Origin of the sequence: Paenibacillus uliginis N3/975 (assembly GCF_900177425.1) — a bacterium.
In the GTDB taxonomy this organism is placed as follows: domain Bacteria; phylum Bacillota; class Bacilli; order Paenibacillales; family Paenibacillaceae; genus Paenibacillus_AQ; species Paenibacillus_AQ uliginis.
Window position 1 is genome coordinate 4,283,912 of record NZ_LT840184.1, and the last position, 57,671, is coordinate 4,341,582.

Consider the following 57,671-nt stretch of genomic DNA (forward strand, 5'->3'; position numbering starts at 1 on the left):
TGGACGTAATCGTCATGTTGCTGATCTTAATATTGTTTTGTCCGGCCATGCGGAATACGATGCCTTCAACCGTAGCATATTCTTCCTGTTCGTTAGCATGGTCGGAGACCAGCAGAACGCCATCCTGGCTCTCGCCGCGCACCTGCACGCCGGATTTCATAATGAAATGGGTAACTCCGTCCTTATCTGTGCTCGTTAATTGATAGTGTCCGTTCGGAATATACACTTCGTCCCCAAGCGCCGCTGCAGCCAGTGCAGCCCGGATAGCTTGAGCGTCATCTATTCCGTTGTCAGCAGGATCGGCGCCGAAGTCCAGGACATTATACGTAGAGCCGGTCACTGTCTGAGCCTCATGCGGCACATGCGGTGTGCCATCCGCATAATAGAGACCTGCCTTTGTCGGAATTGGGGAATCCGGATCCGGTCCCGTTGGCGGAATCTCCACATCACTTAATATAAACCCGTCCACATGGGGAGGGTAAACCTGAATTTCCGTTACGCTTGTCCATTCGCTTGCTCCGCGCCCAACAACCCGTACATAACGGGCGGTTACGGCTTCAAAACCAAAGGCTTCAACCTGGATCGTCGTGCCGCTGCTGTCGCCGCTGTATACGCGTGTCCAGTTGGTCTGGTCGTTCGAAACCTCGATATCAATGGTCTTGCGGCGATTGTCTCCCCGGTAGAAAGCGACTCCCAGATAAGAAACCAGCTGTTCCGAGCCCAGATCCAGTTCGATCCATTGCCCGTCATCATACGCCGACCACCTTGTCTGAATATCGCCGTCAATGGCATATTCCGGAATATTGGAATCGCTGCCGCTGGCCCGATACCCCGCGACCGTCAGCGGGGTTGCTGAATCTCCGCTAAGAGCCGGTGTGGATACGATCACCTCATTGCTCGGCACAGAGGCCAGCTCAGTCGTCGTGTGCGCTCTTATGGTAAAAGCATATTCAGTGCTTGGCTCCAGATTGAACACAAGCGCGCTATATAGACCGCCATTCGCATCATAAGTGAAAGAACTTACGGAAACCGCAGGGCTGTCGCCGTTGTAGATCACATATTGGCTAACATCCGAGCTTGGCAACGGATTCCACTGCAGCTTGACAGTTGTGCTCGTCGTCTCCATGACGTGAACATGGAATGGCGGTTCCGGCGCAACCGCCTCCTCAGTTGTCACTTGAACTGCTGCACTGTCTTCGGATATCAGACCATTGCTTCCCACCGACCTGACCGTAAAGGAGTAAGCCGTCTCCGGAGTCAAATTGCGCGCCGTGGCGCTCCAGGTGTCCGTATCGGAATCGAAAACCGGACTCGTAGCATCTTCAACCTGAGCCCCGTTATTGAACAGCTGGTACGATTGTACCTCTTCACTCGGCGAAGGATTCCATCGCAAGGTCACGGTTGAACTCGTTTTCTCGGTCATGCTCAGGCCGGACGGAGCTTCCGGCACTTCCACAGGCGTAGCGTCGTACACCGCGAAATTATCATAATCCACATTCGTCCGCAGCGCGAACAACCCCGGGTATCCCGATGTCAGCGGATTATTGCTGTCGACAACGTCAAGCAGCAGTACGTCGTCTACATAAAGCCGAATCCGGCTGCCGACGATTTCACCCCTCAGCTTGTAGACTTTATTCGTATTGAAACTTGTCGGCGCACTCATCGCCAAATACGATGTCGTATTGTTATAGCGCTTGCGAATATGGAACTTGGCGGAAGCTGTGCCGCCGCTTTTCTTGTAACCGATTTCATAATAGTTGTCGGCATCCGCATACTTCAGTAACAGCCCGGGAACGGCAGGAGTCAAACCGCCCCAAGAGTCAAGACTTATATCCGCCTCAACACTGTAATCGTCCGGCAAGTCATCCCTTTTGTAATAAGCATACTGCTTGTCACTCGAATTAAAATTTCTGTAAACGTGATTCCCATCATCCGTCTGAACAACCGAGTATGGGGCTGAGACGGTATCGAGAACAAACTCATCCGGAGCGCCGTTCTCGAAATCCTCGAATACGATTCGGTTGGCAGACTCCGCATCGGCTTCGGCCTGTACGCGGCTCGAGCCCATCAAACCCGTGAACAGCATACTCAGGATTAATAATAACGCTGTAGATCTTTTGGTAAGACTAGTCATTATCCATCACATCCTTTCTTTCATGTCATTTCATTTGCTCTTCTCTTGCAGTTTATTTGTAAGCGCTGCCAATACAACCTAACCCAAGCTTTCACTTACACCTCCCGAACATCCGAATGTAATCATTCTGTCGCAATACATGAAGTCTCCGCGCCATTTGGAAGCGCTTAACAATAAGTATACAAGTCAGCCTGTCAGTGAAAAACAACACATTTTCGAGAAAAACTACGATATTCATAGCATCTGTTTTGTTTTGTGCTCAATGATCTGACCAGCCTTAACTCAGCGGCCTTTTTCTATATTCGGTAGGCTTCACTCCGCAATGCTGCCGGAACACGGCCATAAAGTGATTGGCGCCGGCATAGCCGCAAAGGTTGGCGATCTCGTATATTTTCAAATGTGTATGGGTCAACAGCTCTCTGGCTTTACTCATCCGGCAGGCCGTCACATAATCAGAATAATTTTGTCCGGTCTTCACTTTAAACAACGTGGATAAATATTGATGATTCAAATGCACCTGCTCCGCTATGAATGGAAGTGAAACATCCTGATCCAGACAAGAGACGACCAGTTCCTTCACTCTTCGAATCGTCAGATCTTCATGGGCCGCTTCGGCGTTAGGCGTCTCTACCGCCCGCTCGCGGTCCAGCCGCGCTTTCAAATTCAATAGAAAATGGGTAAGCTCAATCCGGTCCACCGGCTTCAGGATGTAATCCGACGCATTGTGACGCATCGCCGCCTTGGCATAAGTGAAATCTTCATGCCCGCTGATGATTAATACGGGAAGGTCGGGATACAGCCCCCGGACATGCCGCAATAACTCGATTCCGTTCATCTGGGGCATACGGATATCCGTAATCAGCAAATCTACCGATTGCATTCTGAGAAGCTCCAGCGCAGCGAAACCGTGCTCCGCTTCCGCGGTTACCCTATAACTGCCGATCACTTCCTCGATCATTATCTTTAACCCTTCCTGAATTTTCTTCTCGTCTTCTACCAGCATCACATTGTACATTCCAATTCCCCCCATTCTAATGGCAGCCGGATTCTCCATAGTGTTCCGGAAGCCTCATCGCTCTCCACGCTTAAGCCGTATTCCACGCCATAAAGCAGTTGAATGCGATGGTGAATATTTTTGATGGCATAGCCTTTAAGCGCATCTCCAAACTTTGGACGGCTGCCGTCCCGCTCCGGCTTGCACAACATCTGCTCACGAACCTCCAATAAACGTTGCGGCGGCATCCCCAACCCATTATCCTGTACAGTCAGGAGCAAATCCTGATCCAGCACGGATGCCCTGATCGTTATCGTTAATCCGCTATTCCCCATTCCGTGCTCCAATGCATTCTCAACCAGCGGCTGAAGCAGCAGCTTTGGTACAAGACAAGATTCGAAGGACGGATCCACATACATTTCCGAACTCAGCTTCTCGCCATGCCTGGATAACTGAATTTGCAAATAAGCGTTAACGAACCGTATCTCCTCCTTCAATTGCACCGGTCGTTCCTGCTTGTCAACCGTGTATCTCAGCATTTTGCCCAAGCTGGCAACAATGTCGCTGATTTCGAGATTTCTCTCCTTCAGCGCCTGCATGCTTACCAATTCCAACGTGTTGTACAGAAAATGCGGATTAATCTGGCTTTGCAGAGCCGACAGCTCGGCTTCGCGTTCGCGCAGTTTCGTTTCATATACCTCCTTGACCAGCCGCTCCACTTCCGTCACCATCAGATTGAAACCCTGGGCCAATTGCCCGATTTCATCGCGATTCATCAAGCTCAAATCTGCCCGTTCGCTGAAAGCCCCGTCCTTTACCCGCCGCATGCGCGACTGAAGATAACGGATCGGCCTGACCAGCCGCTCTGACGTAAAGATCGCAAGCAAATAGGCAATGATAAGCGATATGACTGAAATGAGGATCGTAAATCCGACGATTTCCTTGCCGCCCCGTTGCAAATCGGCCATCGGGATAAGTCCGTGAATATTCACTTTCGTTGATTTGGAGTGCATGGTTGTGTACAGATAAGTCTGGCCGTTCCAATCTATCGTTCCGTCCCCCGGACCGGTATCCGGGAAATTAACCAGTTCATCCGGAAATAACAGCTCGCCGTTATCCTTTGTCAAGTAAAACTGGCTGTTGTCGCTGAGCCATACTTCTGACAATAACGCTTCGAGCTCCTTCATGTTAAAATCAATTTTGACAACCCCGATGCTTTGGCCCGTTGCAGGGTGATTCAATGCTCTGGCAGCGGAAATAACCCGCTCCGATCGTTTGTAATAAGTCGTCTCGTGAGGTTCGATAATGACAAGCCTTCCTTCCGCATCCAGCACCTCCTGCATCCAGCTATTCCCTTTCTCGTTCCAATAACGCTGCGTCAGTTTTTCTTCGACGCTATACATAATGCCGTCGCGGGTGAAAAAGATCATTCGTTCAATTCCGGGCTGATCCAATGTAAGCGAAGCCGCTATTCTTGCCATTTTGGTAATTTCCGCCGACGGAATAAGCTTCTCTTCGCCTGGTTCTTCATAATTGTGCTTCTCCAAAATACGCAGCACGTCTTCGTTATACAAGGGAGCCACAGTTATTCTGTCCGCGTCTTTTATCGTATTTTCCAAATTAATTTTCACTTGATTCATAATTTGCATGGAGTACGCCCTGGAGTTTTTTTCGGTTTCCTCCGCAAATTTATTGTAAGTGCTGATTCCGCTTATCAGGAATGGAATGGTGATAAGCAGAACGAACAGGGTTATAAATTTGGCTCGTATCGAAATATACCGCTTCATTTCACCGATTCCTCCTGACAGATTGTAAGCGAAAACATATACTATCACATGGTAAAAAAGGCCGCTCATCCGGTAGAATGTTTGTTTTCCAACAAACTTCCGATACGAGGCGACCTTATGAAAAAGTCTACCATGTTCCAATTATTTCTTCAATTGAATTTGGCCGTTATCTTGCTGGCGGATACGCGCTATACAGTCTGCCCGCTGCGAAGCAGCGCGCCGTTATGAATTAGCCGCTCCTGCAGCTGTCCAATGTCGATTTTTCCCGGTGATATACCCTGCTCCCATGCAATTGCTGCCGCCGTACCCGCAGCCTGTCCTGTCGCCATGCAGCTAGGTGTCAGACGCGTCGTTGCCAGCGCCTCATGCGTCGTCGAGATGCAGCGGCCTGCCACGAGCAGATTGTCAATCCGCTTCGGCAGCAAACAGCGGTAAGGAATATCGTATGCCCCGTCTCCCTGGACCCATGCGGCCTGTACGCCCTTGCCGGACGGATCGTGAATGTCGATGGGATAGCCGCTTCGTGCAATGCAATCGTCGAACGCGCGTCCATCCACAACATCCTGTACCTGGAGTGAATAGCAGCCGTCTATTCTGCGGCTCTCGCGTATGCCGATTTGCGCTCCGACCGAAGAGATGGAAGCGTTCTCGAAGCCTGGCAAGCAGCGGGCCATGAAATCCGCGACCATGCGCACCTGCTTCCTGCCCTGCACCTCTCCTTCCGTCAAATCCTCCAGTTCAGTTCCGTCCAGCCCTTGAACACGAGTCGTATTGACAAGCACCTCGTCCGGTCCCGGACCTGTGAAGAACAGGACCTGGTCTCTGTTAATGGGCAGGTCAGCCTCCTTCCAATGCTTGAAGTAACCCAATACGCCGGACAATGGCAGTTCCTCCAGCTCATCGAAAGGTGTCTTCTTGTAAAACTCGTCCGGATGCTCGATCATATACCGTTTCACCTTCGCCAGATTAACGCCTCTCATTCGGAACTTCATCGTCATCGGCTGCGTCAAATTGTCGCTGTCGCGTCCCTGCAAGCACGGCGCGCCTGACAGATAGGCCAGATCGGCGTCCCCTGTCGCATCGATGAACTGCTTCGCCGAAATTTCGTACTTCCCGGACTTGGTAGCCAATCGTACCGTTTCAATGAGGCCGTCCCTGGTCTGCACTTCGTCCATGAAGCTGTGCAGCAGCACCTTCACGCCCGCCTCGCGCAGCATATCGATGGTTAACACCTTATACACTTCAGGATCATAAGGGGTGATCGTCTTTACAAAGCCTACCGTATCGCGAACGTGACCGGGCGAAGCTCCCTCGGCCATCAAGCGGTCTACAATTTCCTGCGCCGTTCCGGCAATGACCTGCTTGCCATCCATCGTGTGAAAGGTCATCCATGGATAGACCAGAGCTGCAGTTGACATGCCCCCAAGAAAACCGTATCGTTCAATCAGCAGCGTTCGCGCCCCGCTTCTTCCAGCTGCCAGCGCCGCATTGATCCCCGCCGGCCCTCCGCCGCATACTACAATATCCGTCTCTATTTTTCTCATGCTTAACCCCTCCTCTGAAAGTATTTTCATTATAGGAGCTGGGGGACTTCTAAAGTAGTTGAACTTTAGTTTAAAATAGAGCTGTCAAGTGTTAGCGTGGACGATAGCTTTACGTTCGCATCCCCTAACCACACGGAGAAAAAAGGAAGGCGGTTTTGAAATTGGGAACTCGTAAATCGATTACTCTGCACGATCTTTCCAAAGAACTTGGTCTTTCGATTCAGACCATATCCAAAGCGCTGAGCGGACGAGCCGGCATGTCCGAGGAAACGCGGAGCCGCATTATCCGAACAGCCTTCGTACGCGGCTATTTGACTGTATCTCAGGCACGTGAGATGGTCAGCCGTGGCATCGCGCCCTATCCTACCTTCCAATTTCGATTTGTATTGATACAATCCCGGCAATCTATGAATTACAACGTATTGTTGACAGAGGGGTTAAGAGAGAGGCTCGATCAATTGGATCATCGACTGGAAAGCTATGTGCTGGATGAGGATGTGCCGGATCACGCATTCTCGGACTGGTTGGAGCAGCGCAATTTGCCGACGGCGGACGGTCTGTTCATCGCGCCCCGGCTGCTCTCGGACTCCACGGAGCGCAAGCTATTCGAGCTGCCTTTACCCAAGGTGCTGATTAATTATCCGAGACCGCTTTCCCGGATCGACAGCGTAATCTGGGATGTGTTCGAAGCCGTCTGCATGGCCGTGGACCGGCTCGCGCAGCTTGGCCATACCCGTATTATGTACGTAGGAGATATTCACAGTCAGCGGGGGTATACAAGAAGATGGCAGGCGTTTGAGGAAATGATGGGTGAGCTTCAGTTGGATCATGACGCAGAACTGCATATAACGGACGTTTGGGACGAGTCCATGCTGATCGACAAGCTGCGCAGCAGCCAACCAACAGCAATCATTGCCGGCATCGATGAAGATATCGTAAGGCTGTACGACAGCCTCACCACCCTGGGCTATCGCATCCCGGAGGACATCTCCCTAGTCGGATTGGCCAACGGACCGGTGGCGGCGCTGCCGCAATTAAGCCGCCCCCAGCTTCTGATCAGGGAGACCGGATATAAAGCGGCTGAGAAAATGCTGTGGCGCCTCGCCAACCAGGGCGAGCCATGCGAGCATATCCGTATTGCCGGCCCTTTCCATAACGGGCAAACCATCCGGCGCTTCAGCTGAGAAGCGCCGGATGGTTTGATGTTCGGACGAGCTGTCCTCTCTCTACAAAAAAAGCCAGCAAAGCTATTCCGGTTGTTCGATTCGCGGCTCACTGAGGTCCGCCTTTTCGGCAGTCGCGTTCTCAGGCTTCACCGAACAGATTCGGTTGCAGATTTGACATTAAATTATATAGATTGGTAAAGCTAGTTTGCACGCAGCCCATCGGTGCTGTTCTGCAAACATCCTGTTCTACTACGTACCACTCAACTCCGTTCTCCTCTCCCCAGCGAATAATCGGTTCGAATTCAATCGATCCTGTACCGATTTCCGCAAATGCCTGCTCACCGTCTGCGGTCATATCCTTCATATGGACAATCGGCATCCTGTCCGCATATGGTTTGAAGAATGATGCTGGCTCAAAACCGCACTTCTGAAGCCAGTATACATCTAGCTCTGCGAGAATTTCATTGTCTACAGCAGCCTCAAGCAAGTACGAAAGCGCGTCCTGCCCCTCTATCACCGTTTCAAATTCAAAAGCATGATTGTGATAGCTGATTCGGAAGCCTTCACCCTTCAAATGCTTCGCAATACCGTTCAAATCTTTCTTCAGTTGTTTGTATCCGCCTTCATTTCGCAGCTCAGCGGGAATACTCGGGCAAATAATATCCCGTGTGTCGAACAGCCTGGCATCCGAGACCACTTTGCCTGTGTTCGCAACAATGTCATGGAAACCAACATGCATGCCCGCGGTCTTCAATCCAACTTCGTCCAAAACCGCTTTGAGTTCCTGCGGGTCATAGCCTTGAAAGCCCGCAAACTGTACGCCGCCATAGCCAATTTGACTTATTTTACGAAGAACTCCCGGGAAATCTGCTTGGCATTCCTCGCGAAGCGTATACAATTGAACCGCAATCTTATCCTTCAACAAACTACCATCTCCCTTCACTTAATTAATCCCCAGTATAGTGACAACTGATTTAGAAGTGAATATCCGATTCTCTGCTTGTTGACTTATTTTGCAACATTTATGATAGTAGAAATAGTTTACTCACTTGGAGGTGGCAGCAAATGATAGACGCATCGTGGATCGATTGCCTGTTGATCGGTTATTCTCATCATACTTCTCCATTCACCGGCTCCTTGCAAAAGGGCACAGCCGACAATCGCTTGCTCCTGCGCTTCCAGGTAAAAGGGACATGCCGTGTCGAGATTAACGATGAGACACATGTTGTGCAGCCCGGCGATCTGATCATCCGCAAGCCAGGGGGAATACTACCGGTTAGTGGTTGAGGCCGATAAAGACGCTGACGCCTCTCAGCCAATTGAGAGCGCCGATTACTACTTATCCTGCAGCGGAGCATGGGTTCAGCAGTGGTGCAGCCGGAACGATTTTCCAAGCAAGGTTCATCTGGATACGGCGGAAGACTTCTTGGCATTATGGAGAAAGCTGATCTATGAGAAGCGGAATATTCATGGGGATAATGCGGAAATGATGGACGCTTTGATCAAAGTTTTATGTCTAACTATCGAGAGGTATGTACGGAAGCAGACGGCGGCGGCCTCCAGGCCGGAGCTCAACATTCCTTACAAAATGAAGCAGTATTTGGAGAAGCATGCTACCGAGCCGCTGACGCTGACCTATATCGCCGAACGTTATGGCATCAGCGTGTCGACAGCCTCCCACTTGTTCAAGCAAGCGTTCGGGCAATCTCCAATGCGTTATGTCATCGAGATCAGGCTGTCTATTGCCTCGGAGAGAATTCTATACAGCGACATGAAACTGGAAGATATCGCCGAAGCCTCCGGGTTTCGCAGCTATCCTTATTTCTGCCGCGCCTTCCGGGCTTATTTTCACGCCAGTCCCAGTAAATACCGCGTTCGGAACCAGCTTCGTAAGGTAGAGAATCCTTAAATGGAACGAAGCATCTATTATATTACCGCTGCTCCCCGCTACAGCCTCAGGCGGTATTGATGCGGAGACACGCCCATAATCCGTTTGAACAGGCTAATAAAATAAGAGGTGCTCGTAAACCCTACCTGCTCGCCGATCGCTTCTACAGATTTGTTCGTCGTTTGAAGCAGACTGCAAGCCTGCTGCATTCTGCGGGCAGTCAAATAGCCCGTAATATTGCTACCCGTCTCTTGCCGAAACAGCCGGGACAAATAAGATTTTGACATATGGAGCTCGTCCGCAAGCAGTTCCAGCTGAAAGGGCTCCCCGTAATGATTTTCAATCCATGCCATAACACGTTCCGATTGGCGAATCGGCTTCATATGCTCCTCCTGCTTGGGCCCCGGAATAACCTTTCGTATAATTAACGACAGCACCTTCAACAAATAAAGCGCGCTCTGCTCGTCCTTGCTGCTGGCTGAGGAAGTGAGCAGGCTATTCTGGAATGCGGAGCAAGCCGCATTCAACTCTTCATTGCAATCGATCATATCTATGCCCTGCAAAGCGATAAGCCCTTGAAGCATTCGTTTATAGACGTCATAAAGAGCCGGAAACGTCCTTAAGTAGCCCTTCATAAATACAGGGTCGAAATGAAAGACGCTGCGTTCATACGGCCGGCTTTCATCCACTTCCGCATAAACATTATGCAGCTGATAGGGTTGGAAATAAAACAGCATGCCGGGCTTAAGCTCGTACGTCTTCTGATTGACGGTAACCGAGCCGTGTCCCTGATGCACAGCCAGCACCTCGAAGCCCCGATGCCAATGGTAATACCCCTCGAAATCTTGCTGCGACCAGTTGCGGTATGACCAAAGAAAAGACAGTCCCCCGTAATCCATTTCCTGAAACAACGTCCCCTTCACTGACTGCACCCCTTCATTTCAACAAGTCAACAGAACAACATTTTTAACCATTGTAGCGTAACTTTGCCCATTTGTCAGAGACTATAATGATAGCAAGCAGCTTAACCACAATCATGGGTCGACGAGGAGGCTTACTACAAAATGAATCAGGCATACAAAGAAAAAATATTGGCGCAATTAACCGAAAAGGTAGAGCACATGATAAACCAAATTGGAGATAAAACTCCCCATGTGGCAAAAGCCAACGGCATCTATGACAGCACAGACGATAACTGGTGGACGTCCGGCTTCTGGCCCGGCCTGCTCTGGGTTATGCATGATGCAACAGGGAAAGAGTCATTCCGGACAGCCGCTTGGGATTGGGACGCCAATCTGGAGCGCTGCTTCCGCGAGCATCCCGTACAATTGCATCACGATGTCGGCTTTCAGTTTCTGCCGACTGCTGTCATCAAATACGAATTAACGGGCGATCAGGAAGGTCTGCGAATTGGCTTGAAGGCGGCAAACTTCCTCGCGGGCCGCTTCAACGTGAATGGCGAGTTTATTCGTGCGTGGAACGGGCAAGAGGCGCTCGGCTGGGCCATTGTTGATTGCATGATGAATATCCCCCTGTTGTTCTGGGCAAGCCGCACGACCGGCGACCCGCGTTACAAGCATATCGCGATACGTCACGCGGACACCTTCCTCCGTTACGCCATTCGCGAGGACAGCTCGGTATGTCATATTTTATCTTTTGATCCGGAGACGGGCGCGTTTATAGAACCGCTGGGCGGTCAAGGCTTTTCCGGCTCCTCGGCGTGGAGCCGAGGCAATGCCTGGGCGCTTCATGGCCTCGCGATTGCTTACCGATGCACCGGACTTGAGCGTTATTTGCACGCTGCGAAGCGGGTAGCGCATTACTTTGTCTCCGCCCTGCCGGAAGACTATGTGCCGTATTGGGATTTCCGCGTAGAAAACATAGAAAACGAGCCGCGCGATACTTCCGCTGCCGCCATCGCAGCATCCGGTCTGCTCGAACTTGCTGAGCTGGTTCCATCCACGGAACGCCGGATCTATAACGCGGCTGCCGAGAGAATCCTGTATTCACTTAGCGAGAATTATGCGACCTGGGACAATCCGGACCATGAAGCGATTCTTCTCCAAGGCACCGGACATAAGCCTGAGAACGCCAACATCAACGTATCGCTTATATACGGAGACTACTACTTCGTGGAGGCATTCGCCAAGCTTAACGGCTGGAGCCATCGGATCTTTTAGTCTGCCTCATTCCGTTTATTTTAGAGTCATTTTTTGATCTTTGCCCACTATGGTATACGAATCATAAGAAAATATAGCCTCCATCACAACTCTCACTGAGGTTTTGGAGGCTTTCTCATTACATATTTGGATTGTCTCATTCAGCATGTGGTATTGTCTAAATTTTTGCAGAAATAATAATGGTTGTACAATTCGCTCTGTAGTAGTCAGGCAAAGCATTGGCTGGCTTCGATTTCGTAATCGCCGAGAATAACGCAACCTCTTCATGCCGATTGCACAAAAAACATGTGCTTTTCTTGTTTGTTGGAGTAAAATACAGTTTTCGAATGCACTAACTTATGAAGATTTTTCTCAATCAACCGAACAGCATCCTGGGTCTGTTTTCCCTCTAAATAATGCTCCACCGCCTCTTCGTAAAATCCACTATTTTCCATCCTATTCGCCGCATGAATATGTAATTCTGGTTCATCTATCATAATTAATGGACTTGAAAGATGCTTATTCTCAAATAATCGCAATATTAATTTTACATATAAACTCATAAATGAATATGAATTCATTCCATAAGAACCTAATTTCAACTGATGAGACTCATAATCAAAACCTTTACCACCCAATTGAAGCTGTACTATCTGGCTAATTTTTTCATATACACTATCTTGACGAATTTTAATATTCGATTTTTCAAATTCTTCAATAATTCCATAAATAACGTTGTCATAATTCCCCTCAATTTCATCATCTAATTCAAAAATACCTTTTATATTTTTACTTATAGATACTTTTTTTCTAAAAGGAGCTATCTCTCCAATAACCCTCCAAATTAACTCCCAATTATAAAGATCAATATTTCTAGACTCCAAAAAGAAGATTGGAAATCTAACCGAAATGAAGGCTCTAAAGTCATATTCCGCCACATTCCAGTATATGGATTTATCCTCTTTGTTGTACTTTAAAGCCAAAGTACATTTATTGTTTATAGTATATTTTTCAACATATTTCTTGATTTTATCTACGATTTCATTTGTAGGGTCTAAGTTACTACCAAAATCATTAAGTTTCATTTCAGAAAAGAACTCACTAAGAAAACCTTCATAAGGATGAGTACTAGCTTGTACTTTATTGATCAATTCATTGAAATCATATTCTACAGAAATTTCAATTTCATCATTATAGGGATTAGTTTTATTAAACATTGAATCATCAAAAACTTCTCTTGTTAGATTAATATAAAAAAAATATAATATCTTCATAATATTAGATTTGCCAACATTATTAATCCCAATGAAGCAGCGGAAGAAAAACAAACTGCTGTACGGTAAAGATTACATCGATAGTGGTCTTGTATGTTGCTGGCCTGATGGTAGTCCACTGAAGACGGAATACCTGAACCACAAATTCAAGGATATACTTGCAAAGAACGGATTGGCCCAGGTTCACGATCTCAGGCACTCGACAGCAAGCTACTTGATTAAAAATGGTGTAAACCTGAAAGAAATTCAAGTATGGCTTGGACATTCAACTCTCAACATTACAGCCAATACTTATACGCACATCGATATGGAGACGAAAAAAGATACAGCACAAAAATCAACGACCTGTTTTCCAAAAAAGCATAAGGAAGCCGCTTAATGAGTATGCCGTTTGGCGGACATTAGATGATACGGTAATACTTCCACGCTGTCGAACATCGCCAGAATCCATGTCAAGCTTGCTTTGGAGCATGCGACATAAATAATTCACCTTGTCATAAAGAAGCCCTTAAAGCAGAAATCCAGCGTCTGAGCTTGGATCATAATAGAATCCTCGAACACAGAGACTGAACAAGAACCATTCATCGTGAAGTCAGTACAAACATAATTCCGAGAGCATAGAAAACCTCGAATCGACATGAAAAAGAAGCCGCGTTAGCAACATGTTAGCAAATCGGCTTAATAAACAAACAAGGGTTTCAGCCCAAATGAGCTGAAACCCTTGTTTTCATTGATGCCGAGGACGGGGGTCGAACCCGTACGGTAGTCACCTACCGCAGGATTTTAAGTCCTGTGCGTCTGCCTGTTCCGCCACCCCGGCATAATATCATTGTGCGCCAACTGAGCAATATTTGTTTCATCGGCGACAAAAATGATAATACCACGAATCAATATATGCTGTCAATATGCGGTATAAATTTTATTTAAATCCGCCTAAAATAACGCATCTTTTCCATTCCAATCAAATATGCCTCCACTTAATATCTTAACTTAATCACTTTGTTCTTCAGTAGTGCGTTCTATAACAATTAAACGCCGTTCCAAATCCGCAAATTTCTCCTCGTTCCCTGCAACCAGCAACAGATTCGACCGGAGTCGATTAATCAGTATAGCTGCTTCCTCACGGGTAAGTGGCTCTTTAGGGCGTGACCCGTCAAAATAACCGTTTCTTTAGCCTCCTCCCATGCTTTTACTGCCCAAGGACTTGGTTGATTGCTTTCTTTAGGCTCCACATCGATCACGCCTCCCTTTCCGGAAAAATACTCTCTCAACTGCGCCTCGGTTCCTGCAAATTAATAAAAAAAGAATAAAATCACATCCGGCTTCAAAGAATAATAAGAAAAATGTCAATTTCCATGACAAGCAAAGGACACAATAACCGATGAAAAAATTCTGTTTACTGCTGCTGTTCGTCATCACCTTTTCACTGATCACGTCACCTGCAGGCGCCATGCCTTCAGCGATCAGTAAAAAACGAGACTATTACGAACAACGCGGCGAAATTGTGTGGGAGGTCCCTACCCCGAACAAGGTGATCGCATTAACTTTTGATGACGGTCCCGACGATGTCTCAACGGTCAAAATTCTTAACCTGCTTAAACAGTATGATGCCAAGGCTACTTTCTTTGTTGTCGGCAACCGCGTGGAGAAACATCCTGAGGTCGTCAAGCGTGAGCTGGAGGAAGGACATGAGATCGGAAATCATTCATTCAGCCATCCGTCATTTGAACGTATCGGCAGCCGTCTTATTACATCAGAGCTGGATAAGACCCAGGAAGCTGTTTATAAAGCGGTTGGACAGAAACCGGAACTATTCCGACCTCCGGGGGGCAGCTACAACGAATCGATCGTACAGTTTTGTAAAAATAACGGTCTCCTTATGATTTTATGGTCCTGGCATCAGGACACCCTGGATTGGAGGAAGCCCGGCGTTGATAGAATCGTAGACAAAGTTTTGAAAAACGCACACAACGGCGATATCGTGCTCATGCATGATTTTGTGTCAAACAGTACGCAGACCTCAGACGCACTTGAAATTATTTTGCCTGAGTTGAAAAAAAGAGGATATTCCTTTGTCACGATCTCTGAACTGCTGTCATACAGAGAGCAGACAAAAAATTACATGCAAGTGAATCATTAGACATCAAAAAAGCCTATGTATCTTATTGGTACATAGACTTTTTTATATTTTTGCTTCCTTTTAAGCCGTGGAAGGTTCCGAATCTTTAGACCCACTCTGAGACTTGTTCAAGAGAACAATCCCGATAATGACAAGAACCAGGGCAATCCCTTTCATCAGAGACAAATGCTCCTGAAATAAAAGCACCCCAATGATGGCTGTGAGCGCGGTACCGATCCCTGACCAAGTTGCATAGGCGGAAGATAACGAAATACTTTTCAGGGCAAAAGACAGACACATGAACGACCCGAGGTATCCTGCTGCAACACCTATAGAAGGCCACAGCTCTGTAAATCCTTCTGAAAGCTTCAACATGGTTGAGCCGAAAGCCTCCAATATAATTGCAAAACCCAAGTACACAGCACCCATCCCCTGTGTTCCTCCTTTACTAAGATAAATTAAGCATCACAATGCCGACAATAAGTATAGCGATCCCGAGTATCCCTTGCCGGTTCACCTTTTCTTTAAAGAAATACACCCCGATAATGACAGTTAGTATCGTCCCCACGCCGCTCCATGTTGCATAAGAAAGCCCTAGTGGAAGAGCCTGCAAAGCCTTGGACAGCATGTAAAAAGCCGTGGTATAACCCAAAACCACGCCAATAATCGGGGTGATTTTCGTAAATCCGTTGGATAGCTTCAGCATCGTTGAGCCAAACACTTCCAATAATATAGCTGCAGCCAAAAAAAGATAAAAGACCACCTACTGAACCTCCTTGATTTGTTGAAGAATATAAGCAATAATCCGTCTCTGCTCTTCCTCTTTCAGCTGACCCATTCCGAACATTTTGGAATACCAAAGACCATCACAGGCCAATCTCAGTGACAGCCCCAGCTCGAAAGGAATCCCCTCTTTCAACACTTCCTCTGTAAATCGGGTGCATTCCTCGTTCCACTTCTCCAGCACGGCTGCATGGTTAGCGGAAGCTGCCAGCACACTTGCATCTATTCCTAAAAATTCAGTCTGAAACAGATCATTCAAGGTAGCCTCTGTGTAAGCCTCTATATAATTTTTGCCTTTACTCATCTCTTCCCTTATGCGATCCCTGAAACGTTCAATCGTATATAGGTTCAGCCCGCAAATAAGCTCTTCTTTATTAGGGAAATGGTACAACAAACCGCCTTTGCTGACGCCCGCTTCGTTTGCTACGGCTTCCAATGTAAGCGATCCTATTCCCCGGGTAATGATAATTTTGGATGCTGCCTCCAAAAGCTTTTTTTTAGTAGACATGAACACCCTCCTCTCACTATACCGTCTGGACGGTTTAGATTGTTATTATAACATTTGCTTCGTTAAATTTCATACATTTTTTTATTTTGACTTTCCGGATGACTATTGATTCATATTTCACAGATTGTGAAGATCCTTTTTCGCTAAGAATAACCATACTTCTGCCGATATTATGTTAAGGGGAGGTGTCAAATGGACATTGCAGCATTATCTATATCCATGAGCCAGGCTTCATTGTCTCAAGCTGTCGGTCTCAGAGTATTGAACATGGCAAAAAACCAGGCTAACATTCAGGGTCAGGGCCTAGTGCAAATGATGGAGAAAAGTGTAGATCCAAACCTGGGGCAAAAATTGGACATCTCTGTATAAGAAAAACGTCTATCGACGTATTTCCTAAGAAGACAGACCGCTTTTAGAAGAAGTTTTTCTTGCGATATAGGGAAGCGGACTCCAAGAAGTTGATACTTTCCTATATCTAAAGAAAAACGTCTATCGACGTATTTCCTAAGAAGACAGACCGCTTTTAGTAGAAGTTTTTCTTGCGATATAGGGAAGCAAACTCAAGAAGTTGGTACTTTCCTATATCTAAAGAAAAACGTCTATCGACGCACTTACAAGAAGACAGACCGCTTTTAGCGGAAGTTTTTCTTGCGATATAGGGAAGCAGACTCCAAGAAGTTGATAATCTCTTATATCTTAAACAAGCCCGCAGAATTTAATCTGCGGGTCTTTTTATATCCAGACATAAAAAGCCATGCCCTGAGTGTCAAAAGCAATTCATCCAAAGAAAAAGGCAGCCACAATGGACCGCCCCCGAATGATTAATTAATCCGTTCCTCTGTCTCTCTTGCCAGCATCCACTTGTCATTAATCAGCTGCCAGTTCTCAATCGCAAACAATCTTGTAGGTAAATTACGCGGAATAACGGTTTTAATCGGTGGTGTGATAATTACCCTGTTGGGAATACAACAACTTTTTATTTAAGGAATCCCTTTTATGCTTCCAGTTCTAATATATTTCAGCTCGGATGAAACACTTCCGTCGTTAGCAAATGTGCGGCCATATCATTATTTCTAGCACTCTTCTTACTGTTTATCCAACGATCCCATTTGTCTGTAAACAGCAAAAAACCCTTGCTACGCAAGGGTTTTCGTAAAGTGGGCCCTGAGGGACTCGAACCCCCGACCAGTCGGTTATGAGCCGACCGCTCTAACCAACTGAGCTAAGGGCCCTGATCATATACAAATTCATATAAGGACAAATCCATTAAATAAATTGGTTGCGGGGGCAGGATTTGAACCTACGACCTTCGGGTTATGAGCCCGACGAGCTACCGAACTGCTCCACCCCGCGTCATTAGATGTCTTTAACAGCGACAAGAATAAATATACAGCATCTAGTACAGTGAAGTCAAGTAAAAATTTCAGAATTATAAATTTCAGAATTTCTCATGGGATATACCTCACTCCGTATCGTCCTTTTCTGGAACGGTACACTTCTACAACCTGGGGATCCCCATAACCAAACAGCCAAGCGTCCTGTTCCAATCGTTTGGCAAAACATCCGGCTTGAAATTTAGTTGTATAAAGCTTACCGTAATAAACCCAGTTCATGACGTGACTCTCCTTATCTGCATTCATTTTCATCCGATGCTTATTATACCCAGCAGTCTTACAATCATTCCAATAACATTCACCTGATTTACACATGATTAACTCACCAGCACTGTTTTGCCCATAAAACAAAGGGTCTCCCAGCTGCCATTTATACGGCTTTTAGGACACCCTTCTAAATGAATTATGATACATCAGTCGATACTTGCGTTATCGTTGCCCTTCTCAATGATTCCATGATACAAAATAATCATTAGCTGATCGGCGACCGCGCTCAAGCTGCCCAGTCCGTCGTACCATTCAGATCTCGCCGTAAACTCCTTCATAAAGGTCAGAAAGGCGACCAGCAGATGTGGCGAGATATCCTTCCGGATTTGTCCCAACTGTTGCCCCTTAAAAATCATCATTTCAAACTCCGGAATGATCTTTTCCCGGTTGAACGCCATCAACTTCTCCATTTGCTCCGGAAACTTAACGAGGTCCGTGATAAACTGCTGTGTTACATTCATTGAAAAGCGTTCCTGCTCTTTATAAAACACAGTCAGCGCATCCAACGGATCCTTCGCATTGTCCATTACCTCACGATACAGATTCCAGGACGTCTCAACAAGACTGTCAACCACATGATCGAGCAGACCTTCCTTACTCTGATAATAATTGTATATGGTCATTTTGGAGACAGGCACCGCCTCCGCAATTTGCTCCATGCTCGTTTGCAAAATACCTTGCTCTAGAAACAATCGTTTTCCCGTTTCCAATATTGCGTTCTTTTTAGCGCTCATGGTTTTAGCCCAAGTCCCTCCTCTTCAAAATCAGTAGGCCTGCCACTGTTCCAACCCCATACAGCCCTAATGTAACAATCCATCCTGCGGCTGGCAGTTCGCCACCCTTAACTATATCAAATGCATCAAACAAACGGTACGGTGAGATAACGGACAGCTTTTCCATCATCTCATTGCTTCCCGATAAAAGATTAAGCAGAAATGCGAACACTGCAATGCCCGCACCAGCCGAAGCAGCTGCAGAAGATACCCAGGACGTGAGACCATATCCAATGCCCATAAGAGATAAAACGAGCAGATATCCCACCAACAGAAGACGCAGCAGATATCCCAGATGCTCCAACTGCCCCGATGACTCTGCTAGCAAAAGAAGAAGAAGCGTGCTTAATACGTACACTATAGTCATATGCAGCCAATGAGCTACCGCTTTGGAGCAAAAAATCGTAGAGCGGCTGTAAGGCAGTGCAAATAAATACTCGTAAGTTCCTCGATCCTGTTCCTTGGCAATACTTCCTGCGGCCCAAGCTGCTGCAAACGAAGATAATATGACCATAAAATAAGGAAACACCTGTGTAGCCAAATAACCCTCAAAGGTCTGAAAACTTTCTACCTGAATGTTAAAAGCTTTCAACAGACCCTCCGGCATTCCCTGGATCAACCTCACCATCTCCGGATTGTTAACATATGCTTCCGCTTTACCTAACAGCAATACAATAAAGATTAAGGTTATAGACAAACAGATGTAAAAGCTGCGTCGGTTTTGTCGGAGTTCAAGAGAAATAAGGTTCCATTTCATGGTCTTCCCTCCTTCTCTCCATCAGCTCGGTAATCATTCATAAACAATTCCTCTATGGTCGGCCGGCGTATCGTAAGATCGGCGATAGGAAGCTGTGAAAGTTTACTCAGTGCAACCTGGAGCGACTGTCCCGTTTGAAGCAAATGATGAGTCCCGTCAAATGTAACAAAGGGATCAAGCTCACGTAATCCATACGCTTCGATCTGATCTCCAGGCATTTCGAATTGAATAGAAACCTTATGGGTTCGATCATTCGACAGATCATCCAAACGGGATACACGAAGCAGTTGTCCTTCACGGATAAACGCCACACGTTCACAGAGCTTCTCTACTTCAGAGAGAACATGAGTAGAGAAAAAAATCGTCATGCCTTCTTTTTTGTTTAATTCGGTCAGCAGCGCAAACAGTTCACGCTGAACTAATGGATCCAGGCCCGAAGTCGGCTCATCCAAAATCAGCAGCTCAGGCTGATGCAGCAGGGCCATAATAAGGCCAAGCTTTTTCCGGTTTCCAAGGGAATACGATTTAACCTTTTGCCCCGGGTTCCATTGAAGTCTTTCCGCATATTCCAGAGCTGATGTATTCTCCAACTTTAGACCGTATGCCCTAGCTGTCAGCTCCAATGCCTGCTTACCGTTCATATTCGGATAAGATATGATCTCGGAAGGCAAGTATCCGATTCGTCTACGCAGCTCAGGCTTCTCCTTGTCAAGAACAGTACCAAGCACCTTCAGTGTCCCCTTCGTCGGATACAATAACTGCATGATCATTCGAATGGTTGTAGACTTTCCAGCTCCATTCGGTCCAATAAACCCAAACACCTCACCCTGGTTGACCTCCATGCTTAAATCGGTGACACCGCGTTTGGAACCGTACATTTTGCTAATGCCAACAGCTTCTACAGCTAACATAAGCACACACCCTTTTATACTTTTTGTTTGTTTATAGTACATATTATCGATTCAAATATAACCATCTGTCAAGGCTTATTTTTACTCCAGAATGTCTTCAAGTATAAATAAACAAATAAAAAAAGCGCTGCCCCCGTCATTTGACGAAAGGCAGCAGCCTTGAACAATATTGCTATTATTTGGTTTCACCGTATGCAGCTGGATTGGCTCTAAACGATTGAAGAAGCTCCAAATCTTCCTCTTGAATCCGACCTTCACTCAGTGCCACTTCCGTTAATGCAGTATAGTTAGACAAGCTTTGCAGCGAGATACCTGCTTCGGAGAAAGCCTGTACCGCTTTATCCATCTGGTAGCTGAATATTGCGAGCACCGCCAGCGCCTCCGCTCCAGTAGCCTGAACCGCCTTAGCGGCCTTGAGCGAGCTGCCCCCGGTAGAAATCAGATCCTCTATAACGACGACCTTCTGCCCCGGTTTAATATGACCTTCGATCATATTTTCCTTGCCGTGACCTTTCGCTTTGTCACGGATATACGCCATTGGAAGGTTCAGCTTCTGGGATACCCAGGCTGCATGCGGAATTCCGGCTGTAGCCGTACCTGCAATCACTTCAGCATCCGGGTACTGCTCACGAATGATGGAAGCGAACGCTTCTGCAATATAGTCACGGATTTCCGGGTATGACATCGTCAACCGGTTGTCACAGTAGATAGGAGACTTAATCCCGGATGTCCATGTGAACGGCTGGTGCGGACGCAGGGCCACCGCTTCGATTTTTAACAGGTATGATGCGATTTGTTGTGGTATTTCGGCTAATGTACTCATGCTCCGATCATCTCCTCTATGATTTGTTCTGCAGCTTGTCTTGGATCCGGCGATGCCGTAATCGGACGGCCCACAACCAGGTAATGGCTCCCTCTTGAAATAGCTTGTCCCGGAGTCAATACGCGGGCTTGATCACCGATACCGGACCCTACCGGCCGGATACCAGGGGTTACTGTTTTAAAATCGTTACCACATGCTGCAGAGATCGCTTCTACTTCCAGAGAAGAAGCAACAACACCGTGAAGTCCTGCTTCCTTCGCAAGCGAAGCATACCGGACAACCACCTCTTCAACCGAGCCGCTAATCCCGATTTCTTCGTTCATAACAGTCTGGTTCGTGCTTGTCAGCTGGGTCACCGCAATAATCATGGGCATGACAAGGCCCGGGGTTTCCGCCACTGCGGCCTCCGCCCCGGCTATTGCCGCCTGCATCATGCCGATACCACCTGCAGCATGGACGTTGAACATATCCACCCCGAGACGTGTCACACTATGCGAGCCGCCTTTTACCGTATTCGGAATATCATGCATTTTCACATCTAGAAAAACCGAGTAGCCTCTTTCTTTCAAGCTTCTTACAAAATCCGGCCCAGCTGTATAAAACAGCTGCATTCCCACCTTCATATAGCATGGAATGCCCTCCAGCTTACGGACCAATTCGGACGCCTGTGCAGCATCCGAGTAATCCAGGGCCACCATCAGGCGACCCGCCATTTCTTTATACCCGGCGTTCATCGTACCCCTCCCTTATTAAGTGTTATACAGGCATTGCTTCTGAGGTGAAGTTTATCGTCTCCAGCATCGTAAGAAGCTCCCGTACCGTATCTAGGGATGTCATACAAACCACACCATTCTCCACCGCTTCACGGCGGATCCGGAATCCGTCACGCTCCGGTGTCTTTCCTTTAGTCAGCGTGTTAAAGACGAAGTTCGCTTCACCGGTGCGGATCATGTCGAGAATGTTAGGCGTTCCTTCTGACAGCTTGTTAACCGTTGTCACGTCAAGTCCCGCTTCCTTCAATGCAGCTGCAGTGCCGCCGGTAGCGATGATTTTGTAACCTAGCTTATGGAATCCTTTCAGCAGGGCTGCTGCTTCTTCCTTGTCCTTGTCCGCCACTGTAGCAATAATTGCTCCTGTCGACGGAATCTTCATGCCGGCGCCGATCAGACCCTTGTAAAGTGCTTTGGCATACTTCACATCGCGTCCCATAACTTCGCCAGTTGACTTCATTTCTGGACCAAGCGTAGGCTCAACGCGGCGCAGCTTCGCGAAGGAGAATACCGGTACTTTTACCGATACATGCTCGCTTTCAGGCCACATGCCTTCCTCGTAACCGAGGTCTTTCAGTTTGATTCCGAGGATAGCCTGAGTAGCCAGATTAGCCATCGGAATACCCGTTACTTTGCTCAGGAACGGTACTGTACGGGAAGAGCGTGGATTCACTTCAATGACGTAGACTTCATTTTTGAAGATGATGAACTGGATGTTTACAAGTCCGTAAGTTTTCAGTTCTTTGGCAATTTTGATCGTAATATTTGTAATCTTTGTTTTCAGCTCATCTGTAAGGTACTGTGGTGGGTAGACTGCGATAGAGTCTCCGGAGTGAACACCAGCACGTTCCACATGCTCCATGATACCCGGAATCAAGACTGTATCGCCATCGCAGATGGCGTCCACTTCCACTTCCTTCCCAAGCATGTAACGGTCGATCAAGACCGGATGCTCCGGATTAATCTTCACTGCTTGTTCCATGTAACTCAGCAGTTCGCTGTCGGAGTACACGATTTCCATCGCGCGTCCGCCAAGCACGTAAGAAGGTCTCACCAGTACCGGGTAGCCAAGCATCTGTGCGGTGCCTACTGCCTCATCCACCGTAATAACCGTTTTGCCTTTCGGTTGAGCGATGTTCAGTCGGGATAGCAGTGCTTCGAATTTCTTACGGTCTTCGGCTTCATCGATGCTTTCCAGGCTTGTTCCAAGGATATTCACCCCTGCTTTTCTCAGCGGTGCTGCCAGATTAATTGCAGTCTGTCCACCGAATTGAACGATGACACCAACCGGTTTCTCCTGCTCGATGACGTTCATGACGTCTTCGAAGAACAGCGGTTCGAAGTATAGGCGGTCCGATGTGTTAAAGTCGGTCGATACCGTTTCCGGGTTATTGTTAATAATAACCGCTTCATATCCGGCTTTCTGGATAGCCCATACCGCATGTACGGTAGAGTAGTCGAACTCGATACCTTGACCGATCCGGATCGGACCCGAACCAAGCACGATAATTTTCTCCTTCGACGTCTCGATCACTTCGTTCTCTGTTTCATACGTTGAGTAATAGTAAGGTGTTGAAGATTCAAATTCTGCCGCACAGGTATCAACCATCTTGTACACCGGACGAAGGTTGTGCTCATGGCGAAGGAACCGGATCGATTCTTCGGTTGTGTGTGATGCTGCCTTGCCTTCGGCACGCAGCTCCGCAATGGCGCGGTCCGTAAATCCGAGGCGCTTCGCTTCATACAGTGTTTCATATGTCAGTGCAGCTTCGCTGCGAATATGACTTTCATATTTAATGAGTCCTTCAATCTTATCGAGGAACCACCAGTCAATGTTGGTTAGATCCTGGATTTGTTGCAACTCATAGCCGCGACGGAAGGCTTCAGCGATTAAGAAGATACGCTCGTCATCCGCTTTAATCAGCCGCTGTTCCAGCACTTCTTCACTGAGTTCCTCCGCACCCTTCAGGTAGAGGCGGTGCACACCGATTTCAAGCGAGCGGACCGCCTTGTGAATCGACTCTTCGAACGTACGGCCAATGGCCATAACTTCGCCAGTCGCTTTCATTTGGGTACCGAGCTTACGGTTAGCGGAAATGAATTTATCAAACGGCCAGCGCGGGATTTTGCTGACGATGTAATCCAGCGTCGGCTCGAAACATGCGTACGTTTGACCGGTAACCGGGTTTACGATTTCATCCAGCGTGTAACCCATCGCGATTTTTGCGGCCATTTTGGCAATCGGATAGCCGGTAGCTTTCGAAGCCAAGGCTGAAGAGCGGCTTACCCGCGGGTTCACTTCGATTACGTAGTATTGATAGCTGTTTGGATCCAGTGCAAATTGCACGTTGCAGCCGCCCTCGATGTTCAGCGCACGGATGATTTTTAATGAAGCGGATCTCAGCATCTGGTACTCACGATCGGACAGCGTCTGGCTTGGAGCCACAACGATGCTGTCACCCGTATGCACACCTACCGGATCAAAGTTCTCCATGTTGCAGACGACGATACAGTTGTCGTTCGCATCACGCATGACTTCGTATTCCACTTCTTTCATACCAGCGATACTTTTCTCAATCAAGCACTGGTTGATCGGGCTGTAGCGGATACCCGAGGATACCGTTTCGCGCAGCTCCTCTTCATCGGCGCAAATCCCGCCCCCCGTGCCGCCCAGCGTATATGCCGGACGAACAATCAGCGGGTAACCAATCTCTTCCGCAAAATCAAGCGCTTCTTCCAGCGTTGTTACAATCGTGCTCTCCGGTACCGGTTGCTCCAGCTCACGCATAAGCTCACGGAACAGGTCACGGTCCTCCGCCTTCTCAATTGAATCAAGCTGTGTGCCGAGCAGCTTCACATTCTCCTGCTCAAGAATGCCGGCTCGTGCCAGTTCCACTGCCATGTTAAGTCCCGTTTGACCACCAAGTGTCGGCAGCAATCCATCAGGACGTTCCTGACGGATGATTTGCGTGACGAAATCGAGGGTGATCGGTTCAATATATACTTTGTCCGCCATGTTCGTGTCGGTCATGATGGTGGCTGGGTTGCTGTTGATCAGGACAACCTCAATACCTTCTTCTTGCAAAGCCTGGCAAGCCTGTGTGCCGGCATAATCAAATTCTGCTGCCTGACCGATGACGATCGGGCCCGAGCCGATGACGAGAATTTTTTTCAACTGTTCATTTTTAGGCATATTAGCGAGCTCCTTTCACGGCTGCGGCCAGAACCGCTTGACGCGGCTTCCTGATTTCATTTTTCTTGTGGTGTGCGATCATTTCAAGGAATTCATCGAACAGATAACTGCTATCATGCGGTCCAGGAGCGGCTTCTGGATGGTACTGTACCGAGAAAGCCGGATATTTAGTATGTTTCAATCCCTCAACCGTTTTATCGTTGTTGTTGATATGTGTAATTTCAAGGTCCGTACCCGCGATGGAATCTTCGTTTACGGTATAACCGTGATTTTGTGACGTAATGTAGCAGCGACCGCTCGACAGTTCTTTAACCGGGTGGTTGCCTCCACGGTGACCGAACTTCAGCTTTTCTGTATCTGCGCCAGACGCAAGTGCGAACAGCTGATGACCGAGACAGATACCGAAGATCGGATATTCGCCAAGAAGCTCCTTAATCATATCGACAGCATAAGGAACGTCTTTCGGGTCCCCAGGGCCGTTCGAAAGTTGTATACCGTCTGGGTGCAAGCGGCGGATTTCGTCTGCTGTCGTGTCGTGAGGTACGACGATGACATCGCAGCCGCGTGCCGTCAACTCTCTCAAAATACCGCTCTTCGCACCGAAGTCAACGAGCACGATACGCTCTTTTTGACCCGGGCTGGTGAACATTTGTGGAGTGGATGTACGGGCTACCTGGTTCCGGAGCTGCGGAATCGATGTGTCGTTCAGCATTTCCATCAGTTCTTCCACCGGCTTAGAGGATGTTGTCAAGATCCCTTTCATTGTGCCGTGGTGGCGGATAATCCGTGTAAGCATCCGAGTGTCAATTTCACTAATTCCCGGTATGCCGTACTCCTTCAGCAGACTATCCACACTGTACTCCGCGCGCCAGTTGCTTGGTACAGGCTCATGCCGGCGAACAACAAAGCCATGTACGAACGGCCGGATCGCCTCAAAGTCGTCCCGCGTGATACCGTAGTTGCCGATCAGGGGGTATGTCATCGTTACAATCTGCCCACAGTATGATGGGTCCGACAGCACCTCCTGATATCCTGTAATTCCAGTATTGAAAACAACCTCTCCGGTCATTTCAGCATCCGCGCCAAAGGCTTTTCCGCTGAACAGCGTGCCGTCTTCCAGTAACAATCTTGCCTGTGCCTGCATCCCATTCACTCCTGTCATCTATGTGTAAATTATTTTTTTATAAGTTCTAATGCCTGAGACTTACTCAAATCCGTTATGTTCAGACCACTTTATCTCGCCGTCCACCCATGTCATCACAGGCCAGCCTTTCAGCTTCCAGCCCGTAAACGGTGTGTTGCGACCTTTCGTTGCGAAGTTTTCCGGATCCACTTCTTTCTCATTTTCCAGATCTATCATGGTTAGGTCGGCAGGTGCGCCTGCTTTCAGCACACCACTGTTCAGCCCGAACACTCTGGCAGGGTCACTTGTCATTCGCTGTACCAGCATGGAGAGATCCCACTTGCCTGTAGCAACAAATTTCGTGTAGAGCAGCGGGAAAGCTGTCTCAAAGCCTACAATCCCAAATGGTGCAAGTTCCATCCCCTTGGCCTTCTCCTCTTCGCTGTGCGGAGCATGGTCGGTTACGATCATATCGAGCGTGCCGTCCAGCAGTCCCTCGATGCAGGCCTCTACATCACGTGGTGAGCGCAGTGGCGGATTCATTTTCCAATTGGCATCAAGGCCAGGGATGTCTTCATCAGACAGCACCAGGTGATGCGGACACACCTCAGCGGTTACAGATATTCCAATCGCTTTAGCCTGGCGGATGAGCCTTACCGACTGTTCGGTGCTTACATGACATACATGATAGTGAACGCCTGTTGCTTCCGTCAGCAGTATATCGCGTCCGACATGGATGGCTTCTGATTCGTTCGGTATACCCTTGAGTCCATGCTGCTCGGCGAACTTCCCTTCCGTCACGCAGGCTCCTTTTACCAGCGATTCATCTTCACAGTGTGCAATGACCGGCATGCCCATCGAGGCTGCTTTTTTCATTGCGTCCTTCATCATTTGCGCATTCTGCACACCGACTCCGTCGTCGGTGAAGCCAATCGCTCCTGCCGCTTTTAGAGCTTCAAAATCCGTGAGCTCTCTTCCGAGCTCATTCTTGGTGATTGCCGCATAGGGCAGCACTTTCACCAGATTTGCCTGCCGCGCCTTCTCCAGCACAAGGGCCACAGTGTCTGCGTTATCTGTTACAGGCTTTGTATTTGGCATGCAGGCGATCGTGCTGAAACCGCCTTTAACCGCAGAGCGGCTGCCGCTCTCGATCGTTTCCTTATGCTCAAAGCCAGGCTCTCTCAGGTGTACATGCATATCTATGAATCCCGGTGTGACCAGCTTTCCTTCCGCATCAATCACGCGGATGCCGCTTTGTTCCGGCAGTTCATGATCTTCGCTTGTGACGGATTGAATCACTCCGTTATCAATGATGATAACCTTCCGTTCGAGTTGTCCCTGTTCATTAATCACATTGGCATTCTTAATAATTTGTAGCACCTTAGTTTCCCCTCCGCTGCAGAAGCGCGGTTCGCTTCTTGTATATTGTATAATATTAATTCATTTTTGTGTATATTTATTAATAAGTTCAAACGTACATTTACACATTTTGTTGGTTTAACCCTTCATGGCCCGTTCCATGACTGCCATCCTAATTGGCACTCCGTGCGTCATCTGCTGGAAAATCACCGACCGCGGGCACTCTACAACTGCATCATCGATCTCCACATTTCGGTTTACTGGAGCCGGATGCATAATAATCGTATGCCCCGATAATCCAGCAGCCCGCTCTTCCGTCAAGCCGTATTGATCGCGGTACTCGGCGGTTGATTTGAACAGCCCTTGGTTGTGACGCTCAAGCTGTACCCGAAGCATCATGACCACATCCGCTTTAAGTGCCTCTTCCATGCTCACATAGGAAGCGTGTTCCTTAAGCGTAGATGATACCATCGAGTCCGGAGCGCACAACTGCACTTTCGCTCCGAGTTTATTCAGAGCCCAGACGTTCGATCGTGCAACCCGGCTGTGCCTAACATCTCCAATAATGGACACCGTCAGTCCCTTTATGTCGCCGAATGCCTTCTTCATCGTGTAAAGATCCAGCAGCGCTTGAGTCGGATGTTCGTTGTTGCCGTCCCCCGCATTAACCAGCGGTATGGATATAGACTGAGCCAGCTCCTGCAATACACCTACCGGTTTAAGCCGGATGACGCCCGCGTCTACCCCGAGTGATTCAAGAGTCCGTACCGTATCGTAGATGGATTCCCCTTTTTCCACGCTTGATACCCCCGCAGAAAAGTTCATCACTTCGGCTCCCAGACGTTTTTCGGCCATCTCGAAAGAAAAGCGGGTTCTTGTGCTGTTTTCAAAAAACATGTTCACTACAAATTTTTGGCTTAATGCAGGTACTACCTTTTCGCTCTGTGCCTCCCAGTAGGCGGCCCGGTTTAAGATCGATTGAATTTCTTCGCGGCTGAGATCTTTAAGTCCAAGCAGGCTTCGTTCTTTTACAGAAGTTGCGGTCAGCATATTTTATCGTTCCTCTCTCTGCGAGATGGTTACTTCGTCCTTGCCGTCGACTTCTGATAGTGCCACAATAATCTCTTCATGTTTGGAGGTTGGCACGTTCTTACCGATATAATCGGGCCGAATCGGTAGTTCCCGGTGTCCACGGTCTGCCAATACCGCCAGCTGTATCATCCGAGGTCGTCCGCAATCCATCAGTGCGTCCATCGCTGCCCGGATTGTGCGACCTGTAAAGAGTACGTCGTCGAACAGGATAACTTTTTTGTCGTGTATGTTAAGGTGTTCAGGGCTTAGCTTCGCTCCCTCTGAACGCTCTCCAGAAGCTGACTCCCGGTCGTCCCTGTAAGATGTTACGTCGATTTCTCCCCAGGTAATCGGTGTTCCTTCGATCTCGTTAATGCGCTCTGCGATCCGCTGCGCCAGATATACGCCTCTAGTCCGTATTCCGATAAGGACACAGTCCTCAATCCCTTTGTTCTTTTCCAATATTTCATGAGCGATTCTTGTCAGAGCCCGGCGAATTGCCGTTTCGTCCATAATCACATGCTGTTCATTGCTCATCGTAAAACCCTCCTTAAGTTATAGCCCTTACCATCAATCTCTGCTCTAAGACACAAAAAAACTCCTTGCCGCGCAGGCAAGGAGTTGATCTCATATACACAAAGAGATGCTATGAAAGCAGCAAAGTTCCATCCGCAGACGAAAATGTGCTTCCATGTCATGAACCTCGGTTCACGTTACCTTGCCAGTCTCACGGGACTGATTTAAAGGTGCTATTCGATTAATTGCAGTATGACAGACCTCACAATGGTTGTCAAGCAACGCAAATCATTTTAATCGTCAAATCTAAACACTAAAATTCAAATTCGACATCATTCAGACGGCTGCGTATTTCTCCAATAACCCGCTTCTCATACTCTTCACTGTCAGCGATGAACGTAACCGAGAAGCGTACAAAATGTCCCGCATCATCCCACGGCACTGTGGAAATGAGTTTTTCCCGGATCAAATACTGGGAGAACTCCTCACCTGACTCAAATCGGCGTCCTCCTTTAATCCCTTTCGGCGCTTCGACATACAGAAAGAAGGAGCCCTTCGGTTTCTCGGCTTTGAAGCCGATCTCGTTCAATACTCCAACCAGCATATCGTGGCGGCGGGAATATTTCCTCGCGATTTTCTCCGTTATTTCCGGATGATCAAGCCCCCAAACAGCTGCTTTCTGGATCGCAATAAACTGTCCGGAATCGTTATTGTCCTTCACATCTCCGAATGCTTTCACAACGAGTGGATTACCTGCAATAAAGCCGATACGCCATCCGGTCATGTTGTACGATTTGGAGAGCGAGTGGAGCTCGACGCCAACATCTTTTGCTCCCGGGACGGACAGGAAGCTCAGAGGCTTCAAGCCATCATAAGTAAGAGCGGCATAAGGCGCATCATGTATAACGACCACATTATATTGACGGGCCCACGCTATAACCTCTTCGAAAAATTCAACCGAAGCGCTTGCTCCTGTAGGATTGTTTGGGTAGTTCAAATACAGTAATTTCGCACGCTTAGCGATATCCTCGGGAATAGTGTTCATATCCGGAAGAAAGGCATTTTCCTTTTTCAATTCCACCGTGTATACTTCCCCGCCAAGGTATTTAGTATGGGTTCCGAGAACCGGATAACCCGGAACCGTCATGATGGTCACATCACCCGGATTGATGAAACAGGATGGCAGCATAGCAAGTGCGGGCTTGGAACCAATGGAATGCAGCACCTCTGTGTCAGCATCCAGTCCATCTACGTTAAATACCCGCTTCAGATATCTGACAGCAGCTTGTTTAAATTCCGGTATCCCGTTATCTGCATAACCGCGGTTCTCTGGCTTGGCTGCTTCTTCAGCAAGCTTGCTCACTATGCCGGCATCCGCCATCTCATCTGGCTCTCCAACGCCCATATCAATCAATTCCGTGTCCGGAAATTCCTTTTTAGCGGCGGCATTGGCTCTTTTAATTTTTTCAAATTTATAAATGGCGGTATCCTTGCCGTAATTGGCCCCGCCGATCCGATCTGCGAAGTTTTGCTGGATATACGTTTTCTGATATCGTTCAATACTCATGGTTTGTACTCATCTCCTACAATGGCATTCACTTATAGTGCTGTTCAAAAAGGTCGGTTTTCAGCACCGAAGCATATGCTTCCGATGTGCGTTTTTTCAAAACGCTTGAGTTGGATGAAGCTAGGGACTGAGGAGCGGAGCTGCACGTTTTCGTAGAAAACGTCTTCGGAATCATCAGCTGTTTTGGGTACGTGAGCACCTAAAATGTTTCCGGAGGAAACATACTTCGTAAGCATCCACTTAGGAACGGCTGAATTCAAGATTCGATGCCGAGCCCACTTCCTGATTCACTTCGTGATCAAAAGCGGACTTTTTGAACAACCTCTTATATTGATAAATATGCCGTAAAACCGCAAGATGAACCATGCATGATATAGCTAATGTTTTGTACTATTATGCTCCCTCCTAGGAAAGCTCCAGCCACTCTGATAGAAGCTCATCACGCCGCTGAGCAAGAGTTTCACGCTCCTTCCACCGTTGTTCCAGCTTAACCAGATGATCGGTCTCCTCTGCCTGTACTGACTCCACTTCCATCTTTGAATCGAGCTCATGAATTCTAGCTTCCAGCGTGGCAATATCTTGTTCGAGCTGCTGAATCTTGACCTCCGCATAGCGCTCACTATTCCTTGATTTCTTCTGCAATTCCATAGAAGTATTTAGATCGACGCGCTCTTTTTTGCTATGCGCTACCTTATCTCCAGATGAAGACATCGATGATGGCTCCACCCGGTGGGAGAACCCACTCAGCAGTCTGTCTGAATGATCCTGCTTAAGCGTTTCATGTGCATAGGCTTGCGTCCTTGTCAGTTGCTCAAGCTTTTTTTCACGGAAAGCATCATAGTTACCATGAAAAACGGTCAGCCGGCCATCCTGAAGTTCCCATATTCGCTGTGCCAATCGATTTACAAAATAGCGGTCATGAGAAATCGCAAGAACTGTCCCGGTATAATCAGATAGCGCCTCTTCCAGCGCTTCTCTGGAGGCAATGTCCAGATGATTCGTCGGCTCGTCAAGCAAGAGCAGGTTTGGCTTTTGATGCATCAGCAGTGCCAGTCGAAGTCGTGTCCACTCTCCACCAGACAGCTGTCCTACGGTTCGAAATACATCAGAACCATAGAATAAATACCGGGCCAGCATACCGCGTGCTTCCCCCTCTTCGACACTGGCAATCTTTTTGAAATAACCCAGTACGGTTTCTTTTCGATCGGATGGTTCCTCCTGCTGAGCCAAATAACCAACCTCAACTCTTGAGCCCCGTTCCATCTGTCCGGAATCAGGGTTCTCTTCTCCGAGCAGAATCTTAAACAACGTGGTCTTGCCGCTGCCATTTTGACCCATCAAAGCAATCTTGTCTCCATACTCCAGCAAGCCGTTTACATCTTTAAGTACGGATTGATTACCGTAGGATTTTTTTATCTGTTCAAAGACTGCAACTCTGCGGCCGGAACGATCCTGTGAATCAAGAGCAAATTCCGCCTGACGACGCTCCAGCACCGGACGCTTGATGCGCTCCATTCTCTCCAGTGCCCGGCGCATAGAAGCCGCACGCTTGAAAAATTTCTCGTTATCTCCGTTTCGCCCCCACTCTTCCAACTGCTTAATGGTCTCTTTCATCTTTTTGATTTTCTTCTGCTGCTCCTGATACGCGTTGAATTGCTGCAGTAGCCGCTCTTCCTTCTCCTTCATATAGACTGTATATCCACCAGCCGACGTAAAGGCTTCGCCATCTTCCAGTTCAATCGTTTTTGATATCACTCTGTCCAGAAAGTAACGGTCATGAGAAATAATTACACAAGTCCCCACATAATCCCGCAAATAAGATTCCAACCATTCGGTACGAGTCAAGTCGAGGTGGTTAGTCGGTTCATCCAACAGTAGCAGCTCCGGCTTTACGATCAGTTGGGAAGCCAATGCCACACGGGTTTGTTCCCCTCCAGACAATGATCCGAACCGAAGACCATACGCCGCTTTCGAAATACCCAGTCCTAGAGCAACCTGATCGATGTTCGCCTCCATCTCATATCCGCCTTCACTTTCAAAGCGCTCCTGAAGAGAAGCGTATCTCCTGAGAAGCCGTTCCAGCTCCTCGTCACTTTCGGCATAAACAGGATCAGCCATCATCTGCTCCAGCTCAGACATTTGACGGCGGCACTCGTTCAGCTCTTCCAGACCCTGTGTTAAAACATCGAATATGGTACAATGCTCTTCAACCGTCGGAATTTGAGCTAAATAGCCGATTCTCGTATGTTTTTTAATCATAAGCTGGCCTTCATCCGGCGCTAGCTGCCCGGCAAGCAGGCACATCAGCGTTGTTTTCCCACTTCCGTTACAGCCAATCAATCCTACTTTATCTCCTTCATTAATTTCAAAATGAATATGGTCAAGCACGAGATTCGCGCCGTAATATTGGGTTAATTCCTTAGCATTAATTAAATTCATAATAAGGTTCCTCCTCGTTTCTTTCCGTAAGTTTCCTTAAGAAAGATTTGGTTTTTGTGGAGAAGACCTTACTGCAGCACAAAAAAGGCCGCAGAGCAAGCTCCGCGGCCTTTTTCAGCAAACGATAAGCCCATTCTAAGGGCTTAATCCGTGTAGGCAGGCAGGTGACTTCTCGCGATGGTACAATCCGTATCGTTAAAATTGGACAGACTTCTCCCGTTGAAAGAAAAAGTATGAACAATGCCAGCCATTGCAAGCGGCAGCCGGCTAATACAGTTGTTGACCATCTCGATATTCATCCTACCTCACCTCCTCTTTTCAATAATTATTATGAATATAACACAAATGTCACTTTAGATGCAATAAGCTGGAATATGCTCTGCGAAAAATACAAGAAAAAAACTGCTAGCGGCTGCGAAGCAACGCTAACAGTTCCTCTATTTCATCCGGCATAGGTGCCGTAAATTCCATGTATTCGTTCGTAGTAGGATGAACAAATCCCAGAACAGCCGCATGAAGCGCCTGGCCGTTCATCTTTAATCCTTTACTTTTGCCATACACGGGATCTCCAACCAATGGATGTCCGATGTATTTCATATGCACACGGATCTGATGCGTCCGGCCTGTCTCCAGCTTTAGCTCCAGCAGATTGTAGTCCCCGAAACGCTCCAGAACTGTAAAATGTGTAACCGCATGTTTACTGTTTCGGTCGGTCACGATGTAGAGCTTGCGATCATGAGGATCTCTTCCGAGAGGTGCGTCAACCGTCCCCTGATCATGGCTTATATTGCCGTGTACAAGCGCATAATAACGCCGTGTAACACTGTGTTCCTTCAATTGCGCCGCAAGTGACGTATGTGCCTTATCATTCTTTGCAGCCATGATCAGTCCCGACGTATCCTTATCAATCCGATGGACGATACCAGGGCGAAGCTCACCGTTAATACCTGATAAATCTTTGCAATGATACATTAATGCATTGACAAGTGTCCCGGACGGGTGGCCCGGAGCTGGATGTACAACCATCCCTCTTGGCTTGTTTACAACGATCACATCACTATCTTCATAGGCGATATCGAGAGGAATATTCTCCGGTACGATTTCAACCGCTGCCGGCTCCGGGATCAAGAGTGAAATACGGTCTCCGGCACCCAGTTTATAATTCGATTTCACCTGGCTGTCATTAACCTTTACATGTCCTTCCGTAATCCACAACTGAACCTGTGATCGAGACGCATCTTCACCCAGCGCCTCCGCTATGTATTTATCGATTCTTGCTTTTGCATTTTCGGAGTCTACAATCCATACATGCTCATTCATTTCATGTATGCCCATATCGTGCTGCTGTTCATTCTCAAGTCTTCTGCCATCTTGCAAGATTATTCATTCCCTTCCTTACCGGAACTCTGTTGACTGGAAATAGCTTGTTGCTCCCGCTTCCCATCCAGTATGGTGTCCAAAATGATCAATCCCACACCAATGACAATACATGAATCAGCAATATTAAAGATCGGGAAAGTGTAGGTGCCAAAAGTGAATTGAAGGAAGTCAACAACTTCTCCCATTACAAGGCGGTCTATAAAATTCCCGAGCGCCCCGCCCAATACAAGCGCGAGTGCCGTCGGCAGCAACTTGCGGCCTTCAGATTTCACTTTTTTCATATACCAGATAATACCGACCACGACCACAACCGTTACAACAATGAAGAACCAAATTTGATCCTGCAAAATGCCAAACGCTGCACCTCTGTTACGACTTGACGTGATCACAAAAAAATCACCAATCACTGGAATCTGTTCATACAATTCGAGCCGGGTTGCGATCAAATATTTAATTCCCTGATCGACGAGGAATACAATTAGCGCGATTAAATAATAGCCCACAGTAACTTGTCACTCCGATCTTGTCTTGTGCGAAAGAGCCACCCCATTATCTGAGATGGAGCTCGTCTTATTGTAGCACAGCGGCTTTGACAACGTCCATTCCCGACCAATACGGTGAACATTTTCCGTCTCTAAAAAAGACCATCTACGAGCATTCTATATATAGGAACCAAGCGGTCTGAAAAAGACCTGAAGGGAGATGCATATGTCACATTTAACGGAAGCGGAGCTGAAACAACTTCACCGACAGCTGCTTGACCGCAAAGCCGAACTGGAACGTCTGAACGAAAACAAAAACCACGGCCTGAGTATATCTGAACGCGATACAACCGGTGAACTGTCACATATCGATAATCATCCTGGCGACTTGGCGACAGAGCTGTATGACCGAGAAAAGGATGTCGCACTTCAAGATCGAGCCGAACTCGAATTACAGCGAGTTCTTCACTCTCTGGACACCATGAAGGATGGTCAATATGGGACATGTGTCGTCTGCGGTAAGCCTATTCCTTTTGAACGGCTGCAGGCGATCCCCGATACCATGTACTGTTTGGAGGATACACCGCGTAAAGTTCTATCCCACAATCGCCCAATAGAAGAGGAGTTCCTGTCACCGCCTTTTGGACGCTCAAGTTTGGATGAACATGAATATTCCGGCTTTGACGGTGAGGATACGCTGCAAATTCTTGAAAACATGGGAAGCTCCAACTCCCCAGCCATGGCTGAGAACCCCAACATATCGAGCTACAACGAGATGGATTTTGAGAATAATGATGACCAAGGCGGCTTTGTAGAAATATACGAGAACTTTGTTGCTACAAATATCGATAACACGGAGGTATTCATTGTTCGCGGTGACCAATATTACGATTACTTGAACAAGGGTGAAGGAAGCTATTTATTGGATCCTCATGCTGATCCTGAAGATGATCCAATGGACTAATTCAAGAGAAAATTATTGCGGAATCGGCTTAAGTCCGATTCCGCTTTATTTTATATAGAGTAGCTACGATAGCTCCAGCTGGCGCTGAACGATACGGACAATATCGGCGATGTAATCTCCGATGATGGGAAGATTCAGTGCCCCTAGTGCTTGAAGCAAATAAATGATGGTTGCCGCAAAAAAAGTAAACCCTATTGCGATACCAACCCCTCTAGCGGTTCCTGCCAGCAGGTTTACTCCGATCACCTTCCAGGGCTTATACAAAAGTTGGGTGTATTCCATTATACGGGATTTTTCCATCTGCTGAGCTATTTTCTCGGTCAGGAGATAAATCTTGCTAATCTGATCTTTTTCAATGTCTGTACTTAAGGATTCGTTACGATCCTTTGAATGATGTTCGTTGATCTGATCCCCCATGGGTATTCGACTCCTTTATAACCATGAATATGTTCAAAAATGTACTCCTAGCTGCAGTTACGTGACTTACGATTATTTAAGGCCATATTTATGGTATTATGCTTCATAACTTCCTCTGCCATTCTGCTGCAAGATAAGAAAAAAGCCACTAGCCCCGGGATTTAACCCGAAGCCAATGGCTTAATAGATCCAACTATATAATCGTTACTTTGTTAGCGAATACTAAACGATGTGAATACCGATCGTTTTACCACCGATTTCCACTATTTCCATACCTTCTTTTTGGCCAAAATGTACATCTGTAACCAGTACATTCTCACGAAGAACATGATCAAATGCAGTGATGGAAGCTTGAAGCTCTTCATCGGCATCCAGTGTAAGAATGACCCGTTTCTCAATCGGCAGATCCAGCTTCTTGCGTGTATCCTGTACAGCACGAACCACTTCGCGGACCCAACCTTCCTGTTCCAGCTCAGGGGTAATGTCGGTATTGAGCGCAACAGTGAGACCATAACCGGAGGCAGAAGCAAAACCTTCCTTCGCCTGCTTTTCGACAAGGAGTTCCTCAGCTGTAATCTGAAGCTGCTCTCCTTCCGGTGAAGTGACGTTCACGCCGCCACTCTGAACTACGCTGCGGGTTTCCTCACTCGACATTCCTTTCAGGAAGCCCTGCAGGAAGCCGACGTTTTTACCATACTTTTTGCCTGCTACCTTCAGATTCAGCTTCAAGGTGAAATCTACAAAACCACTATCACTGGTCTCTACTTCAATACGCTTTACGTTAATTTCGTCTTTGATGATATCTTCATAATCAACTAGATCAAAATCACGGTCCATCGAAACGATCAACTCAGACAACGGCTGGCGTGTCTTAATTGCTGTTTCGTTACGGACGTTACGTGCCAGCTCAACGATCTGGCGAGCGGTTTCCATGTTTTGCTCAAGTGTCTTGTCGATCATAGACTCATCCGCTTGCGGGAAGTCTGCCAGATGCACGCTTTCTCCTCCACCAAGGTTCACAAAAATGTCCTCGGACAACATCGGTGTAAATGGCGCCATCAGCTTCGATAATGTCAGAAGTACATGAGTCAGCGTACCGTAAGCTGCCAGTTTATCTTCTCCAAGGCCACTGCCCCAGAAACGGTCACGCGACCGACGGATGTACCAGTTGCTCAGTTCATCAACATAGGATTCAATCGCTTTAGCTGTATTCAAAAAGTCGTTAACGGCAAGTCCTTTGTCAACCACTTGGATGAGGCTGTTCAAGCGAGACAGAATCCAGCGGTCCAGCTTATTGTCGGATGCCTTGAACTCATGCTCGGCTGGATCGTATCCGTCAATACCTGCATATAGAGTCAGGAATGCGTGAGTGTTAACCAACGTATCAACAACTTTGGATTTTGCCTCGCCTACGATGCCTTTGGAGAAACGTTTGCTGTTCCAAGGCGCGCTGTCCGCGAGAAGAGCCCAGCGGAATGCATCGGTTCCGTATTCGTTAATGATATCCCAAGGGTCGATGGTATTTCCTTTGGACTTGGACATCTTCTGTCCGTTTTCATCCAAAATATGACCTGTTGCCATGACTGCTTTATACGGCGCTTTACCCGTGAAGAGTGTGGATACTGCCAAGAGGCTGTAGAACCAGCCGCGTGTCTGGTCGATCCCTTCACAGATCATGTCTGCCGGGAATTGCTGCTCGAAATCAATGTCTTTGTTAAACGGATAGTGATACTGCGCAAATGGCATAGAGCCTGAATCAAACCAGACATCAATAACCTCTGAGGTGCGTTCCATGACGCCTTCACAGTGAGGACATTTCACTTTCACTTCGTCCACGTACGGTTTGTGAAGTTCCAGATCCTCCGATACATCGCCGATGGCGTGCTTGCGGAGCTCGTCTAGGCTATGCGGTGCGAACTGGTGATTGCCTGATTCGCAGACCCATACGTTTAGCGGTGTTCCCCAATACCGGTTACGGCTGATGTTCCAGTCAACCAGATCCTCCAAGAATTTCCCGAATCGGCCGTCGCGTATATGACCTGGATACCAAGTTACGGAGTTGTTGTTCGCAATCAGTTGGTCCTTAACCGCTGTTGTCTCGATGAACCAGCTCTCCATCGCATAATAGAGGAGCGGAGATTTACAACGCCAGCAGAATGGATAGCTGTGCTCGTATTTCTCCTTGCTGTACAGCAGTCCTTTTTCCGAAAGTGCCTTCACGATGTCCAGATCACATTCTTTAACGAAACGGCCCGCAAAATCCGTCACTTCATCAGTATAACGGCCTTGAGCATTTACAACACTGACAAAGCTGATGCCATTCTCACGGCATACACGGTAGTCATCTTCACCGTGGGCAGGAGCCATGTGAACGATACCCGTACCGCTTGCATCCGTTACGAAGGAAGCACCAACGATGATATTTCCTTTTTCCGGTTTAACAAAATTGAATGGAGGAGTATAACTCTTCCCTACCAGCTCCGCCCCCTTCAATGTGGACAGAACGGTGTGATCACCTTTCATCACGTCTTCAACTAGATTGCTGGCCACGATGTATACGCCATCTTCCTGCTGAACGCGGGCATAATCCATATCCGGATTCACAGCAAGTGCTACGTGAGCCGGAAGCGTCCAAGGTGTTGTCGTCCAAGCCAGTACGTATTCGCCGCTGTCATGCAGCTTGAATTTTGCTGTAGCACTCAGATCTTTAACATCCTCGTATCCCTGGGCTACTTCATGGGAGCTAAGTGTAGTCTGGCAGTCTGGGCAGTAAGGGCTAACCCGGTGTCCACGATACAGCAGCCCTTTGTCATGGATTGTCGCCAAAATGTTCCATACGCTCTCAATGTAATTGTTCTGAAGTGTAATGTATGGATCATCCAGATCGGTCCAGTAGCCAATGGCTTCGGTCAGCTCGCGCCATTTGTGTTCATATTCGAACACGCTAGCTTTACATTTTTTGATAAATGCTTCAACGCCGTAATTTTCGATTTCCTGTTTACCGGAGATTCCAAGCTGCTTCTCTACACCGAGTTCAACCGGAAGACCGTGGGTGTCCCAGCCGGCTTTACGCACTACTTTATAGCCCTTCATCGTTTGATAACGGCCGACAAAGTCCTTAATTACACGACCCAGCACGTGTCCGATATGCGGAGCTCCGTTTGCCGTAGGAGGACCCTCGTAAAAAACATAGTTCGGCTTGCCTTCCCGGTTCTCGATCGTTTTTTTGAATATGTCTTCGTCGTTCCATTTTTTCAAAATACGTAGCTCTCTCGCCCGTGCTTTTTCTTTAACATCTACTTTGTTCATGATGATCTTCCTTTCTTAAATTCTATCTCACGGCTTTCAGATTATTTTGGGTAAATACCCAAATAAAAAAGGCCCTCATCCCCAAAGGGACGAGAACCTGGCTCGCGTGACCACCCTAATTTCGTTCAGCGCAAATTCCTGTTGGAATAGCATTGTAACGACACCTCAAGTCCATGTCTTCACCAAGACACGGAGCCGATATAACGTTCGGCTGACGGTTCTGCTTACACACGCATCAAGCGCTTCAGCTTCACTTCTCCGGGAGGATCTTCCGCAAGGTCTGGACATTGGCTTTCAGCAAACGCCAACTCTCTGGTGAACAGTTCCAAAGCGTACTTATCCCATCTACGAATACATATGAAATCATAATATGTTATTAGTTATAGACTCTTTCCGGAGAAAAGTCAATATGGCATCTGCCTGGCATACCTTAGTAAATCTCTTTAGGCTCCAGACTAGGCTCACGGCTCTCCAGCGAGTCCCATCCGTCATGCTTTAGGAGCTCCAGCTGAGCTTCAACCAGCGAGCGGAAGCGTGTCCGGTAAATGGAAGCCTGTTTCTTGAGCTCTTCAACCTCTAATGAAACTTTACGTGACTTGCTTAAAGCTTCGTTAATGATACGGTCCGCATTCTTTTCCGATTCCATAACGATCAGTTGGGCTTCCTTCTTGGCGTTCGTCTTCAACTCATCAGCAGCTTCCTGAGCCACGATAATTGTCTTGGATAGTGTTTCCTCAATGTTGACGAAATGATCCAATCTCTCCTGAAGAGACATTAAATCGTTACGTAATTCTTTGTTTTCACGGATTACACTCTCATAATCTTTAATGACCTGATCCAAAAACTCATTAACCTCGTCCTCGTCGTAACCACGGATGCGTCTGGCAAATTCCTTATTATGTATGTCCAGCGGTGTTAATGGCATGATGCGCACCTCCTAAGAATATGGCTTCGCATGACAGTTTCATCCGCTGTCCGAAGCCGAACCACCCGTTTTTGAACACAAGCGGTCAACAGATGTATCGGCATAATCTCCGTAATTTTTTACTGCCATAATATTGAAAAACCTTACAATTTTACATTTTAGAAACTTTCGACAAAAAAACGGCAAATCCTTCAAACGGCTCAAGTAAATTTGCCGACCTTGACGCGGTATCGCCCTTTTTTTGTCAGACCTCCGGTTTCCAGCACCTTAAATCGACCAAAACCCTGCATGGAAACCATATCGCCATCCTTAAGCATGGTCGATGGATCCTCCACGACCTTCCAATTCACACGACAGCGCCCAGCTTTGATCGGGATAACCATTTTAGTCCGGCTTATGCGGTGCACATCACTCGCTATCCCGTCCAGACGAAGCGAAGCGACTGTCAGTTCCATGGTCTCCAACTTTATTTCCTTAACTTTCAGCTTGTCCATAGGCAGGAGCTCCGTCATAACATGCACGCGGTGAACCTGGCTTAAATTCATATGCAGATAAGTTCCTATATCGTCCGTAACGACGACATGACAACCATCCTCAAGCACATAAATATCCCCAATTTTAGAACGTTTAATACCCAGTCCCAAAACTGAACCCATGTAATCTCCGTGCTCCAGTGAAAGAAACTTCTGATCTCCTGAAGTAATACCGAGCACATTAAGCCCCATATCTTCATGGGTGAGATCCCTATAGTCCGGAGCAACGAGAGCACGTACACGTTCCGCGTCGGGATGACCGCCACTGTAAACAGCATGTACGTCTGGATGACGGTTTACCAGACTTTCCAGAATGAATCTCTGCCGGGGATCCAGAAAATCCGTCAGCTTGGTTTCATGGTACTCGCCTGCGTTCACGACCCATTCCCATGCTCTGTCCACAAATTCCCGCTCATCCCGGTGAAAATGTTCGTAAATATCCGGATGCATCTCTTATGTCCTTTCTATCTCAGAAGGAAGAATTCTAGAATAGCGTATACGCCTCTTTGCGCCAATTGTAACACAAATAACGCAATGATCGGAGAAATGTCAATCATGCCCATGATCGGCGGAATAAACCGACGGAAAGGTGCTAGATAAGGCTCAACAAACTTACCAAGCAATTCCCCGATAAAGCTCTCTCGGACGTTCGGGAGCCAGGACATTAATACATACACAAGAATCATGTAAAAATAAATTTGAAACAAAACCCCTACGATTAGAAAAATATTTTCGGTCAAAGCCGAATCACCTCATTCTGTTGTTGTAATCTTGATCGTCAGCTAAAATCTCGGAGATAGAACCTTGAATCTCGACAGTATCCGGCGTGCAGAGAAAAATATTACCGCCCACCTTCGAAATGCCGCCTCCCAGCGCATAAACAGTTCCGCTAAGAAAATCTATAATACGCAGCGCCTGATCATTGCGGACGCGCTGCAGATTAACTACAACCGTGCGGAAGGAGCGCAGGTGATCAGCAATTTCCTGAGCTTCATCGTACGAACGAGGCTCTAACAACACAACCTTAACGTTTTTCTGTGAATGTATACTTACGACATTGCCGCTTTTTACACTTTTACGTTGCTCAAACGGTGTCGTCTCCACCGGCTCTTCCTGCGCGGCCAGCACTTCCCGTTCCACAACCTCTTCTTCCTCTTGCAAGCCTAGGAAATTCATAAACCGGTTCATCACGCCCATCGTCAATCCTCCTCTTTTCCCACTAATATTGAGCCCAGACGCACCCAGGTCGCCCCTTCTTCTATAGCCACTTCAAAATCATTGGACATTCCCATGGACAATTCGGTTATCGGCTCCGGTGTGAGCGCCTGATTATTCAGCTCATCTCTTAGTTGTCTTAATCCGCGGAATACAGGACGTGTATCCTCAGCAGATGATTCAAAAGGAGCCATAGTCATAAGCCCGATCACATTGACATGCTTTAAACGATTAATCTCCTGGAGAAAAGGAACTGCCTGTTCAGGCTGAAGACCGTGTTTTGTAGATTCACCTGAAATGTTAAGCTGCATAAATGCAGATACCTGCACATTCAGTGCTGCTGCTTTCTTCTCCAGTTCTTTCGCAAGAGACAGTCGATCCAGTGAATGAATATATTGAAATCTGCCGATCACATCTTTCACCTTGTTACTTTGGAGATGGCCGATAAAATGCCAAATCCCCCGTTCTCCAAGAGCACGCCATTTCTCCTCGGCAGTCTGCCAACGGTTCTCTCCGATATGACGGATTCCCTGATCCAATACGGCTGCGGTTTTATCAACCGAAACATATTTCGTTACTGCAATCACGTTGACCTCATTCCGGTTCCTTCCGCTTCTGCGGCAAGCCTCCGATACCTGCTGTTCCACTTGATCTATGCGCTCTATCAAACTCAAGGGAAGACTCACCTCTTTCTCATTCCGATCCAGCTCGCCATACGCCCTGTCGTTCCCCCGTCTTTCCGGTATGAAAAGAACAAATCCTTACGACAGCTTGTACACCATGATGTACATTCGATATGATCCGTCAATATTCCTGCTTTTATCATAATGTGTCTGTTTAATTCTTTCAAGTTCAGCATGAATTTTCCGTTTCCCTTGTCGGTATAAAAAAGGCCTGAGCCATCGTTATTACCCGGTGCCGACAACCCTAAATCGCTCACCTTGGACATGACCTTATCGTCCACTTCATAACAACATTGACCAATGGACGGGCCTATAGCTGTCCTAATGTCTCCGGCACAGCTGCCGAACTCATCTGACATTCTTTCGACCATACGGCTTGCGATTTCTAGGACGGTTCCTTTCCAGCCCGCATGTGCCAATCCTACTGCATGATGGACCGGATCCCAGAAATACAACGGGACGCAATCTGCATAGAAGGAGGTCAGCAGTACTCCGGGTATGTTCGTCAGCAATCCGTCTGTATCTTGAATAGCGGATTGCCGGGTCAAACTTCCTCTTCCCCGTTCCTCCAGACCGATCACTGCCACCCTACTACTATGCACCTGCTCACCGCACGTCCAGTCCTCAAGTGAGAAGCCAAGTGTCTCAGCGGTCCGCTTCCGGTTCACTATTACATCCTCCGGATCATCTCCCACATGAAGAGCTAAGTTGAGACTATCGTAAGGAGCAGTACCTTCTCCTCCACCACGTCCACTGAAACCGGCCGTAAGGCCGGTTCTTTCCTCATTCCACGCTTTAAGCACAAACAGGTCCGGCCCCTGCCCCTCCTGCTTCATAAACGGTTCCATGTTATTCACCTCTACACCAGTGTAACAGAAAAGCGTCTATCGATACATTTTCTGAAGCCGGAAAGAGTCACGGTTAATCGATAATCCTAATATGTTCTTCGATCCACCCGATCCGGGCGTTCCAAATAACCGGCAGGCTCCTGCTCTTCAGGCACTCTTCTGACTTCCTCCATCTTCACCAGAACGACATCCGATCCGATTTTAACAATATTCCGCCATGGGATGACTAGGTCGCTCCCGCCACCAAACAGACCCATAAATTTCCCGTAACTCGGTACTACGATAGCTTCAATCCGTCCTTGCCTTAAATCAAGCTCCAGATCGCTCACCTGTCCGAGTCTTTTGCCATCAATAATATTAATGACATCCTTGGTTTGAAAGTCGGAAATTTTCATCATTTTCCCCACCATCTGATTATCTGGTATCACAGTCATCACACCTTAGATGTGTATTATATTTCAATATATGTTCGAGCTCGGCAAAATAACTTCTTTTTTGAGACAAAAGAAAAAACGATCCCCGTAGAAGGGACCGTATTGGTGTTCAGGTTACATGTTCGAACCTACGTTTTGACATGCTTTTGCATTTGCTTAATGGCTGACTTTTCAAGACGGGACACCTGAGCCTGCGAAATACCGATCTCATCGGCAACTTCCATCTGGGTTTTTCCTTCGTAAAAACGCATGGACAAAATCATTTTTTCACGCTGCCCCAGCTTATGCATCGCTTCGCGCAGTGCAATCTCTTCAATCCATGATACATCCTTGTTCTTATCATCGCTAATTTGATCCATAACATAAATCGGGTCCCCACCGTCATTGTAGATCGGTTCAAACAGAGAAACCGGGTCCTGAATTGCATCAAGTGCAAAAACAACATCTTCCTTGGGCACATTCAGCGCTTCGGAAATTTCAAATATCGTCGGTTCACGGGAATTCAAATTTGTTAACTGATCCCTGATTTGCAATGCTTTGTACGCAATATCCCGCAGGGATCTGGATACACGAATCGGGTTGTTGTCCCTTAAATAGCGGCGGATTTCTCCGATAATCATCGGTACGGCGTAGGTGGAAAACTTAACGTTTTGCGAAAGATCGAAATTATCGATAGCTTTCATGAGGCCAATACATCCAACCTGGAACAGATCATCAACAAATTCACCACGGTTGTTAAAACGCTGAATGACACTTAGCACCAGTCTGAGGTTGCCATTCACCAATTTCTCTCTAGCCGAACGTTCGTTGTTCTGCTGCAGGGAATGAAAAAGCTCCCTCATTTCCACGTTTGTCAGAACTGGCAGTTTCGCTGTATCCACACCACAAATCTCAACTTTGTTTCGGGTCATGATGACTAACCTCCCAAGGAGAAACATTACTGTACATTATCTCCGAGGGGCTTTATTTTATTCCTGAAGTTTTCCAGCTAAACCATCTTGTTGAATTCTTTGCGCAGCCGTTTTATAATTCGCTTTTCCAATCGGGAAATGTAGGATTGCGAGATGCCAAGCAGGTCTGCCACATCTTTTTGCGTCTTTTCTTCGCCATCCTGAAGGCCGAAACGAAGCTCCATAATCATTCGTTCCCGGTCACTCAACTTATCCAGCGCTTTTTGCAAAAGTTTACGGTCCACCTGCTCCTCAATATTGCGGCCAATGGTATCATTTTCCGTTCCCAGAACGTCAGAAAGGAGCAATTCATTACCGTCCCAGTCAATATTAAGCGGTTCATCAAAAGATACCTCACTGCGGGTCTTGCTGTTACGTCGCAGATACATAAGGATCTCATTCTCAATACAGCGGGAAGCATAAGTAGCAAGCTTAATTTTTTTCTCTGGATCAAACGTATTCACCGCTTTAATCAAACCAATTGCCCCAATGGAGACCAGGTCTTCGATGTTAATTCCCGTGTTCTCAAATTTTCGGGCGATGTAAACAACAAGGCGCAGATTTCGTTCAATCAGCATAGCTCGTATGGCCGCATCTCCTGAAGGAAGCTTTTGCAGTAAATACTCCTCTTCTTCCCTCGTTAGCGGAGGTGGAAGCGCCTCGCTGCCACCGATATAATAGATTTCCTGACTTTTTAACCCCAGAAAAAACAGAACACGATAATACTGCAGCTGAAGCGCCAATTTCCATTTAACAGGCATCTTTTTTCCTCCTAAAAGTTTTCCGTAGGGAAACTTACTTCGTAAGCATTAGCTTAGTTTTCCAAAGGAAAACTTACTTCGTAAGCATTATCTTAGTTTCCAGTAGGGAAACTAACTTCGTAAAACATTCACTTAGTTTTCCAAAGGAAAACTCCCATCGTTAGCATAGAATTCATTTCTAATGGTCTATCAAAAAACATACGGCTTTCGCTATGAAATTCAAATCCACAAATCCTTTCATAGTTACAGAGGATCATCCGTTAACCAGCAGCACTTGTTTCACCAGTGTCGTCAGGCACTTCATTCGTTGATCCCATTAACCTTCCTTCCCCCTCAGTCAGAGCAGGATGAATAATGGCTCGGTATGCGCCTTCGCCTGAGAGTGTGCCGCCGTCAAATCCGATAAGTACCTTTGCTGTGACATATTCCTTTCCTCCAAGCTCAATCTGTACCAAGTCCGGCTTTATTGCCAACATGAATGCTGCTCCTCTGTTCACGCCACGGTACGGCACGAGCCGTAACCTGTCCTGCCACACGAAATCAGTACTCCCCATTTCCATTATAAGTTTGTCCGGTTCCCCCTCAGCGAGCTTTTTGCACCAGGCCGGAGGAAGATACGATTCCCATAATGAAGCTTCCATTACCATAACGGGCGTACGCGTCAAGGGATCGCTCAGCTGATTACCCGTATCAAGCAATCCCGTACACATGATCTTCTTTTCTCCGATACATACAGTGACTTGACCCAATAGACTTTCCCGATTTTCCACTTGACGCCGGTTAGTCTGAACCGCTTTGACAATCATGATCACTACAAAAAAAGCAATACAAGTAAACCAAAAACCTACCTTCAATTCGAACGTCAGACCACCCGAAGCCGTAAACCAGATTCCACTGAATAATTCTCCCGAATTTTGTAGCAAATAATGAAAACCGATAATGCCCCCAGCTGCTGCAAAGTTCACCATATAGAAAGCCGTAAGGTTACGTATGTAGCTTTGCAAGCTGACAAATCCGAAGGCAATCCACAGCATAATTAAAGAGAGCCCGAACTTGATCAAAAAAGTAAACAAAAACGTCAGTTCCGGCACAAACATCATCACAACATACATTGCGCCTGCCGCAGCTGATAAAGAAAGCCTCCACCATCGCGGCTTCAATCTTCGCATCCATGCGGTTAGAGCCAGTAATATGCCATCGATGAGCAGGTTTGCTAGAAAGATCAAATCGATATAAACAACCAGGGTATTCACCTGCCTAGCCAGGAATCTTCCCGGGTTATTATTTTTATGGGCTGTGGGAGATGTTTTTAGTATAAGAAGATTAGAAATCAAAGTCTGTCTAAACCTGTGGGTTGTCCACCGACTATTTTTGTCGATGCGAGGCAGTTTATAGAGGACATTTATGAAATAAATAGTACAAATACCTTTTAAGAGGGTACAAATAATGCATTCTAAAAATAAAAAGCCCGCTTTCTCCTAAGAGAGAAGCAGGCTTTGTGTTAACATCAGTCGTTGTTGCGGGAACGATTGCGAAGGAATGTCGGAATATCCAACTGATCATTGCCACCCTGATTTCCAAAAGGTCTCAGGTTCACATTGCTCTTATCAGCTTGCTGTGATTGTCCTTGACCTTCATTTTGCGAAACAGGTCGGCGTCCAGGCTGCGGTGGCGTTTGCTGTACTGGCTTGCTTTCGAAGCCCGTTGCAATAACCGTAACCTTGATCTCTTCCTTCATATTCTCTTCGATAATCGCACCGAAGATCATATTTACTTCCGGGTCAGATGCAGAAGTTACAATTTCCGCAGCTTCATTTACTTCATAAAGGGACAAATTCGCCCCGCCTGTAATATTCATAATAACCCCACGAGCACCCTCTATCGAAGTTTCGAGGAGAGGACTCATGATCGCTTTGCGGGCAGCTTCTGCCGCACGGCTTTCACCGGTAGCCATACCAATACCCATTAGGGCCGAACCGCGCTCGGTCATAATGGTCTTAACATCGGCAAAGTCAAGGTTGATTAGGCCTGGTACCGCGATCAGATCAGAGATACCCTGAACCGCTTGCCGAAGAACATTGTCCGCTTCACGGAAAGCTTCAAGCATCGGAGTCTTTTTGTCCACAATCTCAAGCAGTCGATCATTTGGAATAACAATAAGAGTGTCTACCTTCTCTTTAAGTGCTTCAATACCAAGCTCTGCATGAGAAGAGCGCTTACGGCCTTCAAAGGTAAACGGGCGGGTTACGACACCCACGGTCAGAGCACCGCATTCTTTCGCGATTTCTGCGATTACCGGAGCTGCTCCCGTACCAGTTCCGCCACCCATGCCGGCAGTAACGAATACCATGTCTGCACCTTTTAGCGTATTCATAATCAGATCACGGGATTCCTCGGCTGCTTTCTTACCTACCTCAGGATTCGCACCGGCACCAAGTCCGCGAGTCAGCTTGTCCCCGATCTGCAGTTTATGCTCAGATTTCGCAAGATGAAGCGCTTGAGCATCCGTATTCACTGTTATAAATTCGACGCCTTGGACGCCGTTCTCAATCATGCGGTTTACTGCATTACTACCACCACCGCCTACCCCGATTACTTTAATCTGGGCCAAGCTCTCCATTTCAAAATCAAATTCCAACATCTAATCCATCTCCCCCTCAATGTGCGTGGATGGCACGTCCACTATCAAATGAACCCGCTATATAAACTCGCTGAACATATTTTTCAAACGTTCGATAAATCCCGGTTTCTGGCTGCTGTTTTCCTGAGTTGCTGCGGCAGGATTTTGCTTCGCGCGGTTCACCGGTTTCTTGTTGTTACTGCTACTGTTTCCTCCACTACTCGCGCGTACCCGGATGTTCCGGATCGCATTGTGAAGAATTCCGACTCCGCTGCAGTATCCAGGGTCACGTACACCGATGAAATCGGGAACCGCTATCCGGACGGAAGTCGCCAGTTCGGCCTGTGCCACCTCTAGCACTCCGGGCATGGACATTGTGCCACCCGTAAGTATATAACCTCCGGGAAGCTCATTGTAACCCAAGCGCTTTATTTCTTGGCGTACCAATTGAAAAATTTCTTGAACTCGGGGTTCAATAATGGCTGCAAGATCCTCCTGAGTGAACTCCTTGTCCACATTGCTTCCGATCCGAGTCACTTTAAACATAACTTCCGGTGCAGCGTTATCCATTAACGCGCAACCGTACTTCAGCTTTACCTTCTCAGCTTGATCCGTCAACGTCCGAAGACCGTAGGCAATATCATTCGTTACAAAGTCTCCGCCAATAGGCAATGTTGACGTTGCTGATATGCTTCCTCCTTCGAATACGGTAAGGGTTGTCGATCCTGCTCCGATATCAACCAGGACAGAGCCCATCGTTTTCTCGTCTTTGGAAAGCGCAAGCTGCCCCGCGCCCAGCGGAATCAGTACAAGGTCTTTAACTTTCAGGCCAGACTTTTCCACACAGCGCAAAAGATTATGTATGGCCGTTTTAGCACCTGTAATAATTGTCGCTTCTACTTCAAGGCGAACACCAATCATACCGCGGGGATCTGAAATTCCTTCCAGACCATCTACTACAAACTGTTTAGCTACAACATCAATGATCTCACGGTCAGGAGGCAATGCAACAACTTCGGCTGCTTTCAGCACTCGGTCGATGTCCTCCTCACCAATTTCACGATCCTCGTTCGATACTGCCACAACGCCGTGGCTTGTTTGAAGTCCAATATGATTCCCTGAAATGCCGACGTACACTTCGGATATTTGAATTTCGACCATACGCTCCGCATGGTCAACAGCACTGCGAATGGATTGTACGGTCTGATCGATATCTACAATTGCACCTTTTCGAATTCCCTCCGAGTCGGCAGATCCAACTCCAATAATATTAAAGGTTCCATTATTAATTTCCCCAATAATAGCACGAACTTTGGATGTACCGATGTCCAAACTAACAATGATGTCATTGTTGCTCAAGCCCTGGCACCTCCTGTTTCTCTCATTGTAAATTATAAATATAATAACACTTCTCTACTTATTCAACACGCGCGGGGCTTTCCCTCTTTTTTCTACAATTTTTTTAGTGCCAACATCTGCTAAAAGAGGCCCAAAAAGTCAGAGAAAAAAGAGGGAGAACGACGGGTTGCCAATACATTCAATTATACCATTTTTTCCTACTCCTGAGTAGGGGGCTATTTGCCCTCCTCATCTAGGTTCTCCGGCTTAAAAGGCACATAGGAATCCGCCTCCAGCATCGTAATGACACCGGGCTGTTCCATCTCTATCACTTGATTCAGATATTCGACCTTATCGCGCAGCAAGGAGACAGCAGTGATCACTTCGAATTTTGAGCGGGTATACAGTTTAATACGGTCGGGAAAAGAAGGCGTTGGCGATGGTATTATTTCTGAAATGTCAGAAGTCATACTGTTAGGTATATCGGCCAAAACCTCGCTTAATTTAACCTTGTTAGGATCTTTCGGATCCCACTGAGTTAATATAGGCTTCTCCACGGCGATTCCACTGGCCGAAACAGGAATGGATTTCCCGCTGGCCAGGATAGCCTGCAGACTGCCATTTTTAGCAAGCTCATAGGCAACCGTTGGATATTCAACAACAGTAACATTTACCACACCGGGGAACTTCTTATCCACTTCAGCAGTTTCAATGGTCCCTAATGAAGTCACACGCTCCTTGACCTTGTCGGCATCGACACTAAAAAATTGCATCCCGATCGCAAGCTCACTTTTTTCCATCAACTGCTTGTCCGTATTAAACGTATTTCCGGTAAAGTGAATCTCTGTTACCTTGCTGACAGGCGAACGAAAAAAGAGCACGGCCAGCAGGGCCAGGAACAGCAGCATTAAAATAAATATGATTTTTCTGCCGGTTTTCGGTTTAGGCCTGTCCTCTTTAAGCACAGGAATTTGAGTCTTTGGCATATCCTCTCTCTCCAGAAAGACCTGTCATCCCTCCCGTATGGGAGGGATGCTTCAGGACATCGTCAATTGGCTAAATCTAGTGGCTTCGGTACGGGTGACTGGCGGTAAATCCTTGCACCCAAGCCTTGGAACATGTTCTCAATCCGGTCATATCCACGATCAATATGATGAATCTGTTCTACAATCGTTGTACCTTGAGCAGCAAGCCCCGCTATGACTAACGCCGCACCGGCCCGAAGGTCGGTAGCCTCCACAGTGGCACCATATATTCGCTGTACTCCGCGGATAAATGCGCAGTTCATGTCTGTAGAAATATCAGCGCCCATTCGGGACAGTTCTTCCACATGTTTGAAGCGGCCTTCAAATACCGTCTCTTTCATAACGCTAAATCCGTCAGCCAGCGACAGCAGCACCATAACCTGGGACTGCAGATCCGTCGGAAAAGACGGATACGGCGAAGTTACGATCCGCTCTACAGCTTTCGGACGGCCCATACAGCTTATATTCATTATATCATTGCAGATACTGGTTTGAACACCAGCGCGCTTTAGCACGTGAATAAGAGAATTCAGATGCGACGGATTACATTTGGTGAGCGTCACGCTGCCCCTTGTTGCGGCTGCCGCGATCATGACCGTACCTGCGACGATACGGTCAGGAATGATCTCATAATCGCAAGGTTCAAGCCGATCGACACCGTGGATTGTGATCGTATCCGTTCCTGCTCCAATAATATTGGCGCCCATCTTGTTTAAAAAGTGCTGCAGGTCCTGAATTTCCGGCTCCCGTGCCGCATTCGTCAGGACGGTTGTTCCCTTCGCTGTCGCAGCAGCCATCATAATATTCTCGGTTGCACCCACACTGGCAAAGTCCAGGTGAATGTCCGCCCCAATTAAGCGACTGGCTCTACAGTGAATCTTTTGATCACTTTCCTCGATTTCGGCACCCAATGCCTGAAGTCCCTGGAGATGAAGATCGATTTTCCGTTCGCCGATCGCGCAACCTCCAGGCTGATAAATCGTCACTTCACCGAATCGGGCCAGCAGAGGACCCATCAAGAAGATGGAGGATCGCATCTGCTTCATTAAATCTTCCGGCACATGAAACGAATTGGCGGATGAAGTATCCACAGTGACCGTCTCGAGCTCATGCTTACACTTTGAACCGAGACGGCTCAGAATGTTCAGCATCACTTCAATGTCCAGCAGGTGTGGTACATTGCTAAGCCGGAAATTTCCTTCGGCAAGAAGGCTTGCCGCCAGAATCGGTAAAGCGGCATTTTTTGCTCCATGGATACGTATGGTTCCTGATAGGGGGCTTCCGCCCTCAATCACCAATTTGTCCAATGTATCACCTCCGAGTTTACCGCTCTCCCATGACATAGACCTCAGGCACCAAAGTTATACCGTGTTTCTCTGCGATGGTCTCCTGAACTTTCTTCATCAGGGCGAGCACGTCCTCTGCTGTCGCTTGACCGGTGTTTTCAATGAAATTGGCATGCTGTAGGGAAATCTCGGCGCCTCCGATTCGAAGCCCCTTTAGTCCCGCCGCTTCAATCAACCGTGCGGCATGATCACCAGGCGGATTTCGGAATACACTGCCGGCTGTTGCGGATTGTAGCGGCTGGGTACGCCGCCGGCGGTCCTTATAGGACGCCATGGCCGCCGAGATTTCCTTGCGGTCGCCGTGCTGGAGCTGAAACACCGACTGAATTACGATTCCTTTCCTGTCATGCAGGACGGAATGCCGATAATCAAACTCCATATCTTCCGCAGCAAAGTGAACCAATTCACCTGACTCCAGTACAATGTCAGCGGACTTAAATATGCGTGACACATCAGACCCGTGGGCACCGGCGTTCATATAAACAGCCCCTCCGACTGACCCAGGTATACCTCCAGCAAACTCCAGACCGGTCAACCCCTCTTTACCGGCCAGAACGCTAAGTTTAACGAATGACATGCTGCCTCCGGCAGTTACCAAGTCACCGTCAAAGACTACCTCGTCAAATCCCTGTCCCAGCTTTATGACGGCTCCGCGTATACCTTTATCCGATATAAGCATATTGGATCCACGTCCGAGCTGTATCCACGGGATATCGTGGGTGTGGAGAATGGCGGCCAGTTCTGCCAATTGTTCCTTCGTTTCCGGGACAATCAGAACATCGGCAGGCCCACCGATTTTCCAGGTTGTATATTTTGCCAGTGGCTCGTTCTTGAATATTGCTCCGACGTTCGATTGCGATAACTGTAGTTCCCACTGCTGCATCTTACAAAAACCTCCCTTGACTTCAAAACCGAAAAGGCCATTCCCCGGCTTGGCGAAGAGATGGCCGCTCTGGATGATACCGGCCTCTTGGGTGAGATTGTCACGATTATAGAGTATCTTATGTAGACCCCTATAGGTGTGTGACAATCGCCCAGCCGTTTTAACGGTTGTTGATCAACCGGCGTATTTCCTCAACAATAACAGCTGCTGAATCGGGCTTGCCGAGCCGACGTGAGGCTTCGGACATGGAATGCTGCGTACCCTGATTTCCCATGATCTCTTCTATTCGGGCAAAAAGGATTTCGGCCGTCAAATCTTTTTCCAAAATCATTCGGGACGCTCCCGCATCTTCCAGCTGCCTGGCATTCGCCTCCTGGTGATTATTCGTCACATTCGGGGACGGTATAAGCACAGAAGGTATTCCAAGCGAAGTCGTTTCCGCTAAAAAGGATGCGCCCGCCCGGTTCACAATCAGTGAAGTAGAGGCGAGCACTTCCGGCATGTTATGCACATAAGGAACAATATGGAGATGATTTGATATCGTACCCAGTTGGCTGCGCACCGCCTCACGAGTTCCCTCAAAATACAAATCTCCGGTTACATATACAAAATGTACGTTCGGAAGTTTGGTCAGCATCGGCGCCATGCCGATCATCGCTGTATTGATGGCCCTAGCCCCACGGCTTCCTCCAACAACGAGCACAACACGGCTGTCCATCGGTATTCCTAGCGAAGCGAATCCTCGTTCACGATTAGCCGATTGAACCGTGGTTGCCCGTGGATTACCGGTATAAACGACTCTTTTGGCTTTGGAAAATGAGCTTTCCGATCCTTCAAAACTAACGGCAACGGTAGAAGCGTAGCGACTCAGAAACTGATTCGTCAGACCGGGTATGGCATTCTGCTCGTGAATCATCGTCGGAATGCCAAGCTTCGCAGCCGCATAAACGACCGGTCCGCACACATAGCCGCCGGTGCCGATTACCACATCCGGTTTAAAATCAGCAAGCAATTTTTTGCTTGTTGACACTCCTTTTAAAAAGCGCATTACGGTCTTCACATTATCAAAGGACAGCTTCCGGCGGAAACCAGTAATATCGATGCTCTCGAACGGAAGACTCTCTTGGGGAACAAGCTTGCTTTCCAAGCCCTGCTTACCTCCAATATATAAAAAAGCGGTTTTTGGGTCCTCCGCTTCAAATTGTCTGGCAATAGCGACGGCGGGGTAAATATGGCCCCCCGTACCACCGCCGGTTAATACGACACGCATGCCGTTCACCTCGCATAACGGGATATATTTAATAAAATGCCTAGCGCGGTCAGCATCAGCGTCAAGGAACTACCTCCATAGCTGATCAGCGGAAGCGTGATACCTGTTACTGGCATAAGCCCTATAACAACTCCGATGTTAATAACGACCTGTATGGCAACCATACCGATAATACCGACAGCCAGCAAACTTCCAAAGCCGTCGTTTACGGTCATCGCCACTCTCATCCCACGCCACACCAGTGTGAGGAACAGGAGCAGAACAATTAAGCCACCAATAAATCCAAGTTCCTCCGCAAGGATAGCGAAAATAAAGTCAGTCTGGGGCTCAGGAACGTAACTGTATTTCTGACGGCTCATTCCCAGGCCAAGGCCGCCAAGGCCACCCGGTCCAATCGCATAAAGGGATTGAATAATTTGGTAACCCGTTCCAAGAGGATCAGACCACGGATCAAGAAAACCGGTAATCCGTTTCAGCCTGTACGGTGCAGTCAGAATGAGACCGATGAAACCTGCAACTCCGCCCAAAGCGAGGAATCCTAGATGCTTCATACGTACACCCGCTGTAAATACGATCATGAGTGCGGCACCCAGCATAACGGCCCCTGTTCCAAGATCCGGCTGAAGCATGATTAGTCCAAAGGCCAGTCCAATCAGTCCAAGCGGTGGCATTAATCCTTTAGAAAAGGACGTTATGTCATAATCCTCACGGCTGAGCCACTTGGATAAGAACAGAATCATTCCTAGCTTCATAAATTCTGACGGTTGAATGCCAAATGAGCTAATACCCAACCAGCTACGCGCACCACCGCGAACAACGCCCACACCTGGGATCAATACGATCACAAGCATAAAAAAGCAAATCAATAAGCCGAGTTTCGCATATTTTTTCCACACGCGAAAATCTATGTTTGCAGTAAAATACATGGCAGCAAGACCAAGACCTGCAAAAAGCAGCTGCCGCTTCACAAAATAAAACTGATCTCCGTAATCATGAAAAGCGAGTACGGACCCCGCGCTGTACACCATAACAATTCCGATGGTCAGCAGGGTCAAAATACAAATCAGGAGCCATAAATCAGGCGCCGGACGATTCTTGTTCATGAAGAGGCCACCTTTAGCATACGAAGTAGGGGCTTATCCACCCCCCTACTTACAGATTATGCACCGCCTCTTTAAAAATGCGTCCACGCACCGCATAAGAAGAAAACATGTCCCAGCTTGCGCAAGCAGGCGAAAGAAGGACAATGTCCCCCTGGTCTGCTAATTCGGCAGCTTTCTTTACAGCGGCAGTGAGTGCAGCGGCGGCGTCTTCATCATTATCGACGAGGACGATTTGCTTTAATCCGGCCAGTTCTGCCGCTTTCGCTATTTTTTCCTTCGTTTCGCCAAGAAGCACTACCGATTTGACACGTCCTTTTAAAGAAGGCACAAGTTCTTCGTAGCTAGAACCTCTGTCGAGTCCCCCGGCTATAAGAACAATCGGACGGGTAAACGAAGTCAATGCCATGTTTGTAGCCTTGGAGTTCGTTGCTTTAGAGTTGTTGTAATAGGAGACACCATCGATGTCCTTCACAAATTCCAGACGGTGCTCTACGCCCCGGAAATCCGTAAGCGGACCGGCAAGCGCGGAAATATTAGCTCCCGCGGCAATGGCGATGGCACACGAAGCGAGTGCATTCGCGACATTAAATTGGCCAGGCAAAGCTATTTTATCTACTGGAATGATCTCATGGCTGAAGCCTTTGCTGTCCGTATAAACGACCATACGGCTCAATTCATCTTCTACACCGGGCAAGTATGGCGGAACCACATGCACGCCTTCTCGAAGACTCTCATTCATCGAAAAAGGCAAAATATGAGCTTTGATATATGGCACGAGGCTCCGGCATACCGGATCATCCCAATTAAGTACAGCGGTATCTTCTGTTGTCTGATTGCTGAACAGTTTGGCCTTGGAGGCAACATAATCATCCATACTACCATGGTAATCCAAATGGGTCTCCGCCACATTCAGCAGACAGGCTATACGAGGACGGTATTCTTCCGTCCCTTTCAGCTGAAAGCTGCTGAGTTCAACAACCATCCAGTTGTGTTCGGATGCTTCCTGAGCAGCTTCGCACAGCGGTGTTCCTATGTTACCGGCCACAATCGGCGACATTCCTGCGGCTTCCAGCAGTTTGCCGACCCACGTAGTAGTGGTCGTCTTGCCATTTGAACCTGTAATCCCAATCATCGGCGCGCTGCAAAGATGGTAGGCTACCTCTACTTCAGTCACAACCGGAATCCCAAGCTCCTGCGCTTTAAGAACTGGCGGAACATGATATGGAATGCCAGGATTTTTCACAAGAAGGGATACACCTTGATGAATGAGTCCTTCAGGATGTCCTCCGCATACGACGGAAATACCCAAAGCTTCGATCTCCGAAGCTTCGGGACATTCTTCTCGCTCCTTTTTATCATTAACAGTAACCAAAGCTCCGGCATTGTGCATAACCTTGGCTACTTGAACTCCGCTTTTGGCCAGTCCCAAGACAACAACTTCCTTACCCCGGTAAAATTCTGGATGCTTCATCTTTACAACCCCTTGTTAATATAAAGTCCTAGACCCGCCAGCACGAGACCTACAGCCCAAAATGTAATGACTACTCGCCACTCCGACCAACCGGACAATTCAAAGTGATGATGAATCGGACTCATCTTGAAAATACGTTTGCCCCTCGTTTTAAAAGAAGCCACTTGAAGCACGACTGACAGCATTTCCACCACGAATACCCCGCCGATGATTAGAAACAGCAGTTCGCTCTTCGTCACGATAGCGATGGCACCAATGGCGCCGCCGATTCCGAGTGAGCCCGTGTCACCCATAAATACTTTAGCCGGGTGGGCGTTAAATACGAGGAAACCGAGTACAGCCCCGATCATCGCGGCCGCACAAAAAGCTGCTGCAAACGAGGTAGACTGGATAGC

56 protein-coding genes, 3 tRNA genes and 1 pseudogene (2 of these 60 running past the window's edge) are annotated in these 57,671 nt (G+C 47.6%); 8 read left to right on the plus strand and 52 right to left on the minus strand.

Annotated elements, in window-relative coordinates; translation table 11 throughout:
• The 4 genes from B9N86_RS20455 to B9N86_RS20470 form a co-directional block, all read right to left on the minus strand.
• Positions 1-2,134 carry the 5' end (the start) of a galactose-binding domain-containing protein gene (locus B9N86_RS20455; protein WP_208914993.1) on the minus strand. 2,180 nt of this gene lie to the left of the window's left edge, so only the first 2,134 of its 4,314 coding nucleotides appear in the window; it begins with the start codon at positions 2,132-2,134; its stop codon lies off the left edge, out of view.
• A gap of 277 nt (positions 2,135-2,411) precedes the next feature.
• Positions 2,412-3,149, minus strand: a complete 738-nt coding sequence (locus B9N86_RS20460) for a response regulator transcription factor (RefSeq protein ID WP_208914995.1) — start codon at positions 3,147-3,149, stop codon at positions 2,412-2,414.
• Positions 3,137-4,915, minus strand: coding sequence for a cache domain-containing sensor histidine kinase (locus B9N86_RS20465; protein ID WP_208914997.1), 1,779 nt, complete (start codon positions 4,913-4,915; stop codon positions 3,137-3,139). Before B9N86_RS20465 ends, B9N86_RS20460 begins: the two co-directional genes overlap by 13 nt.
• A 188-nt stretch (positions 4,916-5,103) precedes the next feature.
• Positions 5,104-6,459, minus strand: coding sequence for an FAD-dependent oxidoreductase (locus B9N86_RS20470; RefSeq protein ID WP_208914999.1), 1,356 nt, complete (start codon positions 6,457-6,459; stop codon positions 5,104-5,106).
• A gap of 155 nt (positions 6,460-6,614) precedes the next feature.
• Here B9N86_RS20470 and B9N86_RS20475 point away from each other — a divergent pair, with 155 nt between their 5' ends.
• Positions 6,615-7,643, plus strand: coding sequence for a LacI family DNA-binding transcriptional regulator (locus tag B9N86_RS20475; RefSeq protein ID WP_208915001.1), 1,029 nt, complete (start codon positions 6,615-6,617; stop codon positions 7,641-7,643).
• A 121-nt stretch (positions 7,644-7,764) separates the two neighbouring features.
• Here the strand turns inward: B9N86_RS20475 and B9N86_RS20480 are convergent, their stop codons facing one another.
• Complete coding sequence (locus B9N86_RS20480; RefSeq protein ID WP_244562776.1) at positions 7,765-8,550, minus strand: sugar phosphate isomerase/epimerase family protein; 786 nt, start codon at positions 8,548-8,550, stop codon at positions 7,765-7,767.
• Between the two features lie 140 nt (positions 8,551-8,690).
• Here B9N86_RS20480 and B9N86_RS20485 point away from each other — a divergent pair, with 140 nt between their 5' ends.
• Positions 8,691-8,912 (plus strand): AraC family ligand binding domain-containing protein, encoded by a 222-nt coding sequence (locus B9N86_RS20485; protein ID WP_208915003.1) that lies wholly within the window; start codon positions 8,691-8,693, stop codon positions 8,910-8,912.
• Positions 8,905-9,534: a helix-turn-helix domain-containing protein gene (locus B9N86_RS20490; protein WP_208915004.1), complete on the plus strand. Its 630-nt coding sequence runs from the start codon at positions 8,905-8,907 to the stop codon at positions 9,532-9,534. The genes B9N86_RS20485 and B9N86_RS20490 overlap by 8 nt, the downstream gene beginning before the upstream one ends.
• A gap of 38 nt (positions 9,535-9,572) precedes the next feature.
• Here B9N86_RS20490 and B9N86_RS20495 read toward each other — a convergent pair whose 3' ends face one another.
• A complete protein-coding gene (locus B9N86_RS20495; RefSeq protein WP_210190601.1) occupies positions 9,573-10,436 on the minus strand; it encodes an AraC family transcriptional regulator in 864 nt (287 codons plus the stop codon).
• A 141-nt stretch (positions 10,437-10,577) separates the two neighbouring features.
• Between B9N86_RS20495 and B9N86_RS20500 the strand changes: the two genes are divergently transcribed.
• Complete coding sequence (locus B9N86_RS20500) at positions 10,578-11,693, plus strand: glycoside hydrolase family 88 protein (protein ID WP_208915006.1); 1,116 nt, start codon at positions 10,578-10,580, stop codon at positions 11,691-11,693.
• Positions 11,694-11,886: 193 nt separating this feature from the next.
• Here the strand turns inward: B9N86_RS20500 and B9N86_RS30465 are convergent.
• Both B9N86_RS30465 and B9N86_RS20505 read right to left on the minus strand, forming a co-directional pair.
• Positions 11,887-12,006, minus strand: a pseudogene (locus B9N86_RS30465) (FusB/FusC family EF-G-binding protein); the annotation flags it as partial.
• Positions 11,957-12,946, minus strand: a complete 990-nt coding sequence (locus B9N86_RS20505) for a hypothetical protein (RefSeq protein WP_244562777.1) — start codon at positions 12,944-12,946, stop codon at positions 11,957-11,959. The pseudogene B9N86_RS30465 and the gene B9N86_RS20505, both read right to left, overlap by 50 nt.
• 10 nt (positions 12,947-12,956) lie before the next feature.
• On the opposite strand from B9N86_RS20505, the gene B9N86_RS20510 reads away from it, so the two are divergent.
• On the plus strand, positions 12,957-13,325 hold the full coding sequence (locus tag B9N86_RS20510; protein ID WP_244562778.1) for a tyrosine-type recombinase/integrase: 369 nt from the start codon (positions 12,957-12,959) through the stop codon (positions 13,323-13,325).
• 355 nt (positions 13,326-13,680) lie between these two features.
• On the opposite strand, the gene B9N86_RS20515 is transcribed toward B9N86_RS20510, so the two are convergent.
• Both B9N86_RS20515 and B9N86_RS30700 read right to left on the minus strand, forming a co-directional pair.
• Positions 13,681-13,766: transfer RNA gene (locus B9N86_RS20515), tRNA-Leu, on the minus strand.
• A gap of 283 nt (positions 13,767-14,049) precedes the next feature.
• Complete coding sequence (locus tag B9N86_RS30700; protein WP_280174948.1) at positions 14,050-14,178, minus strand: hypothetical protein; 129 nt, start codon at positions 14,176-14,178, stop codon at positions 14,050-14,052.
• 149 nt (positions 14,179-14,327) lie between these two features.
• Here B9N86_RS30700 and B9N86_RS20520 point away from each other — a divergent pair, with 149 nt between their 5' ends.
• Positions 14,328-15,086: a polysaccharide deacetylase family protein gene (locus B9N86_RS20520; RefSeq protein WP_208915009.1), complete on the plus strand. Its 759-nt coding sequence runs from the start codon at positions 14,328-14,330 to the stop codon at positions 15,084-15,086.
• A 60-nt stretch (positions 15,087-15,146) separates the two neighbouring features.
• Here the strand turns inward: B9N86_RS20520 and B9N86_RS20525 are convergent, their stop codons facing one another.
• Genes B9N86_RS20525 through B9N86_RS20535 form a run of 3 tightly spaced genes read right to left on the minus strand, consistent with a single transcriptional unit; the run spans position 15,147 to position 16,356 of the window.
• Entirely contained in the window at positions 15,147-15,494 is a 348-nt protein-coding gene (locus tag B9N86_RS20525) for a DMT family transporter (RefSeq protein ID WP_208915010.1), read from the minus strand.
• Between the two features lie 19 nt (positions 15,495-15,513).
• Positions 15,514-15,828 carry a DMT family transporter gene (locus B9N86_RS20530; RefSeq protein ID WP_208915011.1) on the minus strand — a complete coding sequence of 105 codons (315 nt, stop codon included), beginning with the start codon at positions 15,826-15,828 and terminating at the stop codon, positions 15,514-15,516.
• Positions 15,829-16,356 (minus strand): TetR/AcrR family transcriptional regulator, encoded by a 528-nt coding sequence (locus B9N86_RS20535; protein ID WP_208915012.1) that lies wholly within the window; start codon positions 16,354-16,356, stop codon positions 15,829-15,831. It lies immediately after the preceding gene.
• Between the two features lie 192 nt (positions 16,357-16,548).
• Between B9N86_RS20535 and B9N86_RS20540 the strand changes: the two genes are divergently transcribed.
• Complete coding sequence (locus B9N86_RS20540) at positions 16,549-16,725, plus strand: YjfB family protein (RefSeq protein ID WP_208915013.1); 177 nt, start codon at positions 16,549-16,551, stop codon at positions 16,723-16,725.
• Between the two features lie 789 nt (positions 16,726-17,514).
• Here B9N86_RS20540 and B9N86_RS20545 read toward each other — a convergent pair.
• From B9N86_RS20545 to lspA, 18 genes are all read right to left on the minus strand, one after another.
• Positions 17,515-17,588: transfer RNA gene (locus B9N86_RS20545), tRNA-Ile, on the minus strand.
• Positions 17,589-17,632: 44 nt separating this feature from the next.
• Positions 17,633-17,709, minus strand: a tRNA-Met gene (locus tag B9N86_RS20550).
• A gap of 95 nt (positions 17,710-17,804) precedes the next feature.
• A complete protein-coding gene (locus tag B9N86_RS20555) occupies positions 17,805-17,969 on the minus strand; it encodes a hypothetical protein (RefSeq protein WP_200901466.1) in 165 nt (54 codons plus the stop codon).
• A 194-nt stretch (positions 17,970-18,163) separates the two neighbouring features.
• The gene (locus B9N86_RS20560) at positions 18,164-18,751 is read right to left on the minus strand and encodes a TetR/AcrR family transcriptional regulator (protein WP_208915014.1); all 588 of its coding nucleotides are present in this window, start codon (positions 18,749-18,751) and stop codon (positions 18,164-18,166) included.
• A 4-nt stretch (positions 18,752-18,755) separates the two neighbouring features.
• The gene (locus B9N86_RS20565) at positions 18,756-19,547 is read right to left on the minus strand and encodes an ABC transporter permease subunit (RefSeq protein ID WP_208915015.1); all 792 of its coding nucleotides are present in this window, start codon (positions 19,545-19,547) and stop codon (positions 18,756-18,758) included.
• Positions 19,544-20,458 carry an ABC transporter ATP-binding protein gene (locus tag B9N86_RS20570; protein WP_208915016.1) on the minus strand — a complete coding sequence of 305 codons (915 nt, stop codon included), beginning with the start codon at positions 20,456-20,458 and terminating at the stop codon, positions 19,544-19,546. The genes B9N86_RS20565 and B9N86_RS20570 overlap by 4 nt, the downstream gene beginning before the upstream one ends.
• Positions 20,459-20,633: 175 nt before the next feature.
• On the minus strand, positions 20,634-21,281 hold the full coding sequence (gene pyrE, locus B9N86_RS20575; RefSeq protein ID WP_208915017.1) for an orotate phosphoribosyltransferase: 648 nt from the start codon (positions 21,279-21,281) through the stop codon (positions 20,634-20,636).
• Positions 21,278-22,015: an orotidine-5'-phosphate decarboxylase gene (gene pyrF / locus B9N86_RS20580; protein WP_208915018.1), complete on the minus strand. Its 738-nt coding sequence runs from the start codon at positions 22,013-22,015 to the stop codon at positions 21,278-21,280. Before pyrF ends, pyrE begins: the two co-directional genes overlap by 4 nt.
• A 22-nt stretch (positions 22,016-22,037) precedes the next feature.
• The gene (gene carB / locus B9N86_RS20585; protein WP_208915019.1) at positions 22,038-25,244 is read right to left on the minus strand and encodes a carbamoyl-phosphate synthase large subunit; all 3,207 of its coding nucleotides are present in this window, start codon (positions 25,242-25,244) and stop codon (positions 22,038-22,040) included.
• A 1-nt stretch (position 25,245) separates the two neighbouring features.
• Positions 25,246-26,406: a carbamoyl phosphate synthase small subunit gene (locus B9N86_RS20590; RefSeq protein ID WP_244562779.1), complete on the minus strand. Its 1,161-nt coding sequence runs from the start codon at positions 26,404-26,406 to the stop codon at positions 25,246-25,248.
• A 42-nt stretch (positions 26,407-26,448) separates the two neighbouring features.
• Entirely contained in the window at positions 26,449-27,747 is a 1,299-nt protein-coding gene (locus B9N86_RS20595; RefSeq protein WP_208915021.1) for a dihydroorotase, read from the minus strand.
• Between the two features lie 117 nt (positions 27,748-27,864).
• Positions 27,865-28,776, minus strand: a complete 912-nt coding sequence (locus B9N86_RS20600; protein WP_208915022.1) for an aspartate carbamoyltransferase catalytic subunit — start codon at positions 28,774-28,776, stop codon at positions 27,865-27,867.
• 3 nt (positions 28,777-28,779) lie between these two features.
• On the minus strand, positions 28,780-29,334 hold the full coding sequence (pyrR, locus tag B9N86_RS20605; protein ID WP_208915023.1) for a bifunctional pyr operon transcriptional regulator/uracil phosphoribosyltransferase PyrR: 555 nt from the start codon (positions 29,332-29,334) through the stop codon (positions 28,780-28,782).
• A 292-nt stretch (positions 29,335-29,626) separates the two neighbouring features.
• Positions 29,627-30,880 carry an LL-diaminopimelate aminotransferase gene (locus tag B9N86_RS20610; protein ID WP_208915024.1) on the minus strand — a complete coding sequence of 418 codons (1,254 nt, stop codon included), beginning with the start codon at positions 30,878-30,880 and terminating at the stop codon, positions 29,627-29,629.
• Between the two features lie 405 nt (positions 30,881-31,285).
• Positions 31,286-33,319, minus strand: coding sequence for a ribosomal protection-like ABC-F family protein (gene abc-f / locus B9N86_RS20615; protein WP_208915025.1), 2,034 nt, complete (start codon positions 33,317-33,319; stop codon positions 31,286-31,288).
• A 143-nt stretch (positions 33,320-33,462) separates the two neighbouring features.
• Positions 33,463-33,618: a hypothetical protein gene (locus B9N86_RS20620; RefSeq protein ID WP_208915026.1), complete on the minus strand. Its 156-nt coding sequence runs from the start codon at positions 33,616-33,618 to the stop codon at positions 33,463-33,465.
• 106 nt (positions 33,619-33,724) lie between these two features.
• A complete protein-coding gene (locus B9N86_RS20625) occupies positions 33,725-34,654 on the minus strand; it encodes an RluA family pseudouridine synthase (protein ID WP_208920575.1) in 930 nt (309 codons plus the stop codon).
• Positions 34,655-34,698: 44 nt separating this feature from the next.
• Positions 34,699-35,202: a signal peptidase II gene (gene lspA, locus B9N86_RS20630; RefSeq protein ID WP_208915027.1), complete on the minus strand. Its 504-nt coding sequence runs from the start codon at positions 35,200-35,202 to the stop codon at positions 34,699-34,701.
• 205 nt (positions 35,203-35,407) lie between these two features.
• On the opposite strand from lspA, the gene B9N86_RS20635 reads away from it, so the two are divergent.
• Positions 35,408-36,145, plus strand: a complete 738-nt coding sequence (locus B9N86_RS20635; RefSeq protein WP_208915028.1) for a TraR/DksA C4-type zinc finger protein — start codon at positions 35,408-35,410, stop codon at positions 36,143-36,145.
• Between the two features lie 63 nt (positions 36,146-36,208).
• On the opposite strand, the gene B9N86_RS20640 is transcribed toward B9N86_RS20635, so the two are convergent.
• From B9N86_RS20640 to mraY, 21 genes are all read right to left on the minus strand, one after another.
• Positions 36,209-36,562 carry a DUF5665 domain-containing protein gene (locus tag B9N86_RS20640; RefSeq protein WP_208915029.1) on the minus strand — a complete coding sequence of 118 codons (354 nt, stop codon included), beginning with the start codon at positions 36,560-36,562 and terminating at the stop codon, positions 36,209-36,211.
• Positions 36,563-36,784: 222 nt separating this feature from the next.
• A complete protein-coding gene (gene ileS / locus B9N86_RS20645) occupies positions 36,785-39,871 on the minus strand; it encodes an isoleucine--tRNA ligase (protein ID WP_208915030.1) in 3,087 nt (1,028 codons plus the stop codon).
• A 430-nt stretch (positions 39,872-40,301) separates the two neighbouring features.
• Entirely contained in the window at positions 40,302-40,796 is a 495-nt protein-coding gene (locus B9N86_RS20650; RefSeq protein WP_208915031.1) for a DivIVA domain-containing protein, read from the minus strand.
• A gap of 200 nt (positions 40,797-40,996) precedes the next feature.
• Entirely contained in the window at positions 40,997-41,779 is a 783-nt protein-coding gene (locus B9N86_RS20655; protein ID WP_208915032.1) for a YlmH family RNA-binding protein, read from the minus strand.
• Between the two features lie 14 nt (positions 41,780-41,793).
• Complete coding sequence (locus B9N86_RS20660) at positions 41,794-42,069, minus strand: YggT family protein (RefSeq protein WP_208915033.1); 276 nt, start codon at positions 42,067-42,069, stop codon at positions 41,794-41,796.
• Between the two features lie 7 nt (positions 42,070-42,076).
• On the minus strand, positions 42,077-42,526 hold the full coding sequence (locus tag B9N86_RS20665; protein ID WP_208915034.1) for a cell division protein SepF: 450 nt from the start codon (positions 42,524-42,526) through the stop codon (positions 42,077-42,079).
• A 2-nt stretch (positions 42,527-42,528) separates the two neighbouring features.
• Positions 42,529-43,218, minus strand: coding sequence for a YggS family pyridoxal phosphate-dependent enzyme (locus tag B9N86_RS20670; RefSeq protein WP_208915035.1), 690 nt, complete (start codon positions 43,216-43,218; stop codon positions 42,529-42,531).
• A gap of 8 nt (positions 43,219-43,226) precedes the next feature.
• Positions 43,227-44,075, minus strand: a complete 849-nt coding sequence (gene pgeF / locus B9N86_RS20675; RefSeq protein WP_208915036.1) for a peptidoglycan editing factor PgeF — start codon at positions 44,073-44,075, stop codon at positions 43,227-43,229.
• Between the two features lie 86 nt (positions 44,076-44,161).
• Positions 44,162-44,485 (minus strand): YlmC/YmxH family sporulation protein, encoded by a 324-nt coding sequence (locus B9N86_RS20680; protein WP_425298618.1) that lies wholly within the window; start codon positions 44,483-44,485, stop codon positions 44,162-44,164.
• Between the two features lie 152 nt (positions 44,486-44,637).
• Entirely contained in the window at positions 44,638-45,420 is a 783-nt protein-coding gene (gene sigG / locus B9N86_RS20685) for an RNA polymerase sporulation sigma factor SigG (protein ID WP_208915037.1), read from the minus strand.
• Between the two features lie 77 nt (positions 45,421-45,497).
• A complete protein-coding gene (gene sigE / locus B9N86_RS20690; RefSeq protein ID WP_208915038.1) occupies positions 45,498-46,220 on the minus strand; it encodes an RNA polymerase sporulation sigma factor SigE in 723 nt (240 codons plus the stop codon).
• 260 nt (positions 46,221-46,480) lie between these two features.
• Complete coding sequence (spoIIGA, locus tag B9N86_RS20695) at positions 46,481-47,464, minus strand: sigma-E processing peptidase SpoIIGA (RefSeq protein WP_208920578.1); 984 nt, start codon at positions 47,462-47,464, stop codon at positions 46,481-46,483.
• Positions 47,465-47,727: 263 nt separating this feature from the next.
• Positions 47,728-48,861, minus strand: coding sequence for a cell division protein FtsZ (gene ftsZ / locus B9N86_RS20700; protein ID WP_208915039.1), 1,134 nt, complete (start codon positions 48,859-48,861; stop codon positions 47,728-47,730).
• 57 nt (positions 48,862-48,918) lie between these two features.
• Positions 48,919-50,199: a cell division protein FtsA gene (ftsA, locus tag B9N86_RS20705; protein ID WP_208915040.1), complete on the minus strand. Its 1,281-nt coding sequence runs from the start codon at positions 50,197-50,199 to the stop codon at positions 48,919-48,921.
• A 215-nt stretch (positions 50,200-50,414) separates the two neighbouring features.
• Complete coding sequence (locus B9N86_RS20710; RefSeq protein WP_208915041.1) at positions 50,415-51,164, minus strand: cell division protein FtsQ/DivIB; 750 nt, start codon at positions 51,162-51,164, stop codon at positions 50,415-50,417.
• A gap of 62 nt (positions 51,165-51,226) precedes the next feature.
• A complete protein-coding gene (gene murA / locus B9N86_RS20715) occupies positions 51,227-52,510 on the minus strand; it encodes a UDP-N-acetylglucosamine 1-carboxyvinyltransferase (protein WP_208915042.1) in 1,284 nt (427 codons plus the stop codon).
• A 16-nt stretch (positions 52,511-52,526) separates the two neighbouring features.
• Positions 52,527-53,432, minus strand: coding sequence for a UDP-N-acetylmuramate dehydrogenase (gene murB, locus B9N86_RS20720; RefSeq protein WP_208915043.1), 906 nt, complete (start codon positions 53,430-53,432; stop codon positions 52,527-52,529).
• Between the two features lie 160 nt (positions 53,433-53,592).
• A complete protein-coding gene (murG, locus tag B9N86_RS20725; protein WP_208915044.1) occupies positions 53,593-54,702 on the minus strand; it encodes an undecaprenyldiphospho-muramoylpentapeptide beta-N-acetylglucosaminyltransferase in 1,110 nt (369 codons plus the stop codon).
• 5 nt (positions 54,703-54,707) lie between these two features.
• The gene (gene spoVE / locus B9N86_RS20730; protein WP_208915045.1) at positions 54,708-55,805 is read right to left on the minus strand and encodes a stage V sporulation protein E; all 1,098 of its coding nucleotides are present in this window, start codon (positions 55,803-55,805) and stop codon (positions 54,708-54,710) included.
• Positions 55,806-55,854: 49 nt separating this feature from the next.
• Positions 55,855-57,276, minus strand: a complete 1,422-nt coding sequence (gene murD / locus B9N86_RS20735; RefSeq protein ID WP_208915046.1) for a UDP-N-acetylmuramoyl-L-alanine--D-glutamate ligase — start codon at positions 57,274-57,276, stop codon at positions 55,855-55,857.
• Positions 57,277-57,278: 2 nt separating this feature from the next.
• On the minus strand, positions 57,279-57,671 hold the end of the coding sequence (mraY, locus tag B9N86_RS20740; protein WP_208915047.1) for a phospho-N-acetylmuramoyl-pentapeptide-transferase. Its footprint extends 573 nt past the window's final position; 393 of the gene's 966 nt are visible here — the last part of the coding sequence; its start codon lies off the right edge, out of view — the gene reads right to left on this strand; its stop codon occupies positions 57,279-57,281.

Excerpts from the sequence above, each read along its gene's own strand:
- B9N86_RS20460 (WP_208914995.1), bottom strand. The coding sequence starts at position 3,149 with ATGTACAATGTGATGCTGGTAGAAGACGAGAAGAAAATTCAGGAAGGG.
- B9N86_RS20465 (WP_208914997.1), bottom strand. The coding sequence starts at position 4,915 with ATGAAGCGGTATATTTCGATACGAGCCAAATTTATAACCCTGTTCGTT.
- B9N86_RS20470 (WP_208914999.1), bottom strand. The coding sequence starts at position 6,459 with ATGAGAAAAATAGAGACGGATATTGTAGTATGCGGCGGAGGGCCGGCG.
- B9N86_RS20485 (WP_208915003.1), top strand. The coding sequence starts at position 8,691 with ATGATAGACGCATCGTGGATCGATTGCCTGTTGATCGGTTATTCTCAT.
- B9N86_RS20500 (WP_208915006.1), top strand. The coding sequence starts at position 10,578 with ATGAATCAGGCATACAAAGAAAAAATATTGGCGCAATTAACCGAAAAG.
- B9N86_RS20505 (WP_244562777.1), bottom strand. The coding sequence starts at position 12,946 with ATGAAGATATTATATTTTTTTTATATTAATCTAACAAGAGAAGTTTTT.
- B9N86_RS20520 (WP_208915009.1), top strand. The coding sequence starts at position 14,328 with ATGAAAAAATTCTGTTTACTGCTGCTGTTCGTCATCACCTTTTCACTG.
- B9N86_RS20525 (WP_208915010.1), bottom strand. The coding sequence starts at position 15,494 with ATGGGTGCTGTGTACTTGGGTTTTGCAATTATATTGGAGGCTTTCGGC.
- B9N86_RS20535 (WP_208915012.1), bottom strand. The coding sequence starts at position 16,356 with ATGTCTACTAAAAAAAAGCTTTTGGAGGCAGCATCCAAAATTATCATT.
- B9N86_RS20540 (WP_208915013.1), top strand. The coding sequence starts at position 16,549 with ATGGACATTGCAGCATTATCTATATCCATGAGCCAGGCTTCATTGTCT.
- B9N86_RS20555 (WP_200901466.1), bottom strand. The coding sequence starts at position 17,969 with ATGAACTGGGTTTATTACGGTAAGCTTTATACAACTAAATTTCAAGCC.
- B9N86_RS20560 (WP_208915014.1), bottom strand. The coding sequence starts at position 18,751 with ATGAGCGCTAAAAAGAACGCAATATTGGAAACGGGAAAACGATTGTTT.
- B9N86_RS20565 (WP_208915015.1), bottom strand. The coding sequence starts at position 19,547 with ATGAAATGGAACCTTATTTCTCTTGAACTCCGACAAAACCGACGCAGC.
- B9N86_RS20570 (WP_208915016.1), bottom strand. The coding sequence starts at position 20,458 with ATGTTAGCTGTAGAAGCTGTTGGCATTAGCAAAATGTACGGTTCCAAA.
- pyrE (WP_208915017.1), bottom strand. The coding sequence starts at position 21,281 with ATGAGTACATTAGCCGAAATACCACAACAAATCGCATCATACCTGTTA.
- pyrF (WP_208915018.1), bottom strand. The coding sequence starts at position 22,015 with ATGAACGCCGGGTATAAAGAAATGGCGGGTCGCCTGATGGTGGCCCTG.
- carB (WP_208915019.1), bottom strand. The coding sequence starts at position 25,244 with ATGCCTAAAAATGAACAGTTGAAAAAAATTCTCGTCATCGGCTCGGGC.
- B9N86_RS20590 (WP_244562779.1), bottom strand. The coding sequence starts at position 26,406 with ATGACAGGAGTGAATGGGATGCAGGCACAGGCAAGATTGTTACTGGAA.
- B9N86_RS20600 (WP_208915022.1), bottom strand. The coding sequence starts at position 28,776 with ATGCTGACCGCAACTTCTGTAAAAGAACGAAGCCTGCTTGGACTTAAA.
- pyrR (WP_208915023.1), bottom strand. The coding sequence starts at position 29,334 with ATGAGCAATGAACAGCATGTGATTATGGACGAAACGGCAATTCGCCGG.
- B9N86_RS20610 (WP_208915024.1), bottom strand. The coding sequence starts at position 30,880 with ATGAGTATTGAACGATATCAGAAAACGTATATCCAGCAAAACTTCGCA.
- abc-f (WP_208915025.1), bottom strand. The coding sequence starts at position 33,319 with ATGAATTTAATTAATGCTAAGGAATTAACCCAATATTACGGCGCGAAT.
- B9N86_RS20620 (WP_208915026.1), bottom strand. The coding sequence starts at position 33,618 with ATGAATATCGAGATGGTCAACAACTGTATTAGCCGGCTGCCGCTTGCA.
- B9N86_RS20625 (WP_208920575.1), bottom strand. The coding sequence starts at position 34,654 with ATGGGCATACATGAAATGAATGAGCATGTATGGATTGTAGACTCCGAA.
- B9N86_RS20635 (WP_208915028.1), top strand. The coding sequence starts at position 35,408 with ATGTCACATTTAACGGAAGCGGAGCTGAAACAACTTCACCGACAGCTG.
- B9N86_RS20640 (WP_208915029.1), bottom strand. The coding sequence starts at position 36,562 with ATGGGGGATCAGATCAACGAACATCATTCAAAGGATCGTAACGAATCC.
- ileS (WP_208915030.1), bottom strand. The coding sequence starts at position 39,871 with ATGAACAAAGTAGATGTTAAAGAAAAAGCACGGGCGAGAGAGCTACGT.
- B9N86_RS20650 (WP_208915031.1), bottom strand. The coding sequence starts at position 40,796 with ATGCCATTAACACCGCTGGACATACATAATAAGGAATTTGCCAGACGC.
- B9N86_RS20655 (WP_208915032.1), bottom strand. The coding sequence starts at position 41,779 with ATGCATCCGGATATTTACGAACATTTTCACCGGGATGAGCGGGAATTT.
- B9N86_RS20665 (WP_208915034.1), bottom strand. The coding sequence starts at position 42,526 with ATGGGCGTGATGAACCGGTTTATGAATTTCCTAGGCTTGCAAGAGGAA.
- pgeF (WP_208915036.1), bottom strand. The coding sequence starts at position 44,075 with ATGGAACCGTTTATGAAGCAGGAGGGGCAGGGGCCGGACCTGTTTGTG.
- B9N86_RS20680 (WP_425298618.1), bottom strand. The coding sequence starts at position 44,485 with ATGGTGGGGAAAATGATGAAAATTTCCGACTTTCAAACCAAGGATGTC.
- sigG (WP_208915037.1), bottom strand. The coding sequence starts at position 45,420 with ATGACCCGAAACAAAGTTGAGATTTGTGGTGTGGATACAGCGAAACTG.
- sigE (WP_208915038.1), bottom strand. The coding sequence starts at position 46,220 with ATGCCTGTTAAATGGAAATTGGCGCTTCAGCTGCAGTATTATCGTGTT.
- ftsZ (WP_208915039.1), bottom strand. The coding sequence starts at position 48,861 with ATGTTGGAATTTGATTTTGAAATGGAGAGCTTGGCCCAGATTAAAGTA.
- B9N86_RS20710 (WP_208915041.1), bottom strand. The coding sequence starts at position 51,164 with ATGCCAAAGACTCAAATTCCTGTGCTTAAAGAGGACAGGCCTAAACCG.
- murB (WP_208915043.1), bottom strand. The coding sequence starts at position 53,432 with ATGCAGCAGTGGGAACTACAGTTATCGCAATCGAACGTCGGAGCAATA.
- murG (WP_208915044.1), bottom strand. The coding sequence starts at position 54,702 with ATGCGTGTCGTATTAACCGGCGGTGGTACGGGGGGCCATATTTACCCC.
- spoVE (WP_208915045.1), bottom strand. The coding sequence starts at position 55,805 with ATGAACAAGAATCGTCCGGCGCCTGATTTATGGCTCCTGATTTGTATT.
- murD (WP_208915046.1), bottom strand. The coding sequence starts at position 57,276 with ATGAAGCATCCAGAATTTTACCGGGGTAAGGAAGTTGTTGTCTTGGGA.